This window comes from Streptomyces sp. CBMA291, from assembly GCF_014596525.1.
In the GTDB taxonomy this organism is placed as follows: domain Bacteria; phylum Actinomycetota; class Actinomycetes; order Streptomycetales; family Streptomycetaceae; genus Streptomyces.
Genome location: NZ_MSJP01000026.1, coordinates 1 through 57,671, shown reverse-complemented (window position 1 = coordinate 57,671; position 57,671 = coordinate 1). Strand labels below are relative to the sequence as shown.

Here is a 57,671-nt window from a genome sequence, read left to right as displayed (position 1 = left end):
GGGACGATCCGCTGCCCGACCGGATCAGCCGTCTCGGCCTGCCGGTCGTCATGAACGGGCGCCGCTCGGAGGCCGAGCCGGTGGCCTATGTGGACTCCGACAACATCGGCGCCGGGCGGGCGGCCGTGGCCCATCTGGTGGCGCGGGGCCGGTGCCGTATCGCCACGGTCACCGGGCCTTCCGACATGTACGTGGCCCGCGCCCGGCTCGGCGGCTACCGGGCGGGTCTCGCCGAGGCGGGCATCGCACCCGACGAGGCGTTGGTCGCGGTGGGTGACTTCACCGAGGAGGGAGGTCGTCGTGCGATGCGTCAACTGCTGGAGCGGCGGCCGGACTTGGATGCGGTGTTCGCGGCTTCGGACGTGATGGCGGCGGGGGCGCGCGGGGTGCTGCGGGAGGCGGGGCGGCGGGTGCCGGAGGACGTGGCTCTGGTGGGGGTGGACGATTCGCCGGTGGCGCGGCTGATGGATCCGCCGCTGACCAGTGTGCGTCAGCCCATCGAGGAGATGGGCCGCACGATGGCCCGGATGCTGCTCCAGGAGATCACCGAGGGACCGCCGGAGCCCCGTCGGCACGTCCTGCCGACGGAGCTGGTCGTGCGGGAGTCCTGCTGAGCGGTGCGCGGGTGCGTGGGCCTCTCGGGGCGCACCGGTGACCGGCCGGGACGCGGAGGTCCGGCCGGCCACGGGTCCCGAAGGGCTTACAGCGCCGGGTGGGCGTTCTTCATCAGCTCCTGGAACTGGGCCGAGAACCACTGGCCCGAGATCGGGGCGTTCGGCAGCGCGCCCGACATGCTGTTCCCGTTGCGGGGGTTGCCCGTGTACGTCGGGTCGCACATCCGGTCGAAGCCCTTGCCCTCGTTGTTCGGGATCTCCTTGGAGGAGCCGTCGGACTCGCCCGGGGGCTTCATCCAGACGTAGGCGTCGATGCCCGCGGCGGGCGCCGCCTGCGGCCGTTCGCCGAGCCCGGCCCCCGCCTGGTTGCACCAGTTGCCGGGGTTGATCCGCCGGTCGTAACGGCCGCCGTCGACATAGGTGTCGACGCTGGTCGTCGGGCCCGCGGCGGTGGGCCGCGCGGTGCCGCCCCAGCCGTTGCGGGAGGTGTCGATCAGCATGCCGAGGTTGCTGTCGAAGCCGAGCGAGACGAGCTTGGTCCGCATGGCCTGGGCGTAGGACAGCTCGTCGGTGTACCGGTTCCAGTCGACCCACTTCGACTGGCGTACGGAGACGCCGTTGACGCTGTCGTCGACGCGGAAGTGGTCTTCCTTCAGGGCGCTGTAGTTGGCGGTGTTGACGATGAAGCCGTGGACGTTGGCGAGGGTGGAGCCCTCGGCCGTGGCGGCCTGCTTGAACAGTTCGGCGGAGGGGCCGAAGTTGTCGTCCCAGCCGAGCCAGCCGTGGTGGCCCGCGTCCACGTAGTTGTAGACGTTGGCGATCGCGCCGAGCTTCTTGAGCGCGTAGCCGACGCCCGTGATGTAGTTGCCGTTGGCCTTCATGACGTCGCAGTTGGGTGTGGCGGTCGGGCGCCCCGTGACGTTGGTGATGAGGTTGGGCAGCGAGTCGATCTCGACCGTGGTGACGATCCGCAGGCCCGCGTACTTGGCGTCGGCGAGGATCGCGGCGATCGGGTCGATGTACTCGGTCTTGTAGCGGCCGATCTCGGTCGGGCCCAGTTCGCCGTTGGAGGCGAGGGCGGCGCAGTCGCGGCCGGGCAGGTTGTAGACGACCAGCTGGACGACGAGTTCGCCGGAGCCCTTCTGCTTCAGGGCCTCGTCGAGGTGGGCGCGCAGGCCCATGGAGGTCGCGGAGCCGTTGACGGCGGCGATCCGGTCGAGCCAGACGCCGGTGGGCTGGCCCGATATGCGGCTGCCGCCGGGCTCGGCCGCCGCCTTCGCCGACCACTCGGGGTTCACGTACACCTTCGCCCCGGCGTAGGGGTTGTCGGCCTTGCTGCCGGCCGGCGGGGTGGTCGGCGGGGTCGTCGGGGGAGTGGTGGGCGGGGTCGTCGGCTCGGTGGAGCCGTTGCAGACGACCCCGTTGAGCTTGAAGCCGGTGGGCACGGCGTTGGTGCCGCTGTACGTGCCGTTGAAGCCGAAGGAGGTGGAGCCTCCGGTGGCCAGGGCCCCGTTGTAGGAGACGTTCTTCGCGGTGACGGCGGCGCCCGACTGGGTGATGGTGGCGTTCCAGCCCTGGGTGACCTGCTGGTTTCCGCCGTAGGACCATTCGAGGGTCCACGTGGAGACGGGGTCGCCGGTGTTGGTGACGGTGACGTTGGTGCCGAAGCCGTTGCTCCACTGGTTGGTGATCTGGTAGTCGACCCGGCAGCCCGGGGTGGCGGCCCCGGCGGTGGCGGCGCCGAGGACGGTGGCGGTGGCTCCGGTGGCCGTGACGAGGCCGAGGGCGGCCAGAAGGGCGGTGCGACTGGTGCGGCTCATGCGAGTAGGGGTTCCTCTCAGGGGGTGAGGGCGCGCAGATGGTCGCGCAGCCCGATGCCGAATGCGGTGGGGGTGCCGTCGTATGCGCTGATCAGTGCGGGACCCGAGGAGCAGTTCCAGGTGTTCCAGGTCCAGCCCAGGTACGACAGGCCGCGGTCGTCGAACCACTTCATGACGCGGTCGACGAAGGCGTGTCCGCAGGTGTTCTCGCCGATCTCGCCCGCGACGAGGGGGACCTGGGCGGCGACGGGGGCGAGGGTGTTGCTCCAGCACGTCTCGTCGGAGCAGGAGTTGAAGTTGTAGACGTGCCAGGCGGCGGCCGTGTTGCCCGCCGGGTCGGTGGGGCGGTACGTGAGCCACTGGCTCAGGTCGTTGGAGTACGCGAGGCCCGGCACGAGGAGCAGGTTCCTCGCTCCCGTGGCGCGGACGGCGTCCACCAGGTCCTGCATGCCGGCGACCTCGTAACCGATGCCGGGGCAGTCGCCGCCGTCGCGCCAGCAGGCCCAGGCCTGTGCCGCGGTGGAGGTCGCCCGGTCCGGGTAGGGCTCGTTGAACAGGTCGAAGACGACCCGCCGGTCGTTCTTGAAGGTGTCGGCGACCGAAGTCCAGAACGCGGGGGTGTGGAGGGCGTCGGGCATCGGCTTCTGGCAGGTGGCGTGGATGTCGGCGCAGCCCGAGGAGTTGCCGGTGTACTGGCCCTGGGTCCAGTGCAGTTCGACCACCGGGGTCATGCCGTGTGCGAGGACCTTGTCCACCAGGCTCCTGACCGAGGCGATGTAGTTCGCGCCCCGGTACTCGGGCTTGATGTTGTCCAGGCCCAGCCAGCACTCCTCGTTGAGGGGGATGCGGACCGTGTTGGCCTTCCAGTCGGCGATGGCCTGGACGGAGGCGTCGTCGACGGGACCGTCCCAGATCCCGTAGCCCTGGACGCACATGAACTCGCCGCCGGAGCGGTTGACGCCGAGGAGCCGGCGGGTGGCGCCGTTCTGGTCGGTGAGCCGGTTCCCGGAGACGCTCAGTTCGGGCGCGCCGGAGACCGGGACGGGCGGGGTCGTCGGGGGAGTGGTGGGCGGGGTCGTGGGGGCGGTGGGCGTGGGTGTCGGGGCGGTGCCGGTGGCGCAGGGGGTGCCGTTGAGGGTGAAGGCGGCGGGTGCCGTGTTGGCGCCCGACCAGGAGGCGATGAAGCCCGTCGAGAGCGTCGCGCCCGTGCCGAGCGCCGCGTTCCAGCTCTCGTTGACGACCGTGACGTTCGTTCCGGACTGGGACCACGTGCCGCCCCAGCCCTGGCTGACGACCTGGCCCGAGGGAAGGCCGAAGCCGAGGCTCCAACCGTTCAGCGCGGGGCCGCCGTTGGTGACGGTGACGGCGCCCTGGTAGCCGCCGGACCACTGGCCGACGACCTTGTACTCGACGGTGCAGGCGGGTGCGGCCGAGGCTCCGGAGGCCGTACCCATGAGGGCGAGAGCGGTGCTCGCCAGCGTGAGCGCCGCTCCGGAGAGCAGCGCGGACAGGCGTGGGGGATGGCGCATGAGCGAGTCCTCACAGCGAGGGCACACCCTGACGGTGTGCCGACCGGACGGATTCGCTCCCACTGGTCGGGCAGACCGTAGCGTCAACCGACGCCAAGCAAAAGAGGTGTTGGGTAAATTCCCCGTCGATTGCCTTCGACTCTTCACGTCTCTTGACGCCGTTGCGCGCCAACTGCACAGTGGGAGCGCTCCCACTGGTTCAGAGCTTGATTCCGGACACGTTCCGCACGTCGCTCCCCCCCCGCCCCCGCTCCCGCCCCCACTCCCGCTCCCTCCGCCCCGCTCCCTCCGCCCCCGCTCCGCCCTGCTCCCTCTTCGCTCCCCCGATCCCCCGAGCCGCGAGGAGAACCAACCGCATGTCACGTTCCCGACCCGGAGTGCGTCCCCGGTCACGGCCACACCGACGGCTGACCGCGCTGGCCGCCGTGCTCTCCCTCCCGCTGGGCCTCATGGCCGTCACCGGCACCACGGCCCATGCCGCCGCCGTGCAGTGCGGCGTCGACTACAAGACGAACGACTGGGGTTCGGGCTTCACCGCCGAACTCACCCTCACCAACCGGGCCTCCACCGCGCTCGACGGCTGGACCCTCACCTACGCCTACGCGGGGGACCAGAAGCTCTCCAACGGCTGGAACGGCGTCTGGAGCCAGTCGGGCAGGAACGTCACCGTCACCAACACCGCCTGGAACGGCACGATCGCCCCCGGAGCCGCCGCCACCACCGGAGCCCAGTTCTCCTACACGGGCACCAACGCCACCCCCGGCTCCTTCGCGATCAACGGCACCCCCTGCACGGGCGCCCACAAGGCCCCGGTCGCCGTCCTCACCAGCCCCGCCCCCGGAGCCGTCTACACCGAGGGCGACTCCGTGCCGCTGGCCGCCACCGCCGCCGCGGCGGACGGCGCCACCGTCGGCAAGGTCGAGTTCTACAGCGGCACCACCCTCCTCGGCACCGACACCACCGCGCCCTTCGACCTCACCGCCCCCGGACTCGCCGCCGGGTCCCACTCCCTCTACGCCAAGGCGTACGACAGCCTCGGCGCCTCCGCCGAGTCCCCGCCCGTCGGCATCACCGTCGCCGCGGGCCCCGCCCTCGTCGCGACCCCCGCCCAGCTCGGGGTGCGCCAGGGCAGCACCGGCACCTTCGACCTCAGGCTCTCCACCGCCCCCGCCGCCAACGTCACCGTGGGCGTCGCCCGTACCTCCGGCAACACCCATCTCACCGCGACCCCGGCCACCCTCACCTTCACCCCGGCGAACTGGAACGCCGCGCAGAAGGTGACCGTCGCCGCCGCCCCGACCGGCACCGGCTCCGCCGTCTTCACCGCGACCGCCCCCGGCCACGCCAAGGCCGAGGTCACCGCCGTCCAGCTGGCCGCGAACTCCACGTACGAGAGCCGCTTCCTCGATCTGCACGGGAAGATCACCAACCCCGCCAACGGCTACTTCTCGCCCGAGGGCATCCCGTACCACTCCGTGGAGACCCTGATCGTCGAAGCCCCCGACCACGGCCACGAGACGACCTCGGAGGCGTACAGCTACCTCCTCTGGCTCCAGGCCATGTACGGCAGGATCACCGGCGACTGGACCAAGTTCAACGGCGCCTGGGCGACCATGGAGAAGTACATGATCCCCACCCACGCCGACCAGCCCACCGGCTCCTCGTACAACCCCGCCAAACCGGCCACCTACGCCCCCGAGTGGGACCTGCCCTCCCAGTACCCGGCGACGCTCGACTCCGGGGTGACCTCCGGCTCCGACCCCCTCTCCGGCGAACTGAAGAGCGCCTACGGCACCGACGACGTCTACGGCATGCACTGGCTCCAGGACGTCGACAACGTCTACGGCTACGGCAACGGACCCGGCAAGTGCTCCGCCGGACCCACCGCCACCGGCCCCTCGTACATCAACACCTTCCAGCGCGGCCCCCAGGAATCCGTCTGGGAGACCGTCGCCCACCCCACCTGCGACAACTTCTCCTACGGCGGGCGCAACGGCTACCTCGACCTCTTCACGGGGGACGCCTCCTACGCCAAGCAGTGGAAGTACACCAACGCCCCCGACGCCGACGCCCGCGCCGTCCAGGCCGCCTACTGGGCCGACCTCTGGGCCAAGCAGCAGGGCAAGGGCGCCCAGATCTCCGCCACCGTCGGCAAGGCCGCGAAGATGGGCGACTACCTTCGCTACTCCCTCTTCGACAAGTACTTCAAGAAGGCCGGGAACTGCGTCGGACCCACCGCCTGCCCGGCGGGCACCGGCAAGGACAGCGCCCACTACCTGATGTCCTGGTACTACGCCTGGGGCGGTGCCACCGACACCTCCGCGGGCTGGTCCTGGCGCATCGGATCGAGCCACGCCCACGGCGGCTACCAGAACCCGCTCGCGGCCTACGCCCTCAGCACCTACGCCCCGCTCAAGCCCGCCTCCGCCACCGGCGCCGCCGACTGGGCCACCAGCCTCGGACGCCAACTGGAGTTCTACCGCTGGCTCCAGTCCGACGAGGGCGCCATCGCGGGCGGCGCCACCAACAGCTGGCAGGGCCGCTACGCCACCCCGCCCGCCGGGACCCCCACCTTCCACGGCCTCTTCTACGACGAGAAGCCCGTCTACCACGACCCGCCGTCCAACCAGTGGTTCGGCTTCCAGGCCTGGTCGATGGAGCGCGTCGCCGAGTACTACCAGCAGACCGGCGACACCAAGGCCAAGACCGTCCTCGACAAATGGGTCTCCTGGGCCCTCTCCAAGACCACCGTCAACCCCGACGGCACCTACCGCATCCCCTCCACCCTCCAGTGGACCGGCGCCCCCGACACCTGGAACGCGGCGAGCCCCGGCGCCAACGCCGGACTGCACGTCACCGTCGCCGACTACACCGACGACGTCGGCGTCGCCGCCGCCTACGCCAAGACCCTCGCCTACTACGCGGCCAAATCCGGCCACGCCGAGGCCAAGCGGGTCGCCAAGGCCCTCCTCGACGGCATGTGGGACCACCACCAGGACCCGCTGGGCATCGCCGTCCCCGAGACCCGCGCCGACTACAACCGCTTCGACGACCCCGTCTACGTACCGGGCGGCTGGACCGGCACCATGCCCAACGGCGACCCGGTGAACGCCTCCTCCACCTTCGCCTCGATCCGCTCCTTCTACCAGGACGACCCGGCCTGGCCGAAGGTCGAGGCCTATCTGGCGGGCGGCGCCGCACCCGTCTTCACCTACCACCGCTTCTGGGCCCAGGCGGACATCGCCCTGGCCATGGGCTCCTACGCGGAGCTGCTCGGATAGCACCCGGCCGCGCCAGGCGGCGGCTCGTACGACAGGACCGGGCGGCCCCGCGAGGCCGCCCGGTCCTCGCATGCCCTAGGGTCGGGGCCGAACCGATGTCGGAGTCCGATCGAGGGCGGGATCCGAGTCGTCGTACCGCAGAGGGTGCCGGTGGCCGTGACGGACGCTGAGAGGGGCGACGCGGAGGCCGAGTTCCGGGACTTCTTCGAGCGCCACTACGCCGAACTCGCCCGGCTCGCCCATCTGCTGACCGGCGAGACCGACGCCGCCGACGATCTGGCCGCCGACGCCATGCTCGCCCTCTGGCACCGCTGGGACCGGCTCCGCGCCGCCGACCACCCCGCCGCCTACGCCCGGGGCGTCGTCGCCAACCTCGCCCGCACCCGCGTCCGGGGAGCCGTCAGGGAGCGGCGCAGGATCGCCGCCTTCTGGGACCGGCGCCCCGAACACACCGAAGGCCCGGACGTCCCCGCCGTCGTCGACGTCCGTACGGCCCTGCGCTCCCTGCCTTTCCGCAAACGCGCCTGCGTCGTGCTCCGGCACGCCTTCGACCTCTCCGAACGCGATACCGCGCTCGCGCTCGGCGTCTCCGTCGGCACGGTCAAGAGCCAGACGGCCAAGGGCATGGCGGAACTCCAGCGGCTGCTCGGCCCCCGCGCCGCCACCGAACTCGCCACGGGGAGGCACTGATGGACGAGACACGGCTCCGCCGGGAACTGCGCGAGGCCGCCCTCGCCCACCGGCCCGACCGCGCCCGCGTCCTCGCCCGGGTGGAACGGGGCCTCGCGGCCCCCCGCTCCGCCCGCCGCCCGACCCGGCGCCGCTGGACGGTCGCCGTCGCGACCGCCACCGTCGCCGGACTCGTCGCCCTCGGCGCCCTCGCGACCACCCGGGAGACCGGACGGGCCCCGGGACCAGGCCCCGTGGCCGCCCCGCCCACGCGCACGCCCCCTTCCGCGCCCGCCCCGGACCCCGGCTCGCAGACGCGTGCCGCCGTCGACGTGAGCGGCAACCGCTGGTGGTCCCAGAGCAAACTGACCCTGACCACGACCACCCCCGTCACCGCGCTCACCGTCGAAGTGCGGATCGCCCGCACCCCCGGCGTCGTCGGCACGGGCCACTGGCACGACCTCCCCGGCGGGGACTTCACCACGACGGCGACCGAGGAGAACGGACACCTGGTCTACCGCTGGACCCTGAAACCCGGCCGGACGGTCGCCCCTGGCCGCCATGCCTTCGCGGCCCAGTACAACCACGCCGAAGGAACCCGGGGGGCCTCGGCCGACACGTACACCGCCGTCCTGACCGGCGGCGACGGGAGCCGGTCGACCCTGCGCGGTACGTTCGGGACGCCGCCCGCGCGATGAGCCCGGGACTGCCGGCACTTCGCGTAGGGGGCCGCGCCTGTGCGGTGCGCGGGGGCCGGCTTGTGCGGCGTGGGCTTGCTCCGTGCGTGCGGTGCGGGGTCGCTCCGTGCGTGCGGCGGTGCGGCGGTGTGCCCGCGTGTTGTGGGGTTGCTCGTCCGCGCGGCGGGTACGGGGCTCGGCTCGTGCGGCGGGTACGGGACTGTGCCCGTGCGGTGTGTACGGGGGCTTCGCCCGTGGGTGCGTACGGCGAAGGGTTCGTGCGGTGCGTACGGCGTTTGGCCCGTGCGGAAAACAGGGCGACGCCCGCGCGGTGGCGGCGTAGCATGCCCGGCATGTCGAGCCCCGAAGCATCCAGGGTGGGGGCCGCCGGTCACGCCGTCGGCCCCCTGCACCCCTGACCCGGTAACCCGCCCCGCCGCCCCGGTGCCCCGCCGAGGTCGGACGGGCCGAGCGGTGTGCCCCGGTGCGGGCAGTGGGGGCGCGGACGGTGGTGACGAGACCTCGTTCCCGTGTCCCGCCCCACCCCGGAGCCGTTCTCGATGCCCCTTCCCCTGTATCTGCTCGCCCTGGCGGTCTTCGCCATGGGCACCTCGGAGTTCATGCTCGCCGGGCTGCTGCCCGACCTCGCCCGCGATCTGGGGGTGAGTGTCGGCGCGGCAGGCTCGCTCACCTCGGCCTTCGCCGTCGGCATGGTGGTGGGAGCACTGCCGTCCGCCGTGCTCGCCCGGAACCGCCCGGGGCGGAGCGCACTCCTCTGCTTCGTCCTGGTCTTCCTCGCCGCCCATGTCACGGGCGCCCTCACCGGCGGCTTCGGCGTCCTGCTCGTCACCCGGTTCGTCGCCGCCGTCGCCCACGCGGGTTTCCTCGCCGTCGCCCTGACCACGGCCGCCTCCCTCGTACCGCCGGAGCGCAAGGGCCGCGCACTCGCCGTCCTCCTCTCCGGGACGACCGTGGCCACGGTCGTCGGCGTCCCCGGCGGCGCGCTCCTCGGCGCCTCCCTCGGCTGGCGCGCCGCCTTCTGGGCCGTCGCCCTGCTCTGCCTTCCCGCGACGCTCGGCGTCCTACGGGGCGTGCCCGCCGGGACCACACGGGGCGCTCCCGCCGCAGCCGGGGGCGCGCCCGGGGGAGCCGGGGCCGGGGTAGCGGCCACGGACATCCGGAGCGGGGGCGCTGCCATGGACACCGGGGCCGGGCGCGCGGACGTCCGGCCCGCGCTCCGGGACGAGTTCGCGCTGCTCAGGAGCCCCCGGCTGCTGCTCGTCCTGCTGTCCGGCGCGCTCGTGAACGCGGCGACCTTCGGCGCCTTCACCTTTCTCGCCCCCGTGGTCACCGGCCCCGCCGGACTCGCCGAGCCGTGGGTTCCGGTCGTCCTGGTCCTGTTCGGCGCCGGTTCCTTCGCGGGTGTCACCCTCGCCGGGCGGTTCGCCGACGCGTACCCCGGGCGGGTCCTGGCCTTCGGCGGTCCGCCGCTCCTCGCCGGTTGGTGTGCGCTGGCCCTGGGCGCGGAGCGGCCGCACGTCCTGCCGGTTCTCGTCCTGGCTCAGGGGACGCTGTCGTTCGCGCTCGGCGCCACCCTGATCGCCCGTGCGCTGTACGCGGCGGAAGGCGCCCCCACCCTGGCCGGGGCCTACGCCACCGCCGCCCTGAACGTGGGCGCCACGGCAGGTCCGCTGCTCGCGGCGGCCACTCTCGGGACCCCGGCCGGAGCCCTGGGCCCGTTCTGGTCCGCCGCCGCCCTCGTCCTGCTCGCGCTGCCGGTCGCCCTGGGCGCCATCCGGACGACGTCGGTCTGAGCCCCGGCGTACGGGCCCTACCGGGAGCGCGGTGTCAGCCATCACGGTGGCCCGCGCTCCCCCGTACACCCCTCTTCACCGAGGGGATTTCGGCCGTTCTCCCGGGCGGCGGCAACCTTCGTGCCTTCGGCGGCGACAGAGACGTGTCCGCTCGTACCGAGGCGCAGAAGGAGGAACCCGTCCCATGGTCCTCGTCGTCCCCGCCCCCGTGAGCCCGCCGGAGGAGCACCCGTGATCCACGGCACCTGGGAACCCGCCCCCGCCGCCCGCTGGCAGGACGCCTATCCGGTGGGCAACGGCCGGCACCGCGCCCTCGTCTTCGGCGATCCCGAGGACGACCGGGTGATCCTCACCCACCACTCCCTCCATCAGGGGGAACACCCGCAGGACCGGCCCTTCCCCGGACTGCGCACCCGCGTCCAGGCCCCGTCCGGCGGCCCCGCCCGGCCCGTCCGCAGGTCCCTGGACTTCGCCACCGGAGTCGTCACCGGGGAGTGCGGGGAGCGGCGCGGCCGGGTCTTCGTCTCCCGCACCGACGACGTGCTCGTGCAGTACGTCACCGCGCCGGGCCCCGCCGTGGAGGTCGGCCTCGACCACCGGCTGCCCGGCGCGCCCGCCGGACTCGGCTCGGCCCGGGGCATCGCCACCGCCCGCCGGGAGACCGTCCTCACCCTGCGGGCCACCCACCCGGACGGCGGCCCTCCCGTCTCGACCGGTGTCACGCTCCTCCTCGCCGACACGGGCCGCACCACCCTCACCGCCACCGGCGTCCGTATCGAGGGCGCGGGCGCGCTGCTGCTCCTCACCCGGGTCCGCCGTCACGGGGACGCCGTCGACACGGAGAAGGAGGTACGGGCCCTGCGCGCCCTGCTCACCGGTCCGTCCCGGGCCCGCACGGCGGCGGACCCGCGCGGCCCCGGCGGTCCCGGCGCGCCCGGTGATCCCGGTGCGTCCGGCGGTCCCGGCGCTCTGTACGCCCGGCTGCTCGACCGTCACACCGCCCCGTACGGCGCCGCGTACCGCCGTCTCGCCCTCGACCTCGGCGCCGATCCGGCCGAGCGCGCCCTTTCCGGCACGGCGCTGCTCCGCCATCCCGGGAGCCCCGCCCTCCAGGAACGCCTCTTCGCCGCGAGCCGCCACCAGCGGCTCTCCGGCGGTGGCCGTACCGCCGGGCCCTGCGGGCTGTGGAGCGGCGAGCGGGACCCCGTCCCGGCCGCCCCGCCCGTCGGCTCCCTCGTCCTCTCGGCACCCGACCGGCTTGTCCTGCTGCCCGCACCGCCCTGCCCGTACGGCCGGATCACCGGGGTGCGGACCCGGTTCGGCGCACGGGTCGATCTGGCCTGGGCGCCGGGCGCGTACCACGCGGTGATCCGGCCCGGCAGGGACGCGGAGGTCGAGCTGAGGACCCCCGGGGGCCGCACACGGCTGGTGCTGCGCGCCGGGGAGGACCACACGGTCCGCTCCTGAACCCGCCGGGTCTCACTCCCCGTCCGTCACCAGGATGACGTCCAGGGTCCGGGGGCCGTGGACGCCCTCCACCCGGTCCAGTTCGATGTCGCTGGTCGCGGACGGGCCCGAGATCCAGGTGAGGGGGCGCTCCGGGGCGAGCCGGGGGAGCGCCTCGGGGACGGAGGCGACCACCTGCTCGGGCGCCCGGACCACGCAGAGGTGCAGATCGGGGACGAGGGTGAGCGCGCGGCGGCCCTGCCCGGGGCCGCCGTCGAGGATGATCGTGCCGGTCTCGGCGATGGCCAGGGCGCAGCCCGTGACCACGGCGTCGGCGCCGTCCAGGGCGTACGGGGTGAGCCGGGGGTCGTCGGCGAGCCGTTCGGCGTCGGTGGCGGCGAGCCATCGCGGGGGCAGTCCCGGGGGCACGACGACCGCGCGGGCGCCGCGCTCGGCGAGGAGCAGGGCGATGAGCGCGGGCAGCTCGTCGGGTGTGGTGCGGTGGACGTGGGCGCGGTAGTCGGCCAGGTTCTCGTGGAGGAGGTCGAGCAGTGCCCCGGCGTCCTCGGTGCCGTGGCGGACCCGGTAGGCGCGGGGGACGTCCGGGGCTTCGGGCGCGTCGGCGACGGCGGCCCTGATCCGGGCGAGGACGCGGGCGCGGGAGTCGCCGGGGGATGCGGTCATGTGCGGTTCTTCTTCCACCAGTCGCGGAACGGTTCGGCGGGCAGCTCGGGCAGATTCCGGTACGCGGACCACTGGCGGGCCCCCGGACCGGGCAGCCGCTTGGGGTGCAGGGAGCGGGTCGCGGAGGCGAGCCGTTCGCCCGTGGCGAGGGCGGTCGGATGGTCGAGCATCCAGGAGGAGGCGCGGATCGCGGCCCGTTCGAGCCGGTGCCCCTTCCCGCCCGTCTCGGCGACCCGGGTCCGCAGGTGCACCAGGACCTCGGGGATGTCGATGGCGACCGGACAGACCTCGTAACAGGCGCCGCACAGCGAGGAGGCGTACGGCAGGGAGGCGTCGATCTCGCTCGCGGTGCCCCGGAGTTGCGGGGTGAGGATCGCGCCGATGGGCCCGGGGTAGACCGAGCCGTAGGCGTGGCCGCCCGCCCGTTCGTACACCGGGCAGACGTTGAGACAGGCCGAGCAGCGGATGCAGCGCAGCGCCTGCCGTCCCACCTCGTCGGCGAGGGCGTCGGTGCGCCCGTTGTCGAGCAGCACCAGATGGAAGCGGGAGGGCCCGTCGGCGTCGGTCGTGCCGGTCCAGGTGCTCGTGTACGGGTTCATCCGTTCGGCCGTCGACGATCGGGGCAGGGTCTGGAGGAAGACCTCCAGGTCACGCCAGGTCGGGACCACCTTCTCGATGCCGACGACGGAGATCAGCGTCTCCGGCAGGGTCAGGCACATGCGCCCGTTGCCCTCGGACTCGACGACGACGAGCGTGCCGGTCTCGGCCACCATGAAGTTGGCGCCGGAGATCCCCACCCTGGCCCGCAGGAACTTCTCCCGCAGATGCAGCCGGGCCGCCTCCGCGAGTTCCGCCGGACTGTCCCCGAGGCCCTCGGGCGCCGGACGGCCCCAACTCGCCATCCTCGTGCGGAAGATGTCACGGATCTCGGCCCGGTTGCGGTGGATCGCGGGGACCAGGATGTGCGACGGACGGTCGTCGCCGAGCTGCACGATCAGCTCCGCCAGATCCGTCTCGTACGCGGTGATCCCCTCGGCCTCCAGATGCTCGTTGAGCCCGATCTCCTGGGTGGCCATCGACTTGACCTTGACGACCTCGGTCTCTCCGGTGGCCCGTACCAGGTCGGTGACGATCCGGTTGGCCTCGGCGGCGTCCCCGGCCCAGTGCACGGTGCCGCCCGCCGCCGTCACCGCCTCCTCCAAGCGGATCAGGTACTCGTCGAGATGACGGAGCGTCCGGTCCTTGACGGCCTTCCCGGCCTCGCGCAGCTCCGCCCAGTCGTCGAGTTCGGCGACCGCCCGCGCCCGTTTGTCGCGGATCGTGTGGGTCGCGTGGCGCAGGTTCGCGCGCAGCGTCGGGTTGCCGACCGCCGTCCGCGCGGCCTCCGGGAAGGCGGGCATGCCGACGAAGGCCGGACCGCCCGCCGGGCCCCGCCGCGCTCCGGGCTTCTTCTTCTCGGTCATCGCCAGGGCTCCTCTTCCGTGCTCGCCAGGATGTCCGCCAGATGCAGGGCGCGCAGCGGCGTCTTCTGCCGGTCCAGCATGCCGCCCAGGTGCAGCAGACAGGAGTTGTCCGCGCCGCAGAGCACCTCGGCGCCGGTGGAGAGCGCGTGGGTGATCTTGTCGGCGCCCATCGCCGCCGACACGTCGGGGTTCTTCACCGCGAACGTGCCGCCGAAGCCGCAGCACTCCTCCGCCCCCGGCAGCTCCACCAGCTCCAGACCCTTCACGGCCGCCAGCAGCCGCCGGGGCCGGTCGCCGAGCCCGAGGAGCCGGAGCCCGTGACAGGACGGGTGGTACGTCACCCGGTGCGGGAAGTACGCGCCGACGTCCGTCACGCCCAGCACGTCCACCAGGAACTCCGTCAGCTCCAGGACGCGCGGGGTGAGGGCCGCCGCCTCCGGGCCGAACGAGGGGTAGTGGTGGCGGACCATCGCCGCGCAGGAGCCGGACGGGGTCACCACGTACGCGTACCCCTCGAAGGCACCGACCGTGCGCCGTACCAGGGGCGCGGTCTCCGCCCGGTAGCCGGTGTTGAACTGCGGCTGTCCGCAGCAGGTCTGCGCGGCGGGGAAGTCGACCTCGACGCCGAGGCGTTCGAGGAGCCGGACGGTGGCCACCCCCGTCGCGGGGAAGACGGCGTCGTTGACGCAGGTGACGAAGAGGGCGACACGCATCACGGTTCCTCGGGGACGGTTCGGGCCGGCGGTCGGCCGCACCCCGGGCGGCGCGGCCGGCGCGTTCCTCGCGCGGTGCGCCAGTGTGCCAGGCCCCCGGGCCGCACCGGGGACGCCGGGCCGGTGCGGTCCCCTTCCGGCCGGTCCCGGCGCCTCGAAGGAACGGTTCAGCGCACGCCGAGCAGATGCTCAAGGGCCAGCTGATCGAGACGCTCGAACGCCATGGACCGCTCCGCCGCCGCGTCCGGATCGAAGTCCTCGTACGCCGAAGGGTCGGCGAGCAGCCCGGCGAGACCGTCGGCGGCGGTCGGCACGGCCAGCTCCGGCAGCCGGGAGCCGGCCAGCGCCCGGCGCACCTCCGGGTCGGCACGGAAGGCAGCCGCCCGCTCCCTGAGGATCAGATACGTACGCATGCAGTTCCGCGCGGACTCCCAGACGCCGTCGGCCCCATCGGTCCGCACCGGCTTGAAGTCGAAGTGGCGCGGACCCGCGTACCCGGCCGTCTCCAACAGGTCCACCAGCCAGAACGCCTGCCGCAGATCACCCGCCCCGAAGCGGAGGTCCTGGTCGTACTTGGCGCCCGACTGGCCGTTCAGGTCGATGTGGAAGAGCTTGCCCGCCCACAGCGCCTGCGCCACGCCGTGCGGGAAGTTGAGCCCGGCCATCTGCTCGTGGCCCGTCTCGGGGTTCACCCCGAAGAGCCCGGGGCGCTCCAGCCGCTCGATGAAGGCGAGGGCGTGCCCGACGGTCGGCAGCAGCAGGTCGCCGCGCGGCTCGTTCGGCTTGGGCTCGATCGCGAAGCGCAGCTCGTAGCCCTGCTCGGTGACGTACTGTCCGAGCAGGTCGAAGGCCTCCCGCAGCCGGTCGAGGGCGGCCCGTACGTCCTTCGCCGCACCGGACTCGGCACCCTCCCTGCCACCCCAGGCCACATAGACCCGGGCGCCGAGATCGACGGCGAGGTCGATGTTGCGCAGGGTCTTGCGCAGGGCAAAGCGGCGCACGTCCCGGTCGTTGGCGGTGAAGGCGCCGTCCTTGAAGACGGGATGGGTGAAGAGGTTGGTGGTGACCATCGGCACCGCGAGCCCCGTGCGGTCCAGGGCGGCGCGGAACCGCCCGACGGCCCTGGCGCGCTCCCCGTCCGACGCGCCGAAGGGGAACAGGTCGTCGTCGTGGAAGGTCACGCCGTACGCGCCGAGCGCGGCGAGCCGCTCGACCGTCTCGACCGGGTCGAGCGCGGGCCGGGTGGCATCACCGAAGGGGTCACGCCCCTGCCAGCCGACGGTCCACAGACCGAAGGTGAAACGGTCGCCGGGGGCGGGGGAGTAGGGGTCGCCGGGGACGGGGACGGGGACGGGGACGGGCGCGGAGGTGCGGTGGTCGTCGGGGGTCGGGGCGAGGCGGTCGTCGGGGGCAGGGGATAAGCGGTCGGACACGATGGGTTCCTCTCTGGCGCACTGATTTGTTTTTTGGGATAACTAATCCCGGACCACTCATACGCCACCGACGCCCGCCCCGCCAGACCCCGAGCGCCCCGAACTCCGCACCCCGCACCCCGAACTCCGAACCCCGGGCTCTGGGCTTCTGGGCTCTGTGCCGCAGTCAAGTCCCGTACGGCGAGCCCCAGCCCCAGCCCAGCCCCAGCCCCACCCCAGTCCCAGCCCGGCCCCACCCCGGCTCCATCCCTCCGCCCCCCCGACACGAGAAAGAGGTGAGGACATGCCCGCGAGCCGCTCCGTCGTGATCGGCGTGGACAGCTCCACCCAGTCCACCAAGGCCGCCGCCGTCGACGCCGACACCGGCGAACTCCTCGCCCTCGGCCGCGCCCCGCACACCGTCGCCGGCACCTCCGGCGCCCGCGAGAGCGACCCCGAACAGTGGTGGACCGCCCTGGTCACGGCCGTCCGCTCCGCCGTCCGCGCCTCGGGCGTCCCGGCCGCCTCCGTCACCGGCCTCGCGGTCGCCGGACAGCAGCACGGACTCGTCGTCCTCGGCGCCGACGGACGCCCACTGCGCCCCGCGCTACTCTGGAACGACACCCGCTCCGCCCCACAGGGCGCCGCGCTCGCCGCCCGGCTCGGCGGCCCCGCCGCCTGGGCCCGACGCACCGGGTCGGTCCCCGCCGCCGCCGTGACCGCCGCCAAGTGGCAGTGGCTGCGCGAGCACGAACCCCACCACGCAGAGGCGGCCACGGCGGTGCGCCTCCCGCACGACTTCCTCACCGAACGCCTCACCGGCCACGCCGTGACCGACCCGGGAGACGCCTCGGGAACCTGCTGGTACCGGCCCGCCGACGGCCGCTACGACCCCGAGGTCCTGGACCTCGTCGGCCTCGACCCGGCCCTGCTGCCCACCGTCGCCCCTGGCGGCGCCACCCGCGTCGGCACCCTCGCCCCGGCCGCCGCCGAGGCCCTCGGACTGCCCCGTACCGTCACCGTCGCCGCCGGAACCGGCGACAACATGGCCGCCGCCGTCGGCCTCGGACTCGGCGGCGCCGGACTCCTCGACCACCCGGTCGTCAGCCTCGGCACCTCCGGCACCGTCTTCGCCGCCACCCTCGCCCACCCGGCCGACCCCGCGCTCAACGGATTCGCCGCCACCGACGGCACCCGCCTCCCGCTCGGCTGCACCCTCAACTGCACCCAGGCCGTCGACCGGTTCGCCACCCTCCTCGGTCTGGACCGGGAGGACACCCTGCCGGGCGCCGACGGCGGAGTCGTCGTCCTGCCCTACCTCGACGGCGAACGCACCCCCGACCTGCCCCACGCCGCCGGGCTCGTCACCGGGCTCCGGCACACCACCGACCCCCGGACCGTCCTCGGCGCCGCCTACGAGGGCGCCGCCTTCACCGTGCTGCGCGCCCTCGACGGGCTTCTCGCCGCCTGCGGGCTCGACCCCTCGGACTCCGCCGTACGGGACCGGCCGCTGCGGCTGATCGGCGGCGGAGCGCAGGGCCGCGCCTGGACCGAGACCGTCCGCCGCCTCTCCGGCCGTCCCCTGGTGGTCCCGGCCGCCGGGGAACTCGTCGCCCTCGGCGCGGCGGCCCTCGCGGCGGGCGCGGCGGCGGGCGCCGACCCGGTGGCGACGGCACGTTCCTGGGGCACCGGCTCCGGCCCGACCCTGCCCCCGGTCCCCCGCGACGAGGCGACCTGGGAGCGCGTGGAACACGTCCTCGCCACCACCGCCCCGACGCTGCTGGCGGGGCCGTAAGGAGACGCGCAGGGGGAGTGGCAGGAGGATGGGGGCGGCGGGACTTGGCGGGGCGCGTACCCCGATCGGCCGGATCCTCACCCCAGGCGGCCGGATCCTCACCCCCGGCGGCGGGACTTCCGCACCGGTCCGCCGGACTCTCGCAGCGGTCCGTCGGAGACGTACCCCGGCCGCCGGGAGGGGCGGAACCGAGGCGTCGAGAAGCCCCGCTCCCGCCTGCCTCCGGACCCGTCCCCACCGCTTTCCAGGTGAGCGAATGGGGCGACTAGGCTCTCGCTCACCATGAATCAGCCCACGGAACCCAAGGCCGACAAGTCGGGAGTGCGCCGGCACAACCTGAGCCTCGTCCTGCGGACCGTCCACGACGCGGGGGAGAGCACCCGGGCCGCCGTCGCCGCCCGCGTCGGCCTCACCCGGCCCGCCGTCTCCTCCCTCGTCGAGCAACTCCTGGCCCTCGGCCTGCTCGTCGAGTCCGGCAAGACCTTCAGCGGACAGGCCGGACGGCCGGGCACCGTCCTCAAGCCCGCCGACACCGGGCCCGCCGGACTCGGCGTCGAGATCAGCGTCGACTACGTCACCGCCTGCGTCGTCGACCTGACCGGCACCGACCGGGTCCGCCGTACCGAACGCCTCGACCACCACGCCACGGGCGTCCCCGAGGTACTGGCCCGCGCCGCCCGGGTCGCCGCCGAAGCCCTCGACGCGGCTGCCGAACGGCGCCTCGTCCCGGCGGGCGCCGGACTCGCCCTCCCCGGCCTCGTCTCCGGCGGCACCGTACGCCAGGCACCCAACCTCGGCTGGCACGGCGTCGAGGCCGAGCGGCTCTTCGGCGAGGCCCTCACCGCCCTGCGCCCCGCCGTCAGGGGCCTCCCCCTCACCTCCGACAACGAGGCCCACATGGCCGCCCTCGCCGAGCTGTGGTCCGGCCCGCCGGGCGGCCCGCGCACCTTCCTGCACCTCACAGGGGAGACCGGCGTCGGTGGCGCGATCGTCGTCCACGGCGAACTCCTGCGCGGCGCCCACGGCTTCGCGGGCGAGATCGGACACCTGACCGTCGACGCCGCGGGCCCCCGCTGCCGGTGCGGCGCGCACGGCTGCCTTGAGCAGTACGCGGGGCAGACCGCGCTCCTCGCGGCGGCGGGCGCGAGCGGCGTCCAGGACCTGACGGACCGGGCACGGGCCGGGGAAGCCAGGGCGCTGGCCGCGCTCGCCGAGGCGGGCCGGATGCTGGGGCGGGCCCTGGCGGGCGCGGTCAACCTCCTCGACCCCGAGGCGGTCGTCCTCGGCGGTATCTACCCGCGGCTGATGACCTGGCTCGTACCGGCCCTCTCGGCGGAGCTGTCCACCCGCGCCGTCTCCGGCCTCTGGACCCCCGAAGCGGGCCGGGTGCGCCCGGCCTCCACCGCCGCCGACGCCTCCCGGGGCGCGGCCGGACTCGTCCTCCACGACGTCCTGGCCGACCCCCTGGCGTACGCCACGAACCCGGTCGCCTGACGGAGCGGCGTACGCCACGACCCTGACCGGCTGACGGAGCGGCGTACGCCACGGCCTCGACCGGCTGACGGGAAAGGGGCGGCCCGCGCCGGGCAGAGCCTCGGCGCGGACCGCCCCATTCCCGGGCGGACCGTGCGTCACATCGCGACGCCGCGTCCCCGCAGATAGGTCAGCGGGTCGATGTCCGAACCGAAGTACGGCGAGGTGCGCACCTCGAAGTGCAGATGGGGACCGGTCACCCGGCCGGTCGCGCCGGAGAGCGCGATCCGCTGCCCGCCGGACACGCTCTGACCGGCCGAGACGTCGATACGGGACAGATGGGCGTACTGGGAGTAGCGGCCGTCCGAGTGACGGACGATCACCTCGTAGCCGTACGAGCGGCCGTACCCGGCGCTCACCACCCGGCCGGGTCCGATCGAACGGACCGTCGTCCCCGTCGGCACCGCGAAGTCCGTCCCCGTGTGGTAGCCCTTCGACCAGGAGCCGGACTGGCCGTAGTAACCGGTGTAGGCGCGCGAGGAGACCGGCGAGCTCCAGCCGCGCGAGGAGGACGAACCGGAGGACGCCGATCCGCTCGACTGGGAGGACTGTGCGGAGCCCCCCTGCGAGGAACCGGAGCCGCTCGAAAGGCCCGTCCGCTGCTCGTACTTCCAGGCGTGACTGGTCCAGAACCAGTTCCCGCGGGACTGGTACCAGTAGACGCGGTCCTGGGAGTCCCAGCCCTGCCGTCCCCGGAAGGTCGGCTCGCCGGACGAACCGCCCGAGGGGGTGACGGGGGTCGCGGCGGCGGAGCCGGATCGCCGCTCGTACACGCTCGCGTGGCTGGTCCAGCGCCACTCTCCGGCGGAGTTCAGGAACCAGTACTTCGAGCCGTCCCAGCCGGCGTGCGCCGGAGCGGGCTCGGCGGAGGCGGTACCGGCGCCCGCGCCCGCGAGGGCGACCGCGCCCACGGTCGCGACGACCGCGCGCCGCACGCACAGGGAGGGCGCCGTACGCCCTCCCGCCGCCGCCGCGCGCCGCGCGGTGACGCAGCCCGAGCAGGCGCAGTTCTGGGGTGTCTCGTCGGTGAATGCGGGGGTTTCCACGATCCTTTTCACTCCTGATTCGGGTCGGTGGGGCTGCCACTCCGGGTGTAGAAGGCCACGGTCAGGTCCTTGACCAGGGCTTGGCGTTCGAAGTCGTCGAGTTCGACGAGGCCCCGGGTGGTCAGCCGCGTCACGGTGTCGTCCACGGCGTCGATCACTCCGGTGAGCACCGAGTCCCGGTGCTTGGCGTCCAGCGCGGCGATCTGCCTGCGGCGCATGGCGGCGGCGACCTCGGGGGCGTACTCGATCCGGGTCGGCTGCGCGGAGAAGACGGCGATGCCGACCGGACGGCACTCGGCCGCCAGCATCCGCGTCAGCGCGTCGCCGACCGCCTCGGCGTCCCGCAGGGTCGGCGCGTCGCCCCGGAAGGCGTCGGCGGGCAGCTGCGAGAGGACCCGGGCGGTCGCCGCCTCCACCTGCTCGCGCAGATAGCCGAGGTGGTCGTCGACGGCGAACAGCGCGCGAGCGGTGTCCCGCACGGTCCAGACGACCAGGATGACCACGCGCAGCGACGAACCCTCCGCGTCGACGACGGAGATCGGCTCGCTGCGCCAGTGCCGCAGCCGGACGTCGGTGCGGCGGCGCAGGACGAAGGGGCTGATCCAGACGAGACCGGTGCGGCGCACGCTGCCCCGGTAGCGGCCGAAGAGCGAGAGCACCCAGGCGGAGCCGGTACGGCCCCGGGTGAGACCGCCGAAGGAGACGACGGCGACGACCGCGCAGGCGGCGAGGGCGGCCCACTGCCAGGGCAGCAGCTCGATGTGACGCAGCGGCCGGGCCCGCCACAGGGTGATGCCGGCGCCGGTGAGAGCGGTGAGCCCGGTGAGGACGGCGATCCAGCCGGGGAGGGCGGTGCCGGGGCGCTCGACGAGGTCGGGGTCGCCGGGCGGGGGCCGCCGGGGGAGCGGGGCGGCGGACACGGCCGACGCGGCGGTCTGCCGGGCGGCCCGCTGCGTCGCGGTGGCGTCGGGGGAGGTGCCTCCGGAACCGGTGGCGCCGAGCCCGGCGGGCGGCTTGGCCAGGGTGGCGGGCATGGAGACCTGGGCGGACACCGGGGTGGAGGCGGCCGTGGCGGACGCCGGGGGGACCGGGATACGGCCGACGGGGATCTGACCTGCGGCTGTACGGCCTGCGGGCCCCTGGCCGACCGGGATCTGACCGACCGGGATCTGGCCGGACGGACTCTGGCCGGTGGTCGTCTGGCCGAGGGGGGCCGGGCCGGTCGACATCGGGCCGGAGGCCATCGGACCGGTGGGGGCGTGGCCGGGGTGCGCCTGGCCAGGATGTGTCTGACCGGATGTCATCTGGCCGCCGGACGGGGCCTGACCTGCCGGAATGTGACCTGCCGGAATCTGGCTTGCCGGTGCGTGGGAGGCCGGTGTCTGGCCGGTCGGGGGGTGGCCGCCGGTCAGGGGGTGGCCGCTCGGGGCGTGGCCGGTCGCCGCGGGACCGGCGGAGTTCGGGCCCATGGGGCTCGGGCCGGTGGGGTGCGGGCCGTTCGATATCTGGCCGGTCGTCGCCGGACCGGTCGACGTCATGCCGGTCGACGTCATGACGGCCGGTACGGCGCCGCCGCCCGGCTTGTCCTCGGCGCCCGGGTCGACGGGATCCGCGCGGAAGAGGTCGTCCATGGGTATGCCGTCCGCGTGTCTGCGCACGCGGACCGGCACGGGCCGCTTCTGTAGCTCGGTCATGAGGCCCTTCCGGTCGTACGGGAGGTGACGGCACGTCGGATGATCTTCACGCACCATCGTCACAGGGATGAATGTCCGGATTGCCGCGACAAAGGTCCTGAATGTCCGGGCCTTTAGTCCCTAGGCTGTGACGGCGTCGGAGGTCGTTGTCAGTGGCTGCCTCTACGGTTTGGGGCATGACGACGACCTATCTGGAGCTGTCGCAGGACGGCGGCGGTGCCCACAAGTTCTACGAAGTGACCGTCCAGGACCTGACGGTGTCGGTCCGTTACGGGCGGATCGGCGCGACCGGACAGACCCAGTGCTCCACGTTCCCCACGGCGGCGAAGGCCCAGGCGGCGGCCGCGAAGAAGATAGGGGAGAAGGTCCGCAAGGGGTACGCCCCCGCGGTGCGGGGCGGGCGGGCCGCCCGCTCGGTGACGCGCCGCGAGGTCGCCTCCGCGCCCTCCACCGCACAGGCCGTGGCTCCCGTCCTGTGGCGCTTCCGGACCGGCTCGGCCGCCTTCGGCATCCATGTCGACGAGGAGCACTGCTGGGTGGGCAACCAGGCGGGAGACGTGTACACGCTCGACCGCTCCGGTGAGGTGCGGGCCCGCTTCAGCCTCCCGGACGGCGTCAAGTGCCTGGTCGCCGACGACTTCTGGATCTACGCGGGCTGTGACGACGGCAAGGTCTACGACCTGTCGTCCAAGCTGCCCTTCGCCGCGTACGACATCGCCACCGACGTCGACATCTTCTGGCTCGACATCCACGAGGGCGTCCTCCACGTGGCGGACCGCTCGGGCCGGCTCACCGTCATCGACCACGAGGACGAGCACCAGTGGGCGCGCGGCGGTCAGGGCGAGCACGCCTGGATGGTCCGCGCCGACGGCGCCGCCGTGTACTACGGGGACACCCGGGGCGTCGCCGCCCACGTCCCGGACGGCGGCGGCGAGCTGTGGCACACCGCCACCGACGGCGGGGTCCTCTTCGGCTGGCAGGAGGACGACTCGGTCTACGCGGGCACGGCACGGCGCAAGGTCCAGCGGCTCGCGAAGAAGGACGGCCGCGTCGAGGCGGTGTACTCCTGCGACGGCCCGGTCTACTCCTGCGCCACCTCGCCCGGCGGCCGGTTCGTCTTCGCCGCCGACGCGGCCTCCTCCGTCTACTGCTTCGCCGAGGACGGCACCCGGCTGTGGAAGCTCGGCACGGGCGGCGGTTCGGCGCTCTCCATGCAGTACCGCGACGAGCGCCTCTATCTGGTGACCACCGACGGCTCGCTGGTCTGCGTCGACGCGAGCGAGGCGGCGATCGAGGCGGCCAAGGGCGGCACCGTCCCCGTCGCCAGGGACGTCAAGCTGGCCGCCGCCCTCCCGGTCTACGAGCCCGCGACGACCGTCACCGCCGTGGCCGCCGTCAGCGACGCCCCGGCCGGATCGATCGTCGTCGAGTGCGTGAGCGAGTCCGGCAGGACCAGGGTGCGGGTCCTCTCGCAGGGCTACGAGTCCGGGTGGAACGTACAGTTCCCCCGCGCGATCCGGCAGCCCGGCGCGCGGTACGTGGTCGACTCCCTGCACGCGGCGGCGGGCGGCTTCTACCGCGTCCGCGGCGACATCCGGCGGCTGCTGTGACCACGGCTTCCGGCGGGGGCGGCTTCGAGGCGGCCACCGGGGACGGACCTCCGGTGGCCCCCGCCGACGCCGAACAGCGGTCGCGGGAGGTGCGGACGGCCCTCGACGGGCTGCTCCGGATCAGAAGCCTGACCCGGCCTCAGGGCGCCGGCCCGAAGGCGGCGCCCGCCGAGTGGGAGCGGCGGCAGCCGGTCCGCGCGGTGGCCCTCGCCCTGGAGTCAGGTGGCATCACGCCCTCCTCGACGGACTCCTCGGGGGAGCGGACCGGCACCGGCTACCGGGTCAGGGCGGGGGACCGGCCGGAGACGGTCCTCGTGGAGTGGCTGGGCCCGCCCGGCTCGGGCGCGGCCCGGACGGAGACGGAGGCACTCGGCGCCTGCGTCCCCGTCCTGGCACGGCTGGGCTGGGAGGCCCTGCTCTACCGGGGGCCCCGGGGCCGCCGCTTCCTGGAGGTGGAACCGGCGGGGGACTGAGCGGCGGCCCGGAGTGGGTGGAGGCCGGAGGTGGGTGGAGACCCGAGTGCGCGGGGTCCGTACACGGGATCAGACGCCCGGCGGCAGGAGCTTGGCCCGCGAGCGCACCTGCAAGGCGGTGACGACCTCGACCACGCCCACGACCACCAGCCAGATACCGCCCAGAAGCGTCAGCACCGCCGCCGACCTCAGCGGGGAGACGATGAGCACGACACCGGCGAGCGCGTTCACGATGCCGAGGAAGACCTGCCAGCCGCGTGCGGGCATCGCGGGGTCGGAGCCCGCCGCCACGGTCTGGGTGATGCCCCGGAAAAGCCAGCCGATCCCGATCCAGAGCGCGAGCAGCAGGATCGACTGCATCGCGCCCCGGAAGCAGAGCAGGCCGAGGAGGATCGACAGGGCGCCGCTGATGAACGCCATGACCCGCAGCGCCGTGCTGACATGCGTACCGAAGGCGGAGACCAGCTGCATCACACCGCTGAACAGCAGATAGAGACCGAAGAGCACACCGGCCGCCAGCAGGGAGGCGCCGGGCCACACCAGGACCAGGACGCCGAGGACCAGCGACGCGAGACCGGCGACCAGGAGTGCCTGCCAGGCGGCGCCCGCGAGCATGCCCAGCGGGCCGGGCGGTATGTCCTCGCGGGGAGGGAGGTCGTGAGTCTGCGTCATGGAAGGTTCCCGTCTTTCGTGAAGCGGTCGGAGCGGAGGAAGGCCGAAGGGGCGGATGGATCGATGGGGCGGAGGTATCGATGGGGCGGGGGTAGCGACGGACCAAGGGGGCCGGTCAGAGCGGGGTCGCGTAGGTGCCGAGGAAGATCGCCTCGGTCAGCGCCATGCGCTCGATCTCCGTGGGGTCCACGCTCTCGTTGGGCGCGTGGATGAGACAGCCGGGCTCCTCGACGCCGATCAGCGCGATCTCCGCGTCCGGGAACTGCGCGGCCAGCACATTGCACAGCGGGATCGAACCGCCCTGCCCCGACTCGACCATGTCCTTCCCGTACGCCTCGCGGAAGGCGGAGGCGAGCGCCCGGTAGGCGGGCCCGTCGGTGCGGGCCCGGAACGGCTGCCCGGTGCCCTCCGGCTCCACCTCCACCTGGGCGCCCCAAGGAGCGGCCGAGACGAGATGGTCGGTGAGGGCCCGCAGGGCCTCCTCCGCGTCGACGCCGGGCGGGACGCGCAGACTGACCCTGGCCCGGACCTTCGCCTGCACGGCGGCAGAGGAACCCACCACCGGCGGGCAGTCGATGCCGAGCACGGTGACGGCCGGCCGCGCCCACAGCTCGTCGGCCACCGACCCCGTACCGACCAGGGAGACGCCGTCGAGCACCCCCACATCCGTACGGAACTGCTCGGCCGGGTAGTCCACGCCGTCCCAGACGCCGTCTCCGGGCAGCCCCTTCACGGCCGTGTTGCCGTGCTCGTCGCGCAGACTGTCGAGAATCCGGACGAGCGCGGCGAGCGCGTCGGGCGCCGGACCGCCGAACATGCCCGAGTGCATGGCGCCCTTGAGGGTGGACACGGTGACGACGACGTTGGCGAGCCCCCGCAGGGTGGTGGTCGCGGTGGGCAGCCCCAGCGCGAAGTTGCCGGTGTCGCAGATCAGCAGGGTGTCGGCGGCGAAGAGATCGGGCTGGAGCGGTACGAGCCGTTCCAGACCGCCCGTCCCCTGCTCCTCCGAACCCTCGGCGACGAACTTGAGGTTCACCGGGAAGCCCCGGCCGTCCGGACCGCCCAGCGCCCGCAGCGCCGTGAGGTGCATGGCGATATTGCCCTTGCAGTCGGCGGTTCCCCGCCCGTACCAGCGCCCCTGGCGTTCGGTCAGCTCGAACGGCGGGCTCTGCCAGGCGGCGTCGTCCAGCGGCGGCTGCACGTCGTAGTGGCAGTACAGCAGCACGGTGGGCGCCCCCTCGGGGCCCGGCGCGTGCCCGACGACGGCGTCCGTGCCGTCCGGGGTGGTCACCCGCCGCATGTCCCGGAGTCCCGCATCGGTGAAGGCCCGGACGAGGAAGTCGGCCGCCTTGGCGCACTCCTCCGGCGGGAACTGGCGCGGATCGGCGACGGAACGCATCGCGACCAGCTCCGTCAGATCCTCCTTCGCCCGGGGCATCAGCGCCCGCACCTTCTCCCGCAGGGCCGTGGTCGGGCTGGACTCGGCGGTCATGCGTACCCACTTCCCTGGAGCCGGTGCGCGGTGCCCGCGACGAGGACGGCCCTCCCACCCAAGCACTCGGGGACAAGTGTTGCAAAAGGTGACTCATCCGGAGCAACGGGTAAGGCCTTCGGGCGGCGAGGTCCACGACGGGCGACCACAGTGGACGGCATACGCCCGCCTCCCGCACCTGGAGAAAACCATGGGTCACCTCAACCGACGCGATCTCGGACTGCTCGTCCTGCGGGTCGGCACCGGCGCCGTGCTCGCCGCGCACGGCACACAGAAACTCTTCGGCTGGTTCGGCGGAGGAGGCATCGAGGGCACCACCCACGCGATGGAGGCCATGGGCTTCCACCCGGGCCGGGAGAGCGCACTCGCCGCGGGGCTCGGCGAGGCGGGCGGCGGCGCCCTGCTCGCCCTCGGGCTCGCCACCCCGGTGGCCGGAGCGGCGGCGGCCGGAGCGATGGCCGGAGCCGTCGCCGTGCACGCCCCGGCCGGCTTCTTCGCCCAGGGCGGCGGCTACGAATACCCCGCCTTCCTCGGCTTCGCCGCCGCCGCGATCGGGCTCATCGGCGCCGGCCGTTACTCCCTCGACCACGCCACCTGCTACGTCGTCGACCGCCCCTGGGTCGTCGCGAGCGCCTTCGTCGGCACGGCCCTGGGCGTCGTCGCCGTCGTCGGCCGCCGCGCCGACCGGGCCGCCGCAGGACGGCAGGAGCAGGAACCCGAATCCGTGTGACGCGCGGGGACGAAGAGGAAGGAGCGACGGCGGAGGGCCCGCGGGGGCGTTAGGCTCGCCGCAGAGGAAGGGACGGCCGCCGCGCATGAAGATCGACCTGACGGACACCAACTCCAGCAAGATCAACAAGGCGATCCTGCAAGGACGCAGAGCCGTCGGCACACCCGCCGTCGGAGCCGTGCTCACCCTCGTCGTCGTCACGGACGAGGAGAACGCCTACGACGCGGTCAAGGCCGCCAACGACGCCTCCAGGGAGCACCCCTCCCGCACCCTCGTCGTCGTCAAGCGGCACGCCCGTACGCCCCGCGAGCGGCATGAGACCCGGCTCGACGCGGAGGTACGCCTCGGTACCGACGCCGGATCGGGTGAGACGGTCGTGCTCAGGCTCTACGGCGAACTCGGCACCCGCGCCGACTCCGTGGTCCTCCCGCTGCTCCTGCCGGACGCGCCCGTCGTCGTCTGGTGGCCCGTGGACGCGCCCGACGTGCCGTCCAGGGACCCCCTCGGCTCGCTCGCGCAGCGGCGGATCACCGACATGTACGCGGTCGAGGACCCGCTCGCGGCCCTCGAACACCGAGCCGCCTCGTACGCCCCCGGCGACACCGACCTCGCCTGGACGCGGCTCACCCCCTGGCGTTCGATGCTGGCCGCCGCGCTCGACCAGGCGTCGCTGACCGTCGTATCCGCCGCCGTCGAGAGCGAGGCGGAGAACCCGAGCGCCGAACTCCTCGCCCGCTGGTTCGAAGTCCGGCTCGGCGTCCCCGTCGAGCGGATCATCACGGACGGCCCCGTCGTCACCGCCGTCCGCATGGGCACCGCCGACGGAGAGATCCGCATCGACCGCCCCGAGGGGCCGGTGGCCAGGCTCGCGATCCCCGGCCAGCCGAGCCGCGTCCTGGCCTTGAAGGTGCGGACCACCGCCGAACTGATCGCCGAGGAACTGCGCCGTCTGGACCCGGACGAGGCGTACGCGGCGGCGCTGCGCGGACGGGTCTGACGACCCGAAGTACGAGGTCCAAGCCCTCGGGAAGCACCTTCATGAAACTCCAACTCCCACTGTGTGGCGGCGACTTGACCCACGCATGCCTGCTCCCGGCAAACGCCATTGGTATGGACATGCTCAATTGAGAGGGCTAGTCTCAGACTTGGTCTAGACCGCGTCGGATGTACGCCCTCCGGATCCTCCGTGCTGCCTCGGCAGTGCGTCGGAGGTGTGCGTCCGCCCCCACCCGCAACCTCGGACCATGGGAGTGCACATGCGTAAGAAGCTCACCTCCTTACTTCTCGGCCTCGGCGTCGCCGGATCGGCCTTGCTCGCCACCAGCGGAACCGCCCAGGGGCACGGCTACACCGACTCGCCGGTCAGCCGTCAGCAGCTCTGCGGCAATGGCACCGTGCGGAACTGTGGACAGATCCAGTGGGAGCCGCCGAGCGTGGAAGGCGACAAGGGATTCCCCACGCGCGGCCCGGCCGACGGGCACATCTGCTCGGGCGGCGTCGGACGCTTCTCCGAGCTGGACGACCCGCGCGGCGGAAACTGGCCGGCCACCAGCCTGACCGCCGGGGCCAACCACACCTTCCTCTGGCGGATCAGCGCGCGCCACGCCACCACTGACTTCCGCTACTACATCACCAAGGACGGCTGGGACCCCACCAAGCCCCTGACCAGGGCCGACCTGGACCCGCAGCCCTTCCTGACGGTCCCCTTCGGAGGCCGCCAGCCCGGCGCCACGGTCACCCACACGGGCGTCCTCCCCCAGAAGACCGGCCGCCACCTCATCCTCGGCGTCTGGAACATCGCAGACACGGGCAACGCGTTCTACGCCTGCTCGGACGTGCGCTTCTGACGGATCCTCAGGATGATGGCCCCGGGCTGGGTGACTGGCTCGGGGCTGTGGGGTGTGGGGTGTGGCGCGGGGGACGTCCTCGCACGTACGGGGACTACGAGGACCTGCGGACCTTCGTGAAGTAGGGGCGGGGTCCGTCCCCGCATGGGCGGGGACCACCCCGCCCCCGACCAGGTGTGGGTGGCGGCAATGGGGCCACCCCTGCATGCGCGGGGACCACCCAGCTGCTCGCCGCCGTCGCCACCGCGATGGAGGACCACCCCCGCATGCGCGGGGACCACTCGGCGGGCTTGGACGACGAGGCGTTGCACCGGGGACCACCCCCGGATGCGCGGGGACCACGTGGTGTCGAGCGCGGCCGCGACCTGTCCCCAGGGACCACCCCCGCATGCGCGGGGACCACCGGTCGACGTCGCCTTCCGGCACGTCGATCTCGGGACCACCCCCGCATGCGCGGGGACCACCCCGGACCGAGCGCCGGCACGATCCGCAGGAGGGGACCACCCCCGCATGCGCGGGGACCACACGTGGGCCGAGGTCGCGGCCGGGCACCTTGAGGGACCACCCCCGCATGCGTGGGGACCACCTCCTGCTGCGCAGCGTGATGCGCGCCCTGCCGGGACCACCCCCGCATGCGCGGGGACCACCCGAGGGCGCCCGGGCCGAAAACGGTGTGACGGGGACCACCTCCGCATGCGCGGGGACCACGACCGCGACACCCTCGACGCCCTCGCCACGGCGGGACCACCCCCGCATGCGCGGGGACCACACACTTCCCTGTTCAATGAATACAGGTCTACAGGGACCACCCCCGCATGCGCGGGGACCACGGCGAGCCTCCCCAACAAGTCCGGCACCGCCATGGGGACCACCCCCGCATGCGCGGGGACCACGCGGCTCCGAGAGGGGATTCAGCGGCTCACTCGGGACCACCCCCGCATGCGCGGGGACCACACGATCGGCCTGGTCAGGTGCGGTCGGATTTGGGGACCACCCCCGCATGCGCGGGGACCACCCGCTCCACCTGCCGCTGGGACATGCCGAGCAGGGACCACCCCCGCATGCGCGGGGACCACAGGCGGCCGTACGACGGATGGACGAGGCGACCGGGACCACCCCCGCATGCGCGGGGACCACTCGGCACGAGCGAGGCGAAGACGCTGCGGCTGGGGACCACCCCCGCATGCGCGGGGACCACTGAAAGGGCCTGCCGCGAGTTGCGGCAGGCCCGGGACCACCCCCGCATGCGCGGGGACCACGACGGGCGGGCGTTCCACGACCACCTCGACCAGGGACCACCTCCGCATGCGCGGGGACCACCCTCAGCCGCCTACGGCGGACCGCGCCCCCGAGGAACCACCCCCGCATGCGCGGGGACCACGGCGTCTCGATCGTCACCGGTGACCCGACCGTGGGACCACCCCCGCATGCGCGGGGACCACTCGTACGCGCGCTGGCGGCAGGGACCACCCCCGCATGCGCGGGGACCACCGGGCCGAGCACCGCGCTCTGATCCTCGCGGAGGGACCACCCCCGCATGCGCGGGGACCACCCGAGCTGGGTCGATGACGGGGCGATCGGGCGGGGACCACCCCCGCATGCGCGGGGACCACCGGTCGCGCCGGTCGCACGGCGCCCCGACCGCGGGACCACCCCCGCATGCGCGGGGACCACCAAGGAGGGCGAGGTCACCCTGCTCCGCTGGAGGGACCACCCCCGCATGCGCGGGGACCACCAAGGAGGGCGAGGTCACCCTGCTCCGCTGGAGGGACCACCCCCGCATGCGCGGGGACCACCGGAAGGCGGGCCACAGGACGATGCGCTGCGACGGACCACCCCCGCATGCGCGGGGATCACCTCGTGCCCGCCTTCCTGCGGTACGCCGCATTGGGACCACCCCCGCATGCGCGGGGACCACGGGCGCGCGACCGGGGCCGGGGCCTTCTTCCCGGGACCACCCCCGCATGCGCGGGGACCACCTGAGGGGACGCCGGTGTCTTGATCGATGTACGGGACCACCCCCGCATGCGCGGGGACCACCGGCGAGGGCCTCGGCGCCCGAGTCGGCGACGGGGACCACCCCCGCATGCGCGGGGACCACCCGCACCATCGAGATCACGTGGGGCGCGAACGGGGACCACCCCCGCATGCGCGGGGACCACCTCGGTACCTCAGATTTTCAGGGGACGGAGACGGGACCACCCCCGCATGCGCGGGGACCACTGCCGCTGGGTCCCCGTCGAAGGTGATTCGGAAGGGACCACCCCCGCATGCGCGGGGACCACAGCAGCTTGCCGAACTGCTCCCCGGCCCGCTTCGGACCACCCCCGCATGCGCGGGGACCACCCCTTCGGCGCGCCCTCGTTGGCCCGTTGCCAGGGACCACCCCCGCATGCGCGGGGACCACTCTTGACTTTCCGACCCGGGCGGGGAGCGTGGAGGACCACCCCCGCATGCGCGGGGACCACCGGCGGCGGACACCCGGTCGGGGACGACCGGGAGGGACCACCCCCGCATGCGCGGGGACCACACCGCACGATGCCCAAGTCGAAGCCGACCACTGGGACCACCCCCGCATGCGCGGGGACCACGCCGACGCGGGTGAGGTCGCCGCTGCGGGTGAGGGACCACCCCCGCATGCGCGGGGACCACAGCGAGTCGAGCCCGGCGCGGGCGGCGGCAAGGGGACCACCCCCGCATGCGCGGGGACCACTGGCCTTCGCAGCCGGTGCCAACGGCCTGCCGGGGACCACCCCCGCATGCGCGGGGACCACGTGACGGTGCCGTCCTTGATGTACCGGGCCAGGGGACCACCCCCGCATGCGCGGGGACCACCCGGGGCGCCTCGGTACTGCAAGGCCGGGATCGGGACCACCCCCGCATGCGCGGGGACCACCCCCGCATGCGCGGGGACCACGAGGCGTGCGGGGCTCTAGCAGGAGTTTTCTGAGGACCACCCCCGCATGCGCGGGGACCACGGGGAGGGCGTGATCGAGTACGGCACGACATGGGGACCACCCCCGCATGCGCGGGGACCACCTCAATCCGGCCGACCTCGAAACTCTCGACCTGGGACCACCCCCGCATGCGCGGGGACCACCTCAGCCGCCGACGTCCCGAAGCCGACCGGACGGGACCACCCCCGCATGCGCGGGGACCACGCTCCCTGCGGGACGGGCACGACGCCGAGTGCGTGGACCACCCCCGCATGCGCGGGGACCACAGAGGGGGGTGCCGGGCGGGCAGGCGACGGCGAGGACCACCCCCGCATGCGCGGGGACCACCGGGACGCCGTCGAGACGGCGATGCGCGACGCCGGACCACCCCCGCATGCGCGGGGACCACTCGGACTCTCGGGTGGAGGGCGTCCGCCTACGGGGACCACCCCCGCATGCGCGGGGACCACGGAACAGGTCTTTCGTCGTTGAGCGACCGAGGAGGACCACCCCCGCATGCGCGGGGACCACGCCACGCCTCCGGCGACGGTCAGCGACCCAATGGGACCACCCCCGCATGCGCGGGGACCACAAGCCCCAACCTGCGCATTCACCCACCCAGCCAAGCGATTTTACCCGCTTTACCAAGTCCCGGCCTAACGCCCATATCGCACACATGGGGCATCACTTGCCGAACCTCCGTCGCTTGGCCGCCTTGCTCCACCCCGTGCGGGGTGGCTCGTGCGGGGAGGGAGGGGTTTCTCCGGCCGGGGTGTGGTGGGTCGGGCGGTGGAGGAGGGTGAGGCCCTCGTGGTTCGTGGGGTGCCAGGTGTGGGAGTGGGTGCGGAAGGTGAAGCCCTGTTCGTTGTCGGTGGTGTGGGCCAGGAGCGCGCGGCCCTGGCCGGAGTAGGTGCGGATCTCGTCCCAGAGGAGGTCCCGTACGCGGGCTGACGGGGAGCCCAGGAAGACGCCCGGGGAGATTTCCAGGAGCCAGCGCGTGAGGAATCCGCGCAGGCCCGTGGGGCAGTTGGTCAGAACGATGACGGTCACCAGATCGGCTCGTCTCCGTAGTTGCGGCCGGAGGGGAGCAGACGGTCGCCGTCGGTTTGAAGGCCCACCCGGTCCACGTCCTCGCCTTCGCCGGAGGGCCCCTGCTCCTCGTAGCGGAGAAGTTCCTTGATGTCCTTGGCGCACCGTTCGAGCAGGCGGCTCTTGTTGATGCGGTCGCGGAGCGCGCGGCGCGTGCGGGTGGCCACGTCCTCCTCCCCGGCCGCCGCCGCGTCGAACGCGGCGGGGATCGCGATCTCCGTCTTGTAGAGATCGGCGATGTCCAGGACGAAGGAGCGCTCGTGCCCGGAGTGTACGAACCCGAGGCCGGGGGAGCAGCCGAGGGCCGCCACCACGGCATGGGCCACCCCGTACAGGCACTGGGCGGCGGCCGTGATGCCCTGGTTGGGCGCGTCGCCTGCGGAGAAGTCGTCGAGGCGGTAGACGCGCCGGACCCAGGGAACCCCGGTCCGGGCGGACTCGCGGCGGTAGCACTCCTTGACCCGCCGTCCTTCCATCCGCAGCAGCTCGTCACGGGTGCGGCCGGCGGGGTCCTCCTCCGGGAACCGCATGCGGTACATCGCGCGGGCCACCTCGACCCGGGTCCTGCGGTTCGCCCACGCGCCGGCCTGCGCCTCCAGCAGGCGGGAGGAGCGGGTGAGGGGCCGCCCTCCCGCGTAGAAGCGCACCCCGTGCTCGCCGACCCAGATCACCGCGGCTCCGCTCTCCCCGAGCAGGGCCATCGCCTTGTCGGTGACCCGGGTCCCGGGGCCGAGCAGCAGCGTGCCCAAGGTGGCGGAAGGGATGTGGGTGACACCGTCCGCGTCCGTCGCCGTGATGGCGTTGTCCTCGCGGTGGACAGTGCACCGTTCCAGGTAGAGGAAGGAGACGCGGTCGCTGATTCGCGTGAGTTCGCGCGGCGAGGAAAGGCTTCGTTTGCCGACTGTGCTCACTCGGCTCACCGCACCGGAGCGAGGGTCATGAGTCCGCACCCGTATGCCTTCGATTTGCCCAGGCCGTGAGTGAGTGCGCGCCGGAAAGCCGCCATGCCGGTGATCCGGAGCCGCCCGTCGAACGTGGCCCGCGCGAAGCGGACATCCGCCCCGGGGGCGGCGGCAGGACGGGACGAGTCGCGGGTCGGCCTGCCGAACTGGACCGGTGCACGGTCGTGGACGGTGACCTGGTAGCCCCACTCCTCGGCCGCTTCCGGGGGTGGAGCATCGGCGACTGGGCTCGGCATCTGCGCGAGTGGCGGGTCCGATCGGCGTAGCACCGTGAAACCGGCGCGCTCCTGTTGCTTCAGCAGCCACTGGATCTGATGGCGCACCGTGAGGTGGGCCGTCCGCTTCGTCGGTGCGCCGACCGGATCCTGAGCGCGGCGGATGTGGTGGACGGGGTTGGCGGTGAGACGGAAGGCCCAAGTGTCGCCTTCGGCGAGGGCGTCCAGGAACTCGGCGTAGGCGAAGGTCGTCCAGCCTTCCCGGCCGAGGCTCGGCCAGCCCGCCTGCTCGGCGAGATGGGCGAAATCGGGGCGGTCGGGGCTGGAGACGAGGAGGTCGAGCCGGTCTCCGGGGGCCTGGTCGAGCCGCCACAGGACGCGGGGGTTCTCGCCGTCCCTCGCCGGTGGCCGAGGGAACGCCATGTTCACCGCGCCGTGCATCCGATGCGGGGAACCGAGAAGCCGCCGCGCCTCGGAGCGGGCTGTGTTGACGGGAAAACGGGTCAGATACATCGTCGTTCCTAGGAGACATCCGTGAGGGACTGGCCGGAGCCGGAGCCGGAGCCGGAGCCGGAGCCGGAGCCGATGGCAGTGGCCGTGGCCGTGGCCGTGGAAGTCGTGTTCGTCGGCCTCGGGCGCTCCGGCGTTATCGGGCGCAGGTGGGCGGTCGGGTCGTGCGCGAGGGGTACGTCCATGTGATCGGTTCGTACGCCGCGCACCGCGTACTGCCGGTGCCGTGGATCGAAGGTGAGCGGGGTGTCCCGGAGGGAGAAGTCGGGGGTCTCCCCGGGCTGGCAGTCGAGCAGGAGATCCAGCTCCACCGCGCCGGTCCGCGTTCCTCCCCCGGTGGGAGCCGCCGGGGCGGAAGGGACGGTTGCCGCCGTCGATACCCCGCTCACCCCGAAGACCCCGCTGCCCCCCATGCTCTGCGGTCCCCCCATACCTCGCGATCCCTCCGAAGCCGCGCGCTCCGTGCGTCGTCGGTACCAGCGCGCCGCCTGCCAAGGCGCCTCCCGCAGGGCATCGGCCAACGGCCTTTCGGTGAGGGATCCTTCGAAGAGGAGCGGATGCGAGGGAGGGCAGGAACGGCGGCCCAGATACGGGAGGAAGTACGGCGCGGCCACGGCCGCGTGGAGGCTCCGGACGAACCCCTCCTCGCCTTCCACTCCCGCCACGAAGACCGCGTCGGCGAGGTAGTAACGGTCCGACAGCGGCATGACCCGCCCCGTCCGGGGGTTCTCCGCCTTGTGGAAGTCCTTCAGCCGGGAACCCGGTTGGTCGATACGGACCCCGAAGCGCAAGGCGGCCAGATCCGACAGGTCCGCGTCGCGAGGTCGGCCCTGGGCGGCGGCCAGCAGACCCAGCACCCCGCTCTTGGTGGGGGCGTTCTCCGTGGTCCGCTGGACGAACCGGGCCGCAGAGCCCCATGCCTGGAGCGGACCGGCGAGCCGCAGCAGCAGGGTCGTCATGCGCCGGACTCCAGCCGCTCCCTCACCGCGTCCTGGACCTGGTCCAGGAGTTCGCTCAGCGTCACCCCGGTCCCGAGGTCCTTCAGTTCGCTCGTCTCGTCCCCCACGCGGAAGACCCAGGTCCGGTCGCCGTCCAGTCCGTACTCCCGCTCCGTGCTCTTCACGTGTCGCGTGAGCCGGAGGCAGCTCTCCCGGAGGTACCCGCCCCTCTCCGTCTTCGGGACCGGTTCTTCGAACGCGCCCACGAAGCTCAGGGGCCACCGCTCGCGGATCTTGACGATGACGGCGGAGGGCAAGGTGTGGTTCGCGAAGGTGTTGATCTTTCCGCTGGGCAGTGAGGTGACGAACGCCTCCAGGAAGGCGGCGACCGCCTTGGCGGTGGGCGTACTCGGCGATTCGTCGTCCTTGAGGCCGACGCCCAGGTTGCGCTGAAGCTCGTTCGCGTCGACGGCCGCGTACCGGTACAGGGTGGCGGAGTTGAAGTCGATGGTGCCGATCATGCCCGCGCCGGTCTCCGAATCCTCGTTCAGATCGTCGACGGCCGTGTAGTAGTCCGATTCGATGTCGGAGCGGTGCACACTCAGCGCGTGCGCGACCTGGGTGGCCGCGTCGACGTTCAGATCGGCCGCGTCGGCCACCATCCGCCCGAAGAGGGCGATGTCGATCGAGTGCCGGGTGTCGACCGTGCTCCGGGCGAGTGCCTTCAGCTCCTTGCCTTTCAGGGCCTTCTCCAGCGTCGCGGTGTCTCCACCGCCGCTCGCCTCCACCGTCAGCTCGGCCAAGGCGTCGAGTTGGCGGCGGCTGAGGAACATGAGGTACTTCGCCTCGGCGACCGCCGTACCTTCGTCGTCGTTCTTCGACTTGCGCTTGGGAACCTCGAACGACGAACCGGTGGCGGACTTCAGCGCGATCTCCGCCAGCTTCACGGCATCGCCGGAGAAATCGGGCTCACGTGCGGTGATGCGCTGTGCCAGCGCCTCCACGACCTTCTTCGTCCGTACGCCCAGCTCCTCCGGCGGAAGCAGCTCCTCGAACCGCTTCCGGGTGGCGCGCTTCCACGCCTGACTGGAGACCCGGGCCCTGCGGACTCCGCCGTAGTAGGCGGACTTCGGCGTGCCGGTCTCGTCGCGGTTCATATTGCTGGGCGGCACGTTCTGCAAGATGTGGATGTCGAGGATGGTGCGGGTCACGAGTGTTTCCGTTCTCTTGTCGGCAGGCAGGCAGGCAGGCAGGCAGGCAGGCAGGCAAGGTGGGCGAGGGTGGGGTGCGGTCGGGTGCCGGTCTTATGAATCGCCGTCGAACTCCTCCATGTCCGGAGCCTCGTCGTCACCCCGCAGCTCCGAGGGACCTGCGGTGCCGTCCTCGACGTCCCCGGAAGCCTCGGCGGCCGATCGGTAGCGACGGTGGAAGTCGCGGCCCCACGTCCGGCGCACCGTGTCCCGCCGTTCCTCGTCCTGCCAGCGCAGCAACTGGTCCGCGAGCAGCGCGTAGTCCAGCGGGATGCGCGCCGAGCGAAGGAGCAGGACCAGTTCCCGGAGCCGGGTCGCCAGGACATCGACGTCCGACGCGCTGCCGACCCGTACGAATCGGCGCCGTACGGTCTCGCTGATCTCCTCGGTCCCCTGAGCCTCCGGGCCGGTGCTCGGACTTCCGCCCGACGTGCTCTTCGAGGACGGCGCGTCCTGAGCGCCCGTACCCCCCGTGGCGAGACGCCGTACCGCCCGGCCGAGGGGCCACCCACGGCGGTGCATGGCATCGTTCCTCAGCGACTGCTGGTGCAGCGCCCACAGCGTCACGGCCAAGTGGACCGCCGTGTCCTCTCGCTGCTCCTGGATCTCCCGGGCGCGGTAGCCCGGGGAGGAGAGGAGAGCCGCGTCCACGAGGCCGGGTCCGCGAGCCTCCTCCTCCCGCATCTGCCGTTCCTCCCGGAGGTACGCCAGCGTCTCCAGATGATCGAGTCCCCAGGCGGAGGGGGAGAGATGGGCGTCCTTGCCCGCCTCACGGCGGAGCCGCGCCACGGAGGAGACGGCCCAGGAGTCGTCCTCCTGGTACCCGGCCTGGAGCTTTCCCACCACTCGGGAGACGGCGCGCCCGGGTAGCGGGGGCAGCGGGCGGGCCGGATCGCCGGGCGGCGGCGGGGCCGTGGTGTGCGATGCCATGGATCGTTCTCCTGGAGCGAGGAAAAAGGGAACGGACCGCCGGGGGCCGTGCCGGGAACGACCGGCCTCGGCGACGGCGGAGCGAGACGGAAGGCCGTGACCCGGGCGAGGCCGGACGGCTGGAGCGGATACGGGTGGAGGGCGGTGTTCGATACGGGTTACGGGTAGGGGCGGTGTCCGGTACGGGGGGAGCGCCTCAGCACCCGGCAGGGGAGCGGGGAAGACCCTCCAGGGCCTCAGGGCGGATCGCCGGTCACCCGGGCGGTTGTCTGTCCGGTGCGCCCAGTACCTTCCGCAGACTGGCGGCGAACCACAGCTCCGCCCGGCCCGCGTCGAGCAACGTGGGGCCCTGCCCGCCCGGAAGGTCCACCATCCGGCCTTCCGCGGCCGCAGGACCCGCGCCCCGGATCTCCTGCCGGGCCAGCCGCAGGACGAGCCCGCGCACGGTCTCCCGCCAGTCCTGTCGGGCCGCCCGCAAGTCGTGGTGCCGTGTCAGCTGCCGCAGCCAGGCGCGGTACGGGCCGTCCAAGGCGCCGAATCCGAGGTCGCGGGCCGTCTCGGCCGCCGCGTCCGTCTGGCTTCCGCCCGCCGCACGGACCAGGTTCGCGGCGAGGCGCGCCAGCGCCCGCACCGCCTGATGGGCGTCGTCGACGGCGTCGACGGCCGCGGCTCCGAAGGCCGGGTTGCGGGCGTGGAGCGCGATCACCGGAAGCACCACGGCATCCGCCGCGATCTCGTCGACGACCGACTGCTGGGTGCCGTACTCCATTCCCACCGTGCGCAGCCGGACCAGGGTGTCGGGGGTGATACCGGCTTCGGTGACCGCTTCGACGAGCCAGCGCACGACGCCGGGCGGGAGTTCCTCGCGAGGGCCGCGTGCGCCCACGGCCTCCGTGTCGCTCGTCGCGGGCAGCAGGGCCCCCAGCCCCCGCCACGCCGAACGGCGCGGGTCGTGCCGCTGTGGTGTGTAGTAGACCGGGCGCTGCCGTTTCTTCTCCTGGAACGCGCTGCGACGCCAGGCGCTCATCGGTTCAAGGAGCCAGGGGGACTCCTGGAGGAGCGGGTCGCCGTAGCCGAGGACGACCCCGGTCACCCCCGTGCCGTCCGCCACCAGCCGAATCCGGCGCGACTGCCAGGTGTAGAGATCCCGCAGCCCCACAGGGTGCGGGCCGCCGCCCTCCGTTCCCCGGGGGCCGGGGCCGTGAGGCTTCTCGCGGCGCCAGACGGGCAGGTCCTCCTCGATGGTGTCGGCGAAGCCACTGCCCCCGTACGCGTACTCGAACGGGATCAGGTTGAGCAGCAGGGTCTCCCGCAGGGTCGCGCCTTCCGCGAAGACGCCCCCGAGCCCGCCGAGCGCGCCCACGCCGAGCGGGTAGACCTTGCCCGCTTTGCCCCGAGGGTCGTCGCGCATCGCGGGTTTGATGCCGGACACGTCGAAGGCGTGCGCGTGCACCAGCCAGCGGGCCGCCTCCGCGAAGGAGATCCGCCGTACCTCGGGGCGCCGCATGGAGAACAGGGCCGAACCGGTCGGCACGTCGGCGACGATCCGACCCAGCGAAGCCACGTCGCCCTTCTCCGTCCGAAGGCCGGGCACCTGGAAGAACGGCCTCTTCTCGTCCAGCAGCCCGAAACGCTCGGCATGACGGTCCAGGTACTCCACGGCCTTGGCGAAGGGATCGTCCTCCTCCCAGAGGTCCACCCAGTCGTCGAGGTCCGCAGGTCCTCCCAGAGCGTCGTGGAGGACGGCCAGCGCCAGCCGCAACAGGGCGAAGTCCTGGGTCGGTACGTCCCCGACGATCCCTCGTAACGCACCGGCGTGCGCGAAGACATCCCGCAGGGAAAGGTCCACGACCTCGCCGTCACCGGTCCGCTGCGCCGGAATCCACGGATCGCGGGCGAGATCGAACGCAGGGGGAGCGGTGACCGTCGTATCCCGCTCTTCCTCGGCGGCCAAGGCGCTCACCTCGGCCACCGACGCGCCGACCTCATCGCCCTTTTCACCGGGTTGCGCCCCGGAGGCCGTAACCCGCTCACCGGATCCGCTTCCCGAGGACCCCGGTGCTCCCGATGACCGCTGTCGTGCTTCGGCCGCATGGGCATGCCCTTTCTCGCCGTCCGTGCCGCCTCCCCCGGACGCGGGCGCGCCGGGCTCGGCGAACCGCAGCCCGTCGACCGGGCTGTAGCTCAACTCGTAGCCTGCCAGACGGGTCTGACAACGGGCGTCGAGAATCAGAAGAAGCTCCCCCGCCAGCCACGGACACTCCTTCACCTGCCATGCCAGGATCAGGGAACGCTCCAGCTCGGAGATGGTGCGGTCGATCACACCCGGATGACTGAAACGTCCCGGCAAGGTGAGCGCGCTCGCCGCCACGGCCTCGGAAGCCCGCCGGCTCGGAGGGGAAGCCGTCGGCAGCTCCATTCCACCCCTCCCGCCTTCGAGCCAGGGCACGGTGGTCAGCCGACCGTCCGCCGTCCGCTGGACGACGAGCACCTCCAGCGAATCCTGCGAGTCCCGGACCTGCGCGCGTCCCTCGGGGCTGTCGTCCGCGTCCCCCGCGTGCGCCTCCAGCCACCCGTAGACCGGCCTTCCCGCCGGTCGCACCGGCCCCAGCAGGAAGCCGTCCGCCCGGTCCCGCTTGGACTTCAGCAGGTCACGGTGCCGTTGCCCGGCCGCCGCCAGCTCCCCGGCCCACCCCGGCGGCCCGACCGGTGCGTCGCCGTAAGCCCTCTGCACCAGCGGGCTGATGTCCCCGGGCAACCGCAACGGCGTCCCGTCGAGATGCGGTCCGAGCACCGCCAGCGCCCGCAGCAGGGTCCAGTCTCCCCGGTACACCGCCCTGGACCCCTTCACCGGTCGCGGGGGCGAGGCGCCCCAGTCGGAGACACCGGTGATCAGGCATCTGGGGGTGGCCAGGCGGGACGGTCGGGGCGTGGCGTGGCGATGCAGCCGTCCCATACGTTGGAGTACGAGGTCGACGGGTGCCAGATCGGTCACCAGCAGATCGAAGTTCACGTCCAGCGACTGCTCCACGACCTGGCTCGCCACCACCACATGCCGCTCCGGGCGCCGACCCCCGGGGCCGAAACGGCTCACCAATCGGGCGTCGTTGCTCGCGCGGTCGGCCGCGAGGAAACGGGAGTGCGTCACGGTGACCATGTCGTCCCCGAACCGCTTCCGCAGGACGTCGGCGACTTCCATGACCCGCGCCACCGTGTTCCGTACGACGAGCGCGCAACCACCGTCCGCCAGTTCGGCCTCCAGCCGATCCGCGAGGACGGCGGGGTCGTCGTCCAACCGCTCCACCACGACCTCCACACCCCGCCCCGAGGCGGCCGCCGGCCGGGCGCTCAGGGCCCGTCGGCCCGGCGAGACGGCGGTGAGGAGCGGATACGCGGCTTCGTCGGTCTCCACGTCGGCCGCTCCCTCCGCTCCCGCGTACGCGGTGGCGAGGGCGTGTCTGCGGGCGGCGGGGAGGGTCGCGGACAGGAGCACCACCGGCACGCGGTAGGCGGCCAGCCACTCCAGGGCGCGGTCCAGATAGCGGTTCATGTACGCGTCGTAGGCGTGGACCTCGTCGATCACCACGACCTTTCCCGCGACCGCGAGGTGCCGCAGCGCCAGGTGACGGCTCTTCAGTGCCGAGAACAGGACCTGGTCGACCGTCCCCACGGCGAAGGAGGCGAGCAGTTGCTTCTTCCTGCCCCGCAGCCACTGGTGGGCATGGAGACCGGAAGGGCGTCGGCCCCTGCGGACCGGGCCGCGTTCGTCGGCGTCCGGGTCCACCGCCGTGATCGCCCGGCTCCCGGCCCTGAGCAGCCCGGCCCACTCGCTCTGTAGCACCGCCTTCGCATGGGCCAGTACCACCGACCACGACCGCGATCCGTCCCTCGGCAGCGCCTCCAGCCAGGAAAGGAGCCGGCCGAACATCGCGTCGCCGGTCGCCCGCGTCGGAAGCGCCAGCAACAGTCCACCGGCCCCCGACCTGGCCGCAAGGACCTCCGCCGCCGCCAGCGCGGCCTCCGTCTTCCCTTCGCCCATCGGCGCCTCGATGATCAGCAGGCCCTGTGGCTCCATCTCGCCCGCGAGCCGGACCGCCTCCGACTGGACCGGCCGCAGCCCGGTGCCCGCCAGATGCGGGAAGCGCCGCGCGAACAACTCCTCGGGGGCAAGGCCAGATTGCTCGGGCTGCCAGGGCTCCGTCAGCTCCAGACCCTTCCAGGCGGCCCTGAGCCTGCGCGCCTCGCCCCGCGGCCCTTCCGGCTGCCACGACTCGGACGCGTACGGGAAAAGCTCCGGGGCGCTGGCGATCCAGTCCGCGAGGATCACCACGGCGGTCATGAGAACCTGCACGGGCTGCGGCAGCCGCACTTTCCCGAAGGATGACAAGTCATCTGTGACGTCCGTGAGTTCGGCACACCAGTCGAGCAATTCGTACTGCGTCCTTCGCCAGACCTCTTCGCTCGGGCCGGTGTGCCGCAGGAGATGGGGCCGGAGTTGCAGGTCGTGTATCTGCCTGCTCTCCGGCGGTACGCCGTGATGCCCGCCCGCGACCACGGCCAACTGCCCCGAGGCCCGTGCCCCAAGACCGAACCGGTCCCGCATCCAGTCCTGGAGGATGACCTGCCCCGCCAGCCCATGCGGGGCCAACCGCCGTTCCTGCCCGTACTCCTTGAGGGTGAGCATCTCCAGACCCTGGTCACGCATCGGCCCGGCGAGTGGTTCGACCTGGCAGGCGAAGGAAGGTGTGCACTTTCCCGCATCGTGGGAAGCCGCGAGAAACCGGATGACGCGCCGGGCCTCGTCCTCCCCTCCAGGAAACGACTCCGAGACGAGCCGCTTCACGGACCGCGGAAGCCAGTCGTCCCACAACTTCCCACCCATGGCTCCGGCGTCCGCAAGGTGCCTCCAGAGCGGCAACCACCCGCCGCTGTCGTGGTCGTGCTTGGCCCAGGCGGATCTGGCGGGAGCGGAGAGGGTGGAGGGGAGGAGGGATGGGGCGGAAGAGTCGGAGGGGTGAGGGTTCATGGACAGGTGTTCCCCGGGGGCTTGTGGTGGCCAAGGGGTGGATGAGGGTGGGGTGTCGAGGGAGGGGGTGCCCCGCACGTGCGGGATTCGCCTCGTTGATCCGCACGAGAACATAGCCCAGACCCCGCCCTCTGTCCGGCAGTCCCCAGAGCGCGGTGGTCCGGAGCGGCTCCCTTCCGGCGCCCGCCTCGCAGTCGGTGCAGCAGCCCCTCCTCGGGGCCCTTCCCATCCCCCCCTTCCCGACCCCCGTTGTAAAGTGAACCAACAGCCCTTGACCTGCAATAACGCAGGCAGGGAGCCTATGTTCCAGGAGTTTTTCCATGTTGCGCACGCTCTTCAAGTCCAAGATTCACCGGGCCACCGTCACCCAGGCAGATCTGCACTACGTCGGGTCCGTCACCGTCGATGCCGAGCTGATGGAGGCGGCCGATCTGTTGCCCGGGGAGTTGGTGCACATCGTCGACATCGACAACGGGGCCCGGCTTGAGACGTACGTCATCGAGGGGGAGCGGGGGTCCGGGGTCATCGGGATCAATGGGGCCGCCGCCCATCTGGTCCACCCCGGTGACCTTGTGATCCTCATCAGTTACGCGCAGGTCGAGGACGCCGAAGCCCGTTCGTTCGTTCCCCGTGTCGTGCACGTCGACGCCGGGAACCGCATCGTGGAACTCGGGACCGACGCCTCCGCACCCGTCCCCGGGAGCGACACGGCGCGCGGTCCGCACGCCGTGCCCGCCCGGGGCTGAACCGGGGCGGGCACGGAGGGCGGGCCACGGTCCGACCGCTACGAGCCGAGGGAGCAAGCGCATGGCAGAGCCGAGGATCGTCGACGACCGGGACCACGGGCGCCTCACGGCGTTCGAGGGGGAGACCCCCGTCGGTGTCATCGTCTACTTCGCCCTCGCCGACGACCCCCACGCACTCGTCGCCGTGCACACGGTCGTCGAGACCGCGCACGAGGGCAAGGGCATCGCCGGGGCACTCGTACGCGAGTTCTACGCACTGGCCGCCGCCGACGGCGTCCCCGTCGTACCGCTCTGTCCGTACGCCGCCCGGTGGGCCGAGCGGCACCCCGACGAGGCTCCGGCGGCCCCGCCCGAGGTGGTCCGTGCCGCGAAGCGACAGCTGAAGGAGCGCCCGGAGCTGTGGTGACGCGGCCGGTCCGACCCGGAAGACGGGCCCGGCGGGCGGTCCCGCGCGCGCCGGGCCACCCTGGGAAGGGCCGGAACCCGTCGACCGAGAGGTCCCGTCATGACCCACCCCTTCCCCGACCCGCTGCCGCCCTCGCCCATCCCCCCGGTGCCCTCCCCGCCGCCCACACCCTCGCCCGGCCCGGTGCCGGGCCCGCCGGACCCCATCCCGGCGCCGGGACCCGGCCCCGGCGGGCCCGTACCGGAACCAGAGCCTCAACCCCAGCCCGGTCCGGCCCGACTGCGGTCACGGTCAACCCCGAACTGACAGAAGAGGGTTGATCTTTCCGGTAGCCCTTGTCACCGAGCGCGTACCACCCCTAACTTGGAGCGCCGCTGCTGTGTTCAAGGGGGGCCCATGGCCGTACGCGGACGTCACCGCCGCCACCAGCCGAGCCGGATCAACCGTGCCTCGCTCACCGTCACCGCGGGAGGTGCCGGAGTCGCGCTGCCGCTCATCGGAGCGGGGACCGTGCACGCGGCTTCGCTCGATGTCTGGGAGAAGGTCGCGTCCTGCGAGTCGACCTCCCACTGGCACATCAACACCGGAAACGGTTACTTCGGCGGATTGCAGTTCACCCAGTCCACCTGGGAGCGGTACGGGGGCACCCACTACGCCCCGCGCGCCGACCTGGCCTCCAAGGACCAGCAGATCGCGATCGCCGAGCGCGTCCTGAAGGGCCAGGGTCCCGGCGCCTGGCCCGCCTGCGGTCCCCGCGCGGGGCTCGCCCGGGGCGGAGACGCGCCCGACATCAGCCCCATCCATTCCGGTGGAAACAAGTCCGGCGGAACCAAGTCCGGCGGAAACACGTCGGGAGCAGGCAAGCCTGGCGGAAGCGGGTCCGGCGGAAACGCCGTGACGACCACCTCCCTGGGGCAGCGCGCCCTGACCGAGCGCCCCGCGAGGAACGTCGGGCCGACCGACGTGCCGACCATCCGCGAGATGTACACCGTGGCCTCCGGCGACTCCCTCTCGAAGATCGCCAGTGAGGAACGGGTCAGGGGCGGCTGGCAGGGTCTCTACGAAGGCAACAGGTCCGTCGTCGGCGACGACCCCGACTTCATACTTCCCGGCCAGCGTCTGACCCTGCGCATCGACGCCCCGAAGAAGCCCGCCGGTGCACCGCACACCCCTCCGCCGGCCCGTGTGACGCCGCCGAAGGCCGCCACGACCTCTCCCGCGCCTCCCGCCCCTCCCGCGAAGATGCCGAAGAGCGTGTCCGTCCCCGGCGCGGCCACCGCGAAGACGCCCCGGAACGTCGCGGTCCCCGGCGCGGCCGCGGGGAAGGCCCCGCAGACCACGGCGCGGGCCACCCCCCGGCCCGCCCCGAAGCCCGTAGTGCCCAAGGCCCTCCCGGTGGCGGCCCACGCGCAGGTCACCCCCACCGCGAAGCCCACGGCCGAAGCCACCACGGGCACCAAGACGAAGCCCCACGTCCAGCCCGCCACCGCGCCGAGGACGAAGCCCGCCGCGAGTGTCCAGCCTGCCACCGCGCCGAGGACCAAGCCCGCCGCGAGTGTCCAGCCCGCCACCGCGCCGAAGACGAAGCCTGCGACCAAACCCGTCCCCCGGCAGACCCCCCGCCCCCGCCCCGCCGAGGCGGAGAAGGACCGCTACGCCGCCCCGGTCTCCGCCGGGACCGGTACCCGCTACGGGAAGGCCGGCTCCTCCTGGGCCAGCGGCTACCACACCGGCGTCGACTTCCCCGTGCCCACCGGCACCTCGGTCAAGGCCGTCGCCGAGGGCCGGGTCGTCTCCGCGGGCTGGGGAGGGGCGTACGGCTACCAGATCGTGCTGCGCCACGACGACGGCCGCTACAGCCAGTACGCGCACCTCTCCGCGCTCTCCGTCCGCGAGGGCCAGCGGGTCACCGCAGGGCAGCGGATCGGCCGGTCAGGGTCGACCGGCAACAGCTCGGGACCGCACCTCCACTTCGAGGTGCGCACGGGTCCCGGGTACGGCTCCGACATCGACCCCCTGGCCTACCTCAGGGCCCGAGGCGTCTCCCTCTGACCCCGACCGCCCCGACCGCCCCGACCCGGCGCCGGCCACCCGGCCGCGCGCCGCGTCCGGGGCCGGGGCCGTGTCAGGGCTCCCGTTCGTGACCGTGGCCGGTCCCGTGGTCGGTCCCATGTCCGTGGCCGGGGCCTGCACCCCCACCCCCACCCCTGCCCCTGCCCTCGCCCCCGGCTCACTCCCGCCCCGTTCCGTCATCCGGTCGAGCGTGAGCTGCACCAGACCGCCCGCCGCCACCGCGCCGCAGAGCAGGGCCGCCACCGTGCCCGCCGCGCCGTATCGGAAGCTCTCGCCGAACAGGGTCAGGCCCACCGTCGCGGCCACCACCGGATTGACCACGGTCACGGTGGCCAGCGGGGCGGCGAGCCCGGCACCCCGGTAGGAGGCCTGGGAGAGGAGCAGCCCCGTCACCGCGAGCGCCGAGAGCACAAGAAGCCCGGTCCACTCGGCCAGCGGCGCCTCCGGTGTCCACTCCTCGGCCACCGACTTCGTGAAGACCGAGGCGATGCCGAAGGAGACGCCCGCCCCCGCCGCGAGCGCGACGCTCCGGAGCACGGGCCGCCGCACCAGATGCGCGACCGCGAACAGGACGCCCACCAGACCGAAGGTGCCGAGGCTGAGCAGCCACCGGTCACCGTCGGCGAGGCTCCTGCCCGCCGTGCCGCTCGTCAGGCTCAGCAGCCCCGCGAGCCCCGCCGTGGCCATGACGGCGCCGCGCCACGCACGCCGTCCCGCCCGCCGCCCGACGAACAGGGCCGCCATCGGCAGCGCGAACACGATCGTCAGCGCCCCCAGCGGCTGCACCAGACTGAGCGGCCCGTACGCGAGCGCCGCCACGTGCAGGGTGGCGCCGACACCGTTGAACAGGACGGAACCCCACCAGGCAGCGCTGCGCAGCGGCGCGTAGCGCGGACCGGTGGCGGAGGACGCGACCCGCTCCTGCACGATCGCCGCGCCCGCGTAGGCGACTGCGGAGACCAGGGCCAGGAGGATGGACAGCGGGAGGGGGCTCATACCTTCCACGATCTCTCTTCCCGGCGGATCGCGTCGTCGTCCCAGGGGACGTTCTCTCCGCTACCACCGACGGAGTACCCAGCCCTCCCGTACGCCCAGAGACGTACGCCTTCGCAGGTCGAACGGGTGCAAAGGGAGCTATTCGCCGCGTGGGGGAGGGGGTGGGGACGGCCGATACGGTGGCGGCAAGACGCGGCAAGACGCGGCAAGACCGGGGAACACGCGGGAACACGCGGGGAAGTGGCAGGGGAGAGGCGCATGGACATGGATCTCGTCGAGAGCGGCTCCGTGGGCGGTTTCTTCGCCTTGCGGACCAGCCCGCCGCCGACCGGCGGGGCCCACCGCCCGCTCGCCCTGCTCTACGCGGGGGAGGACGGCCCCCTCCACGCGCGCGTGGACCGGGTCGCCGCCCGGCTCGGGGCCCCCGAGCGACGGGTCGGCGCCTCCGTCGCCCATCTCGGTCTCGCGGCCCGCCTCTGGTCCACGGCGCTCGGTCCCGCCGCCCTGTACGGCGCCCTCCCGGACCTCGACCCCGCCGCACTGCACTGGGACGGGGCCCTGACCTCTCCCGACGACCTGTGGTGGGCCGGTTCCGCGACCCGCCCCGCGACCGTCGACGCACTGTGCGCGACCGTCCTGGAAGCGCACCTGGTCCCGCTGCACGCCGCCTTCGCCCGCGACGGACGCGTCTCCCCTCGTCTGCTCTGGGGCAACGCGGGCTCCGCCCTCGCCGGAGCCCTGCGCGAGCTGACCCGCTGGGCCCACGCCCACGGGCGCCCCGAGGCCGCCGAGCGGGCCGCAGCGCTGGTCACGGGAGTCCTGGACCACCCCGACCTCGTGGGGACCGTACGGGGACCCCGGCTGCGCCGCGCCAGCTGCTGCCTCTACTACCGCTGTCCCGGAGGCGGACTGTGCGGTGACTGTGTCTTCGACCACGCCCCCCGAACGGGTTTGGAGGCGCGGCCCCCCGCTCCGTAAAGTTGCTCTTTCCAGAGTCCGCGCACAGCTACGTACGAACGAGGAACCCGAAGGCCATGACGGTGACCGAAGAAAACCAGGACTACGGGCCGGGCGTCGACCCCGAGCGCCTGGCCGTCTGCCTCGGCGTCCTCGACGAGCTGGACAAGCTGGAGGTCGACCACCCGGACGCGATCCTCGTCCGGCGCGCCACCGCCGGCATCTACCGGACGGTGAAGCAGCGCCGCCGCCAGGAGCGCCGGGCCGCGAAGACCGCCAACGACAAGGCGGTCACCGAGTCCACCGCCACCGGCTCCGCGCAGCGCATCGACGACGAGACCGAGGGCCTGCTGCCCAGCTCCGTCACCGAGGAGGGCCGGATCGCCGGGATACTCCAGCGCCCGCGCTCCTGCTACGTCTGCAAGACGCGGTTCGTCGAGGTCGACTACTTCTACCACCAGCTCTGCCCGCCGTGCGCGGCGGAGAACCGGGCCAAGCGCGAGGCACGCGCCGACCTCACCGGCAAGCGCGCCCTGCTCACCGGCGGCCGGGCGAAGATCGGCATGTACATCGCGCTGCGGCTGCTGCGCGACGGCGCCCACACCACCGTCACCACCCGCTTCCCGAAGGACGCCATCCGCCGTTTCAAGGCGATGGAGGACTCCGCCGAGTGGATCCACCGCCTCGAAGTCGTCGGCATCGACCTGCGCGACCCGGCCCAGGTCGTCGCGCTGGCCGACCGGATGGCCGAGGACGGGCCGCTGGACATACTCATCAACAACGCGACGCAGACCGTGCGCCGGCTGCCCTCCGCGTACTCGGCCCTGGTCGAGGGCGAGAGCGCGCCGCTGCCCGCCGGCGAGCTGCCCGTCCACCACGTCATCGGCGCGTTCAACTCCGGCGCGGTCGGCGAACTCGTCGGCTCGTCCGAGCTGCCCGTCGGCGTCCGCGACCTGGAGGCGCAGCAGGTCGCCGACCTCGCGCTGGTCGCGGGCAACGCCAGCATCGCCAAGCACCTCGACGGCACCGCCATCGACGCGGGCGGTCTCGTGCCGGACGTCGTCGACAGCAACACCTGGGTGCAGAGCATCGAGCAGATCTCCCCGGTGGAGCTCCTCGAAACGCAGCTCTGCAACTACACGGCGCCGTTCATCCTGATCAGCAAGTTGCGGCCGATCATGGCCGAGGCCGCGAGGAAGGCCGGCAGCGGACGGTCCTACGTCGTGAACGTCTCCGCGATGGAAGGCGTCTTCAGCCGCGGCTACAAGGGCGCAGGACACCCGAACACCAACGCGGCGAAGGCCGCGATGAACATGGTGACGCGGACCAGCGGCGAGGAGATGTTCAAGACCGACGGCATCCTCATGACCTCGGTCGACACCGGCTGGATCACCGACGAGCGGCCGCACTTCGACAAGCTGCGGCTGGCCGAGGAAGGCTTCCACGCCCCGCTCGACCTGGTCGACGGCGCGGCGCGCGTCTACGACCCGATCGTGCGCGGCGAGGACGGCGAGGACCTCTACGGCTGCTTCCTGAAGGACTACGCCCCCGCGAACTGGTAGCCCCACCGTTCCGACCTCGCGGCCACGGCCGCCGCCCCGGCCATCGCACGGTCACGATCGGCACCCGGAAGAGCGTCCCCTCGGCCATGAGGGGGCGTTCTTTCCGTTTCCTTCACCCGAACGCGTCACACTTCGGGGCCCGGTAGAGCGCTGCCATGCTCATTTGGTTACTCTGATGTCCACGGTCGGCCACCGAGGAGACACACCGTCCTCACGGCCTTCCCGGGACAGGTCTGCCACCAAGGCCGCGGTCCCGCCCGACGAGCGGCGCCACCGCGACCGACCGGAACATGTCCCATAGGTAGCGCGACACGAAGGAGTGCGCGGTGACACCCGAACTGACCAAGCAGGAACCACGACCGGCCCAGACGAGCGACCGGCCACGGCGGAGCGGCGAGCTGGGGAACCTGGAAGTATGGGCCCGCTCGGCCCCGATCCGGCTCGCGGGCTACGAGGACGACCTCGCGGAGCCCCACATCCTGCCCGGCATCGACTGACCCCTCTCGTCTCATCCCGGTGCCCCCGGCCGTCCGCGGCCGGGGGCACCGGCGCGCAGCCGGGTCGGCGGCAGATACTCCCGCACCGGCGTCCGATGCCACCACGCCCCGGTCGCACGCAGCTCGCGCCAGGTCGTGAAGCGGTACCGGTAGAGCACGGCCCGGACGAAGACCGGGGGCCGCTCGGGGAACGGGTTGCGGGCCAGCAGCCGCAGGGTGTCCCGGTCGCCGTCGAGCAGCCGCTCCACGAACGGACCGAACCACGCGCGGGCGTACCCCGGGCTGAGCGCCGCGAACCACATCAGCCAGTCGAGCCGCAGATGGTACGGGGCGAACTGGCGCGGCATCCGATACGGGTCGCCCGGCTTGCCCTTGAAGCCGTACTCCCGCCACACCGTGCCCTCGTGCGGGGTCGGGTCGTCGGTGCCCTCCACGACGATCTCCTCCCGGACCCGGCCGACCGTGCCGAATGCCCCGTACGTGTTGACCAGGTGATACGCGTCGTACGAGCGGTTCATCGCCTGGTGCCGGGAGAGCAGATTGCGCACCGGGCGGTAGCTCCGTACCAGGACGAACGCGGTCAGGGCGACGACCAGGGCCACGTACCAGAGCGGCGGACCGGGGCGCGGGTGCGGGCCGGTGAGCGCGGAGGCGTCCACCACCGACAGGGCGAGCACCACCGTGAGCCAGTTCAGCCAGGCGAAATTGCCCGAGAGGACCAGCCACAGCTGGGTCGCGATCATCAGCCCGGCGGCGATCGTGGCGACCGGCTGCGGAGTGAAGAGCAGGAACGGCACGCCCAGCTGCACGACGTGGTTGGCCGCCGCCTCCACCCGGTGCAGCGGGCGCGGGAGGTGGTGGAAGAACCAGCTCAGCGGGCCGGGCATCGGCTGGGTCTCGTGGTGATGGCAGAGACAGGTCAGATTCCGCCAGCAGCGGTCGCCGCGGATCTTGATGAGCCCGGCGCCGAACTCGACCCGGAAGAGCAGCCAGCGCAGCAGCATCAGGACGAGGACGGGCGGACCGATGTCGTCGTTGCCGAGGAAGACCGCCAGGAAACCGGTCTCCAGGAGCAGCGATTCCCAGCCGAACGAGTACCAGGTCTGGCCCACGTTCACGATCGACAGATACAGCCCCCAGAGCACCAGCCAGAGCAGCATCGACACCGGCAGCGGCACCGCGTCCCCGGCGCCCGCGACCAAGGCGAGGGCCAGCCCCGCGCCCGACCAGGAGACGGTGGCGAAGAGCCGGTCGGAGTAGCGCCACCGAAAGAGCGAGGGCGCGTCACGCGCCCGGGTCCGGCGCACGTACTCCGGTACGGGCAGCATGCCGCGCTCCCCGATCAGCGCCCGGAACTGGAGGGCCGCCGACAGGAACGCCACGCAGTACAGCCCGGCCAGGCCACGCTGGAAGACGATCCGGCCCAGCCAGAGATCGGGCGCCGTGAACCACTCCATCGCTTCCAGTATCGGCCGGGGATCAGCTTCCGACGAGACGGCGCAGCACGCGGCCGAGCCGGTACGCGTACACGCGCCGGAACGGCGGGGGCAGAGGCCCGGCGAGCCGGGCGTACCAGACGGAGGAGGGTGACGGCCGGTCGGTGACGGCGGCGGGCCGGTGCGCGGCGGGCCGGGACAGACCGGTGAGGAGACGGGTCATGCCGGAAGCTCCGTTCGGGTGCGGGCCGAGGGAGAGCGGCCGGCGGTGCGGCACCCATCCCTTGCTTGAACGCGTTCAACTGGCAAGGAGAGCGTAAGGGGTTCCTTGAACGCGTTCAAGTAGGCGGGGCGGTCGAGCCCACCCGGTCGAGCCCACCCGGCCCGAGCCCGCCCGGTTGCGTCCGCCCAGTCGTACCCCCACCGGATCGCGCCCACCCGGTCGGCCGCCCTCCGCTTGCGGGGCCCCGCGCCCTGCGACAGACATGAGGCACTGGCCGGAACCCGGGCGCCGGAACCCGGGGAGAGAAAGCGGAGACAGACAGGTGCGCTCAGCCCACCGCGGGGAGTCGCGGAACCCCACCGCCTCCCCGCCCCCCACGGAACCTCCTCGTATCCGTACCCCCCTCGGTGCCGTCGCCGCGCTCGCCTCGGTCCTGCTCCTCGGGGGGTGCTCCGCCGCCTGGGAAGGCGCGCGCGGCGGGGTCGAACCGGCCGCCGCCGGGACCCCCGACGTCTTCCTCCAGCCCCTGGGTGCCCAGGGCCCCGACCCCTTCACCGCCTCCACCGTCCGCAACGCCGTCCGCCCCCCGCCGCCCGACCGCGACGGCGCCGAACAGGTCAGGGAGGTCACCGGTTCCACCCCCGGCCTCTACGGCGGCACCCGGTCCGTCGGCAGCTGCGACGTCGAACGGCAGACCGCCCTCCTCACCGCCGACCAGGGCAAGAAACGCGCCTTCGCCGAAGCGGCGGGCATCCCCGAGAACAACATGGCCGACTGGCTGGGCGGACTCACCCCGGTGGTGCTGCGCGCCGACGTCAAGGTCACCAGCCACGGCTACCGCGAGGGCCGCGCCCGGCCCTTCCAGGCCGTCCTCCAGACCGGGACGGCCGTCCTCGTCGACCAGTACGGCGCGCCCCGCGTGCGCTGCGCCGGGGGCAACCCGCTGCGCGCCCCCGCCGCCACCCCCTCCGGGATCCACCGGGGCGAACCCTGGGACGGCTTCGACCCCGACCACGTGATCACCATCCGGCCGACCACCGCCGTCGTCGCCAGCCTGCTCCTCGTCAACGCCACCGACCGCAGCTGGATCGAACGCCGCGCGGGCAGCGACGGCGGCGACGACCGCAACCCCGACGTGCCACCTGCCTGCGACCCGGACGCCTGCGCCCTCGCCGGCACGGAAGGCCAGGCCCCGCCCGGCAGCGGCACCCCGGACGCCGGCCCCGTCCCCGTGCCGCCCGCCCCCGACGGGCCTGTCCCCGACGGGCCCGTCTCCGCGGCGCCCGCCCCGGAGAACCCGCCCCTGGTCGGTCCCGACTCCTCGGGGAACGGCGGCGACACCGGTCCGGTCCCGGCGGCCCCGGAGCCGTACCCCTTCCCCGTACTTCCCGACGCCCCCGACGCAATCGAAGGGGAACCGCACCCCGACACGCACCCCGACGCGTACCCCGACACCCATCCCGACGCACTCGCCGACCCCTACGTGCCGCCCGTCCCCGACCCCTACGCCGAGCCGCCCACCGGGCCCGACGGCGAGCTGCCCACCGAACTCCTCCCGGCCGCCACCGTGCCGGACGGGCCCGAGAACTTCCCGGGGTGAAACGGATCTTCGTGGTGCGGCCTGGCCCGGCTGCGCCTAGCGTGGCCCCATGAACGTGGGCAGCGGCGGCGAGGAGCCCGCCGAGCGGGCCGGGGACGCGCGCGGCGAACCCCCGGCCGGTACGGCCGGACTCCTGGCCGCCTACGGCTCCGCCTTCCGGATGGGCGGCTTCGACTGGGACCTCGTCGCCGGGACGATGGACATGGACGACGCCGCACTCGACGTCTTCGACCTCGACCGTACGGAGTACGACGGGCGCCCCGAGTCCCTCGGCCCCCGCGTCCAGCCCGACGAGGCCCGCCGCCTCGACACCCTGGTCGCCCAGGCGCTCAAGGAAGGCAGCGAGCAGTACGGCGCCTACTTCCGCATCCGCCGCCGCGACGGCGGCCAGCAGTGGACCCACACCCAGGGCCTGGTCCGCCGCGACGACACCGGCCGCCCGGTGCGCATCATCGGAGTCGTCCGCGACGCCACCCACGAACTCACCGAGTCCGCCGCCCGGCTCGGACTCGACGAGGGCCGCCGCCGACGCGCCGGGGTCGTCGAGGGCACCACGGCCGCCCTCGCCTACGCGCGGACCGTACGCGACGTCATCGACCTGCTCAACGACTCCCACGCCCTCGAACACTTCGGCGCCGCCAGCCTCGTCATGGGCCTCCTCGACGCCGGACGCATCCGCCTGGTCGCCGAAGGTCCCGAAGGAGCCTTCGTACCCGGCACCCGCTTCACCCGGGTGGACGAGCCGTACCCGATGAGCGAGGTGATCCGCACCCTGCGCCCCCGATTCATCGACTCGCCCCGGGACTTCGCCGACTCCTTCCCCGTCCTCTGGCCGCACATCGGCGACCTCGGCATCACCGCCGCCGCCTACCTCCCGCTCATCGCCCAGGCCAAGCCCATCGGCGCGCTCGGACTGCTCTACCGCGACCGCACCGGCTTCAGCGAGGACGAGCGGACCCTGCTCGTCGCCCTCGGCAGCAGCATCGCCCAGAGCCTCCAGCGGGCCATGCTCTACGAGCAGGAACACGACCTGGCCGAAGGCCTCCAGCAGGCGATGCTGCCGCGCCGCATCCCCGAGGTCCCCGGGGCGCAGACCGCCGTCCGCTACCGCTCCGCCCGCCTCGGCCGGGACGTCGGCGGCGACTGGTACGACCTCGTCCCGCTGCCCGGCGGACGGGTCGGCGCCGTCATCGGTGACGTCCAGGGCCACGACACGCACGCGGCGGCCCTCATGGGACAGCTGCGGATCGTGCTCCGCGCCTACGCCGCCGAAGGACACCCCCCGGCCACGGTGATGACCCGCGCCTCCGTCTTCCTCCACGAACTCGACACCGAACGCTTCGCCACCTGCACCTACGCCGAGGCCGACCTGGGCACCGGAGTCGTCCAGATGGTCAGAGCCGGACACGTCGACCCGCTCGTCAGGGAACCCGACGGACGCTGCCGAAGGGTTCAGGTCGAGGGCGGCCTTCCGCTCGGCCTCTCCGCCGAGTTCGGCCGCGCCGAGTACCCCGTGACCACCCTGGAGCTGGACCCCGGACAGACCCTGATGCTCTACACCGACGGTCTCGTGGAGAAACCGGGCGCCGACCTCGACGAAGGACTCCAGTGGCTCTCCGCCCTGGTCCGGCGCGGCCCCGCCGACCTCCAGGAACTCGCCGACCACCTCTGCGACGTGGTCGCCGACCGGGGCGGCGAGGACGACGTCGCCATCCTCCTGCTGCGCCGCGAGGGAGCCCCCGGAGCCCATGGAGCCGGCCGGTTCCGGCAGCACGTGGCACAGAACGACCCCGAGGCACTCCGCGCCGCCCGGCACATGATCAGGGCCGCCGTCCGCGCCTGGGGCGCCGAGGAACGCGCCGACGAGATCGAACTGGCCGCCGACGAACTGATGACCAACGCCCTGATGCACACCGAAGGCGGGGCGATCCTGACCCTGCGGGTCCTGAGCGGGCCGCCCGGACGACGGCTCAGAGTGGAGGTGGAGGACCGCTCCAGCGCCCTGCCCCGCCGCAGGGAGGCGGGGGACTCCGGAGTCTCCGGCCGAGGGCTGCTGCTCGTCGACGGCATCTCCGACGTGTGGGGCGTGGAGCCCCGGGGCGGCGGCAAGTGCGTGTGGTGCGAGTTCGAGTTGGAGGACTGAGCCGCCGAGCCGCCGAGCCGCCGAGCCGCCGAGCCGCCGAGCGGCCGAGCCGCCGAACCCTCCGACCTCATGAGGTCATCCCTGCGGCGGCCCCCACCGTCCCGCCTCCCGTGCCCTCTCCAGGGTTCCCACCGCGCGCCCCCGTCCCCCGTACGGCAGGGTGGAGGCATGCCCGAACTCCCCGAGGTGGAAGCGCTCCGCGCCTTCCTCGACACCCATCTCGTGGGCAAGGAGATCGCCCGGGTGCTGCCCGTCGCCGTCAGCGTCCTCAAGACCTACGACCCGCCGCCCGGCGCCCTCGAAGGCGCCGAGGTCACCGGGGTGGGCCGGCACGGGAAGTTCCTCGACCTCACCACCAGGGGACCGGCCGGCGAACTGCACCTCCTGGTCCACCTCGCCCGCGCGGGCTGGCTCCGCTGGCACGACCCGCTGCCCTCGGGACCCCCGAAACCCGGCAAGGGCCCCCTCGCCCTGCGTATCGCGCTCACCGGCGGCGACGGCTTCGACCTCACCGAGGCGGGCACGGCCAAACGCCTCGCCGTCCACGTGGTCCACGACCCCGGCGAAGTCCCCGGCGTGGCCCGTCTCGGCCCCGACCCGCTCGCCGAGGACTTCGGGCCCGAGGAGTTCGCCGCCCTCCTCGCCGGGGAACGGCGCCTGATCAAGGGCGCGCTGCGCGACCAGAGCCTCATCGCGGGCATCGGCAACGCCTACAGCGACGAGATCCTCCACGCCGCGCGACTGTCCCCCTTCAAACCCGTGCGCAACCTCACCGCCGAGGAGACGGCCACCCTCTACACCGCGCTGCGGACCACTCTCAAGGACGCCGTCGAACGCTCCCGGGGCGTCGCCGCGGGCAGGCTCAAGGCCGAGAAGAAGAGCGGGCTGCGGGTCCACGGCCGCACCGGCGAAGCCTGCCCGGTCTGCGGGGACACCATCCGCGAGGTCTCCTTCAGCGACTCCTCCCTCCAGTACTGCCCCACCTGCCAGACCGGCGGCAAGCCGCTAGCTGACAGAAGGCTTTCCCGGCTTCTCAAGTAGTTGCTTCGGCTCAGAGGGCACAACCGGGGCACTCTGCAAGAGCGCGAGTCCCTGCGTCACAGCGTCTCGGGTGGTGTCCTCGACTGCGTCCCACAGGTGCGTGTACACGTCGAGCGTGATCGACGGCTTGGCGTGCCCCAGGTTCCGCTGCACGACCTTGATCGACTCACCGTTGTGGATGAGCAGCGACGCGTAGAAGTGCCGAAGATCGTGCATGGTTGTGCCCTTGGGCACCTCCAGCTCAGACCCGGACGCCCTGAGTAGCTTGTTCGCCCGATTCACGGTGTCCTTCCACAGGTGGGACCACTGGCCCCGCCGGATCGGACGGTTGTCCCCGTTCAGGAAGATCAGATTCGCTTTGCGCTCGACTGTCTTCCGGGGGTCGGTCCGGTCATCGATGACCACAGGGGACAGCGGGAACAGTTCCAGGTGCGCCCGGATCGCGTCGAGAGCGAGCGGGGCGACCGGCACTGTCCGGATCGAGTGATGGCTCTTCGGGGTGCTGATGTACGACTCGCCCTTGTCCGGCGTCACGAGCTGCTGACGCACCCGGATCGCACCCTTGTCCTTGGCGAAGTCCACCGACTCCAGCTCCAGACCCCACAGTTCGCCCTGTCGCAGCCCCGTAGCAGCGGCGACCAACAGAGAGACCCGGTACCGCTCCGGAGCCCCGTTCACGAGCGCCTGGACTACTTCGGGGTGCAGCGGATGTATCTCCTCCCGCCGCGCGGTCGGCAGCTTCACACCCTGGCAGGGGTCTTTGGCTATGAGACCGTCCAGCACCGCGCTTTGCAGCGCCGCCCGCAGATACCCGTACGCGTTCCGCAGACTGTTGGGCGCCAGCACCCCGGAACGGTTGCTCACCCACGCCTGTATGTCAGTCCGCTTGAGACTCACCACCGTCCGGTGCCCCAACACAGGGTCAATGTGGTTACGGAACGCCCGTGCGGCACTTTCCGCCGTGGACGGCTTAGAGGAGCTAACACAATGCCTGGACTCGTCTGTAGGTGATCACGCAGCAGGCGAGTTTCAGGAAGGCTTCGTGGATGTCGTCGCGGATGTCCCAGCGGATCCGTAGGCGCCGGAAGCCGTGGATCCAGGCGTTGGTGCGTTCGACGACC

43 protein-coding genes, 1 pseudogene and 1 CRISPR repeat array (1 of these 45 running past the window's edge) are annotated in these 57,671 nt (G+C 72.9%); of the genes and pseudogenes, 22 read left to right on the top strand and 22 right to left on the bottom strand.

Features of this window, described 5'->3' with window-relative positions:
- Nucleotides 1–614 carry the 3' portion of a LacI family DNA-binding transcriptional regulator gene (locus tag BU197_RS07410; RefSeq protein WP_188267444.1) on the top strand. 448 nt of this gene lie to the left of the window's left edge, so only the last 614 of its 1,062 coding nucleotides appear in the window; its start codon lies beyond the left edge, outside the window; its stop codon occupies nucleotides 612–614.
- 86 nt (nucleotides 615–700) lie between these two features.
- Here BU197_RS07410 and BU197_RS07405 read toward each other — a convergent pair whose 3' ends face one another.
- Both BU197_RS07405 and BU197_RS07400 read right to left on the bottom strand, forming a co-directional pair.
- Nucleotides 701–2,434, bottom strand: a complete 1,734-nt coding sequence (locus BU197_RS07405) for a glycoside hydrolase family 6 protein (protein ID WP_188267410.1) — start codon at nucleotides 2,432–2,434, stop codon at nucleotides 701–703.
- A 17-nt stretch (nucleotides 2,435–2,451) separates the two neighbouring features.
- Nucleotides 2,452–3,963 carry a cellulase family glycosylhydrolase gene (locus BU197_RS07400; protein WP_188267409.1) on the bottom strand — a complete coding sequence of 504 codons (1,512 nt, stop codon included), beginning with the start codon at nucleotides 3,961–3,963 and terminating at the stop codon, nucleotides 2,452–2,454.
- Between the two features lie 356 nt (nucleotides 3,964–4,319).
- On the opposite strand from BU197_RS07400, the gene BU197_RS07395 reads away from it, so the two are divergent.
- The 5 genes from BU197_RS07395 to BU197_RS07375 all read left to right on the top strand — a co-directional run bounded on the left by BU197_RS07395 (nucleotide 4,320) and on the right by BU197_RS07375 (nucleotide 11,871).
- A complete protein-coding gene (locus BU197_RS07395; protein WP_188267408.1) occupies nucleotides 4,320–7,244 on the top strand; it encodes a glycoside hydrolase family 48 protein in 2,925 nt (974 codons plus the stop codon).
- Between the two features lie 150 nt (nucleotides 7,245–7,394).
- Entirely contained in the window at nucleotides 7,395–7,934 is a 540-nt protein-coding gene (locus tag BU197_RS07390) for a SigE family RNA polymerase sigma factor (RefSeq protein WP_188267407.1), read from the top strand.
- Complete coding sequence (locus tag BU197_RS07385; RefSeq protein WP_188267406.1) at nucleotides 7,934–8,611, top strand: hypothetical protein; 678 nt, start codon at nucleotides 7,934–7,936, stop codon at nucleotides 8,609–8,611. The genes BU197_RS07390 and BU197_RS07385 overlap by 1 nt, the downstream gene beginning before the upstream one ends.
- Nucleotides 8,612–9,150: 539 nt before the next feature.
- Complete coding sequence (locus tag BU197_RS07380) at nucleotides 9,151–10,404, top strand: MFS transporter (protein WP_188267405.1); 1,254 nt, start codon at nucleotides 9,151–9,153, stop codon at nucleotides 10,402–10,404.
- Between the two features lie 231 nt (nucleotides 10,405–10,635).
- Nucleotides 10,636–11,871 carry a glycoside hydrolase N-terminal domain-containing protein gene (locus BU197_RS07375; RefSeq protein ID WP_188267404.1) on the top strand — a complete coding sequence of 412 codons (1,236 nt, stop codon included), beginning with the start codon at nucleotides 10,636–10,638 and terminating at the stop codon, nucleotides 11,869–11,871.
- Nucleotides 11,872–11,883: 12 nt separating this feature from the next.
- Here BU197_RS07375 and BU197_RS07370 read toward each other — a convergent pair whose 3' ends face one another.
- The 4 genes from BU197_RS07370 to xylA form a co-directional block, all read right to left on the bottom strand.
- Nucleotides 11,884–12,534 carry a lactate utilization protein C gene (locus tag BU197_RS07370; RefSeq protein WP_188267403.1) on the bottom strand — a complete coding sequence of 217 codons (651 nt, stop codon included), beginning with the start codon at nucleotides 12,532–12,534 and terminating at the stop codon, nucleotides 11,884–11,886.
- Nucleotides 12,531–13,997: a lactate utilization protein B gene (locus tag BU197_RS07365; protein WP_188267402.1), complete on the bottom strand. Its 1,467-nt coding sequence runs from the start codon at nucleotides 13,995–13,997 to the stop codon at nucleotides 12,531–12,533. Before BU197_RS07365 ends, BU197_RS07370 begins: the two co-directional genes overlap by 4 nt.
- Entirely contained in the window at nucleotides 13,994–14,710 is a 717-nt protein-coding gene (locus tag BU197_RS07360) for a (Fe-S)-binding protein (protein ID WP_188267401.1), read from the bottom strand. Before BU197_RS07360 ends, BU197_RS07365 begins: the two co-directional genes overlap by 4 nt.
- A gap of 167 nt (nucleotides 14,711–14,877) precedes the next feature.
- The gene (gene xylA, locus BU197_RS07355; protein WP_188267400.1) at nucleotides 14,878–16,143 is read right to left on the bottom strand and encodes a xylose isomerase; all 1,266 of its coding nucleotides are present in this window, start codon (nucleotides 16,141–16,143) and stop codon (nucleotides 14,878–14,880) included.
- A 283-nt stretch (nucleotides 16,144–16,426) separates the two neighbouring features.
- Here xylA and xylB point away from each other — a divergent pair, with 283 nt between their 5' ends.
- Together xylB and BU197_RS07345 are read left to right on the top strand one after the other, a co-directional pair.
- Complete coding sequence (gene xylB / locus BU197_RS07350; RefSeq protein WP_188267399.1) at nucleotides 16,427–17,917, top strand: xylulokinase; 1,491 nt, start codon at nucleotides 16,427–16,429, stop codon at nucleotides 17,915–17,917.
- Nucleotides 17,918–18,199: 282 nt separating this feature from the next.
- Nucleotides 18,200–19,411, top strand: a complete 1,212-nt coding sequence (locus BU197_RS07345) for an ROK family transcriptional regulator (protein ID WP_188267398.1) — start codon at nucleotides 18,200–18,202, stop codon at nucleotides 19,409–19,411.
- Nucleotides 19,412–19,548: 137 nt separating this feature from the next.
- Here BU197_RS07345 and BU197_RS31265 read toward each other — a convergent pair whose 3' ends face one another.
- Both BU197_RS31265 and BU197_RS30300 read right to left on the bottom strand, forming a co-directional pair.
- Nucleotides 19,549–20,496, bottom strand: coding sequence for a M23 family metallopeptidase (locus BU197_RS31265; protein ID WP_317452310.1), 948 nt, complete (start codon nucleotides 20,494–20,496; stop codon nucleotides 19,549–19,551).
- An 8-nt stretch (nucleotides 20,497–20,504) separates the two neighbouring features.
- Nucleotides 20,505–22,190, bottom strand: coding sequence for an SPFH domain-containing protein (locus BU197_RS30300; protein WP_223183880.1), 1,686 nt, complete (start codon nucleotides 22,188–22,190; stop codon nucleotides 20,505–20,507).
- A 176-nt stretch (nucleotides 22,191–22,366) separates the two neighbouring features.
- On the opposite strand from BU197_RS30300, the gene BU197_RS07330 reads away from it, so the two are divergent.
- Nucleotides 22,367–23,800, top strand: a complete 1,434-nt coding sequence (locus BU197_RS07330) for a WGR domain-containing protein (RefSeq protein WP_188267397.1) — start codon at nucleotides 22,367–22,369, stop codon at nucleotides 23,798–23,800.
- Entirely contained in the window at nucleotides 23,797–24,273 is a 477-nt protein-coding gene (locus tag BU197_RS07325; RefSeq protein WP_188267396.1) for a hypothetical protein, read from the top strand. The genes BU197_RS07330 and BU197_RS07325 overlap by 4 nt, the downstream gene beginning before the upstream one ends.
- 69 nt (nucleotides 24,274–24,342) lie before the next feature.
- Here BU197_RS07325 and BU197_RS07320 read toward each other — a convergent pair whose 3' ends face one another.
- Together BU197_RS07320 and BU197_RS07315 are read right to left on the bottom strand one after the other, a co-directional pair.
- Nucleotides 24,343–24,945, bottom strand: coding sequence for an HdeD family acid-resistance protein (locus tag BU197_RS07320; RefSeq protein WP_188267395.1), 603 nt, complete (start codon nucleotides 24,943–24,945; stop codon nucleotides 24,343–24,345).
- Nucleotides 24,946–25,060: 115 nt separating this feature from the next.
- Nucleotides 25,061–26,437 (bottom strand): dipeptidase, encoded by a 1,377-nt coding sequence (locus tag BU197_RS07315; RefSeq protein ID WP_188267394.1) that lies wholly within the window; start codon nucleotides 26,435–26,437, stop codon nucleotides 25,061–25,063.
- Between the two features lie 190 nt (nucleotides 26,438–26,627).
- On the opposite strand from BU197_RS07315, the gene BU197_RS07310 reads away from it, so the two are divergent.
- From BU197_RS07310 to BU197_RS07300, 3 genes are all read left to right on the top strand, one after another.
- The gene (locus BU197_RS07310) at nucleotides 26,628–27,167 is read left to right on the top strand and encodes a DoxX family membrane protein (RefSeq protein ID WP_188267393.1); all 540 of its coding nucleotides are present in this window, start codon (nucleotides 26,628–26,630) and stop codon (nucleotides 27,165–27,167) included.
- An 85-nt stretch (nucleotides 27,168–27,252) separates the two neighbouring features.
- Entirely contained in the window at nucleotides 27,253–28,164 is a 912-nt protein-coding gene (opcA, locus tag BU197_RS07305) for a glucose-6-phosphate dehydrogenase assembly protein OpcA (RefSeq protein ID WP_188267392.1), read from the top strand.
- Between the two features lie 259 nt (nucleotides 28,165–28,423).
- Nucleotides 28,424–29,014, top strand: coding sequence for a lytic polysaccharide monooxygenase (locus BU197_RS07300; RefSeq protein WP_188267391.1), 591 nt, complete (start codon nucleotides 28,424–28,426; stop codon nucleotides 29,012–29,014).
- Between the two features lie 130 nt (nucleotides 29,015–29,144).
- Nucleotides 29,145–32,542: direct repeats of the CRISPR family, unit length 29 nt; unit sequence GGGACCACCCCCGCATGCGCGGGGACCAC.
- 92 nt (nucleotides 32,543–32,634) lie between these two features.
- On the opposite strand, the gene cas2e is transcribed toward BU197_RS07300, so the two are convergent.
- The 7 genes from cas2e to casA all read right to left on the bottom strand — a co-directional run bounded on the left by cas2e (nucleotide 32,635) and on the right by casA (nucleotide 42,870).
- The gene (cas2e, locus tag BU197_RS07295; RefSeq protein WP_188267390.1) at nucleotides 32,635–33,000 is read right to left on the bottom strand and encodes a type I-E CRISPR-associated endoribonuclease Cas2e; all 366 of its coding nucleotides are present in this window, start codon (nucleotides 32,998–33,000) and stop codon (nucleotides 32,635–32,637) included.
- Nucleotides 32,997–33,950 (bottom strand): type I-E CRISPR-associated endonuclease Cas1e, encoded by a 954-nt coding sequence (cas1e, locus tag BU197_RS07290; RefSeq protein ID WP_188267389.1) that lies wholly within the window; start codon nucleotides 33,948–33,950, stop codon nucleotides 32,997–32,999. The genes cas2e and cas1e overlap by 4 nt, the downstream gene beginning before the upstream one ends.
- A gap of 5 nt (nucleotides 33,951–33,955) precedes the next feature.
- The gene (gene cas6e, locus BU197_RS07285; RefSeq protein WP_188267388.1) at nucleotides 33,956–34,729 is read right to left on the bottom strand and encodes a type I-E CRISPR-associated protein Cas6/Cse3/CasE; all 774 of its coding nucleotides are present in this window, start codon (nucleotides 34,727–34,729) and stop codon (nucleotides 33,956–33,958) included.
- Nucleotides 34,730–34,737: 8 nt separating this feature from the next.
- On the bottom strand, nucleotides 34,738–35,685 hold the full coding sequence (gene cas5e / locus BU197_RS07280) for a type I-E CRISPR-associated protein Cas5/CasD (protein WP_188267387.1): 948 nt from the start codon (nucleotides 35,683–35,685) through the stop codon (nucleotides 34,738–34,740).
- Complete coding sequence (cas7e, locus tag BU197_RS07275; protein WP_188267386.1) at nucleotides 35,682–36,875, bottom strand: type I-E CRISPR-associated protein Cas7/Cse4/CasC; 1,194 nt, start codon at nucleotides 36,873–36,875, stop codon at nucleotides 35,682–35,684. The genes cas5e and cas7e overlap by 4 nt, the downstream gene beginning before the upstream one ends.
- A gap of 93 nt (nucleotides 36,876–36,968) precedes the next feature.
- Entirely contained in the window at nucleotides 36,969–37,844 is an 876-nt protein-coding gene (casB, locus tag BU197_RS07270; protein ID WP_188267385.1) for a type I-E CRISPR-associated protein Cse2/CasB, read from the bottom strand.
- A 253-nt stretch (nucleotides 37,845–38,097) separates the two neighbouring features.
- Entirely contained in the window at nucleotides 38,098–42,870 is a 4,773-nt protein-coding gene (gene casA, locus BU197_RS07265) for a type I-E CRISPR-associated protein Cse1/CasA (RefSeq protein WP_188267384.1), read from the bottom strand.
- Nucleotides 42,871–43,190: 320 nt separating this feature from the next.
- Between casA and panD the strand changes: the two genes are divergently transcribed.
- The 3 genes from panD to BU197_RS07250 all read left to right on the top strand — a co-directional run bounded on the left by panD (nucleotide 43,191) and on the right by BU197_RS07250 (nucleotide 46,074).
- A complete protein-coding gene (panD, locus tag BU197_RS07260) occupies nucleotides 43,191–43,616 on the top strand; it encodes an aspartate 1-decarboxylase (RefSeq protein WP_188267383.1) in 426 nt (141 codons plus the stop codon).
- Nucleotides 43,617–43,677: 61 nt separating this feature from the next.
- Nucleotides 43,678–44,022: a GNAT family N-acetyltransferase gene (locus tag BU197_RS07255; protein WP_188267382.1), complete on the top strand. Its 345-nt coding sequence runs from the start codon at nucleotides 43,678–43,680 to the stop codon at nucleotides 44,020–44,022.
- A gap of 396 nt (nucleotides 44,023–44,418) precedes the next feature.
- Nucleotides 44,419–46,074, top strand: coding sequence for a peptidoglycan DD-metalloendopeptidase family protein (locus tag BU197_RS07250; RefSeq protein WP_188267381.1), 1,656 nt, complete (start codon nucleotides 44,419–44,421; stop codon nucleotides 46,072–46,074).
- Here BU197_RS07250 and BU197_RS07245 read toward each other — a convergent pair.
- Nucleotides 45,955–47,091: a DMT family transporter gene (locus BU197_RS07245; RefSeq protein ID WP_188267380.1), complete on the bottom strand. Its 1,137-nt coding sequence runs from the start codon at nucleotides 47,089–47,091 to the stop codon at nucleotides 45,955–45,957. The two genes, BU197_RS07250 and BU197_RS07245, sit on opposite strands and share 120 nt — an antisense overlap.
- Nucleotides 47,092–47,355: 264 nt before the next feature.
- Between BU197_RS07245 and BU197_RS07240 the strand changes: the two genes are divergently transcribed.
- From BU197_RS07240 to BU197_RS07230, 3 genes are all read left to right on the top strand, one after another.
- A complete protein-coding gene (locus BU197_RS07240) occupies nucleotides 47,356–48,069 on the top strand; it encodes a (2Fe-2S)-binding protein (RefSeq protein WP_188267442.1) in 714 nt (237 codons plus the stop codon).
- Nucleotides 48,070–48,125: 56 nt separating this feature from the next.
- On the top strand, nucleotides 48,126–49,610 hold the full coding sequence (locus tag BU197_RS07235) for an SDR family NAD(P)-dependent oxidoreductase (protein ID WP_188267379.1): 1,485 nt from the start codon (nucleotides 48,126–48,128) through the stop codon (nucleotides 49,608–49,610).
- A 326-nt stretch (nucleotides 49,611–49,936) separates the two neighbouring features.
- Complete coding sequence (locus BU197_RS07230; RefSeq protein ID WP_188267378.1) at nucleotides 49,937–50,107, top strand: hypothetical protein; 171 nt, start codon at nucleotides 49,937–49,939, stop codon at nucleotides 50,105–50,107.
- Nucleotides 50,108–50,118: 11 nt separating this feature from the next.
- On the opposite strand, the gene BU197_RS07225 is transcribed toward BU197_RS07230, so the two are convergent.
- Together BU197_RS07225 and BU197_RS31440 are read right to left on the bottom strand one after the other, a co-directional pair.
- Nucleotides 50,119–51,564 carry a lipase maturation factor family protein gene (locus BU197_RS07225; RefSeq protein ID WP_188267377.1) on the bottom strand — a complete coding sequence of 482 codons (1,446 nt, stop codon included), beginning with the start codon at nucleotides 51,562–51,564 and terminating at the stop codon, nucleotides 50,119–50,121.
- A 22-nt stretch (nucleotides 51,565–51,586) separates the two neighbouring features.
- Nucleotides 51,587–51,766, bottom strand: a complete 180-nt coding sequence (locus tag BU197_RS31440; protein WP_411158455.1) for a hypothetical protein — start codon at nucleotides 51,764–51,766, stop codon at nucleotides 51,587–51,589.
- A 322-nt stretch (nucleotides 51,767–52,088) separates the two neighbouring features.
- Here BU197_RS31440 and BU197_RS07215 point away from each other — a divergent pair, with 322 nt between their 5' ends.
- From BU197_RS07215 to BU197_RS07205, 3 genes are all read left to right on the top strand, one after another.
- A complete protein-coding gene (locus BU197_RS07215) occupies nucleotides 52,089–53,366 on the top strand; it encodes a DUF6777 domain-containing protein (protein ID WP_317452309.1) in 1,278 nt (425 codons plus the stop codon).
- Between the two features lie 49 nt (nucleotides 53,367–53,415).
- Nucleotides 53,416–55,509 carry a SpoIIE family protein phosphatase gene (locus tag BU197_RS07210; RefSeq protein ID WP_188267376.1) on the top strand — a complete coding sequence of 698 codons (2,094 nt, stop codon included), beginning with the start codon at nucleotides 53,416–53,418 and terminating at the stop codon, nucleotides 55,507–55,509.
- A gap of 168 nt (nucleotides 55,510–55,677) precedes the next feature.
- Nucleotides 55,678–56,550, top strand: a complete 873-nt coding sequence (locus tag BU197_RS07205; protein WP_188267375.1) for an Fpg/Nei family DNA glycosylase — start codon at nucleotides 55,678–55,680, stop codon at nucleotides 56,548–56,550.
- On the opposite strand, the gene BU197_RS07200 is transcribed toward BU197_RS07205, so the two are convergent.
- Nucleotides 56,515–57,414, bottom strand: coding sequence for a tyrosine-type recombinase/integrase (locus BU197_RS07200; RefSeq protein WP_188267374.1), 900 nt, complete (start codon nucleotides 57,412–57,414; stop codon nucleotides 56,515–56,517). The two genes, BU197_RS07205 and BU197_RS07200, sit on opposite strands and share 36 nt — an antisense overlap.
- A 115-nt stretch (nucleotides 57,415–57,529) precedes the next feature.
- A pseudogene (locus BU197_RS07190) lies at nucleotides 57,530–57,671 on the bottom strand (IS5/IS1182 family transposase); the annotation flags it as partial.

Bases quoted from the DNA above. Each gene is read 5' to 3' on its own strand.
- BU197_RS07370 (WP_188267403.1), bottom strand. From the start codon at position 12,534: ATGACCGCATCCCCCGGCGACTCCCGCGCCCGCGTCCTCGCCCGGATC.
- BU197_RS07365 (WP_188267402.1), bottom strand. From the start codon at position 13,997: ATGACCGAGAAGAAGAAGCCCGGAGCGCGGCGGGGCCCGGCGGGCGGT.
- BU197_RS07205 (WP_188267375.1), top strand. From the start codon at position 55,678: ATGCCCGAACTCCCCGAGGTGGAAGCGCTCCGCGCCTTCCTCGACACC.
- casB (WP_188267385.1), bottom strand. From the start codon at position 37,844: ATGGCATCGCACACCACGGCCCCGCCGCCGCCCGGCGATCCGGCCCGC.
- BU197_RS07255 (WP_188267382.1), top strand. From the start codon at position 43,678: ATGGCAGAGCCGAGGATCGTCGACGACCGGGACCACGGGCGCCTCACG.
- BU197_RS07235 (WP_188267379.1), top strand. From the start codon at position 48,126: ATGACGGTGACCGAAGAAAACCAGGACTACGGGCCGGGCGTCGACCCC.
- BU197_RS07380 (WP_188267405.1), top strand. From the start codon at position 9,151: ATGCCCCTTCCCCTGTATCTGCTCGCCCTGGCGGTCTTCGCCATGGGC.
- BU197_RS30300 (WP_223183880.1), bottom strand. From the start codon at position 22,190: ATGACCGAGCTACAGAAGCGGCCCGTGCCGGTCCGCGTGCGCAGACAC.
- xylB (WP_188267399.1), top strand. From the start codon at position 16,427: ATGCCCGCGAGCCGCTCCGTCGTGATCGGCGTGGACAGCTCCACCCAG.
- BU197_RS07405 (WP_188267410.1), bottom strand. From the start codon at position 2,434: ATGAGCCGCACCAGTCGCACCGCCCTTCTGGCCGCCCTCGGCCTCGTC.
- BU197_RS07385 (WP_188267406.1), top strand. From the start codon at position 7,934: ATGGACGAGACACGGCTCCGCCGGGAACTGCGCGAGGCCGCCCTCGCC.
- BU197_RS07320 (WP_188267395.1), bottom strand. From the start codon at position 24,945: ATGACGCAGACTCACGACCTCCCTCCCCGCGAGGACATACCGCCCGGC.
- BU197_RS07245 (WP_188267380.1), bottom strand. From the start codon at position 47,091: ATGAGCCCCCTCCCGCTGTCCATCCTCCTGGCCCTGGTCTCCGCAGTC.
- BU197_RS07300 (WP_188267391.1), top strand. From the start codon at position 28,424: ATGCGTAAGAAGCTCACCTCCTTACTTCTCGGCCTCGGCGTCGCCGGA.
- casA (WP_188267384.1), bottom strand. From the start codon at position 42,870: ATGAACCCTCACCCCTCCGACTCTTCCGCCCCATCCCTCCTCCCCTCC.
- panD (WP_188267383.1), top strand. From the start codon at position 43,191: ATGTTGCGCACGCTCTTCAAGTCCAAGATTCACCGGGCCACCGTCACC.
- BU197_RS07330 (WP_188267397.1), top strand. From the start codon at position 22,367: ATGACGACGACCTATCTGGAGCTGTCGCAGGACGGCGGCGGTGCCCAC.
- BU197_RS07250 (WP_188267381.1), top strand. From the start codon at position 44,419: ATGGCCGTACGCGGACGTCACCGCCGCCACCAGCCGAGCCGGATCAAC.
- BU197_RS07360 (WP_188267401.1), bottom strand. From the start codon at position 14,710: ATGCGTGTCGCCCTCTTCGTCACCTGCGTCAACGACGCCGTCTTCCCC.
- BU197_RS07315 (WP_188267394.1), bottom strand. From the start codon at position 26,437: ATGACCGCCGAGTCCAGCCCGACCACGGCCCTGCGGGAGAAGGTGCGG.
- BU197_RS31440 (WP_411158455.1), bottom strand. From the start codon at position 51,766: ATGACCCGTCTCCTCACCGGTCTGTCCCGGCCCGCCGCGCACCGGCCC.
- opcA (WP_188267392.1), top strand. From the start codon at position 27,253: ATGAAGATCGACCTGACGGACACCAACTCCAGCAAGATCAACAAGGCG.
- cas6e (WP_188267388.1), bottom strand. From the start codon at position 34,729: ATGTATCTGACCCGTTTTCCCGTCAACACAGCCCGCTCCGAGGCGCGG.
- BU197_RS07345 (WP_188267398.1), top strand. From the start codon at position 18,200: ATGAATCAGCCCACGGAACCCAAGGCCGACAAGTCGGGAGTGCGCCGG.
- BU197_RS07400 (WP_188267409.1), bottom strand. From the start codon at position 3,963: ATGCGCCATCCCCCACGCCTGTCCGCGCTGCTCTCCGGAGCGGCGCTC.
- cas5e (WP_188267387.1), bottom strand. From the start codon at position 35,685: ATGACGACCCTGCTGCTGCGGCTCGCCGGTCCGCTCCAGGCATGGGGC.
- BU197_RS07210 (WP_188267376.1), top strand. From the start codon at position 53,416: ATGAACGTGGGCAGCGGCGGCGAGGAGCCCGCCGAGCGGGCCGGGGAC.
- BU197_RS07225 (WP_188267377.1), bottom strand. From the start codon at position 51,564: ATGGAGTGGTTCACGGCGCCCGATCTCTGGCTGGGCCGGATCGTCTTC.
- BU197_RS07395 (WP_188267408.1), top strand. From the start codon at position 4,320: ATGTCACGTTCCCGACCCGGAGTGCGTCCCCGGTCACGGCCACACCGA.
- BU197_RS07310 (WP_188267393.1), top strand. From the start codon at position 26,628: ATGGGTCACCTCAACCGACGCGATCTCGGACTGCTCGTCCTGCGGGTC.
- BU197_RS07240 (WP_188267442.1), top strand. From the start codon at position 47,356: ATGGATCTCGTCGAGAGCGGCTCCGTGGGCGGTTTCTTCGCCTTGCGG.